Source organism: Aquimarina callyspongiae (assembly GCF_034322225.1).
GTDB lineage: Bacteria > Bacteroidota > Bacteroidia > Flavobacteriales > Flavobacteriaceae > Aquimarina.
The window spans coordinates 1,384,116-1,441,786 of the sequence record NZ_JAXLPA010000001.1 but is presented as its reverse complement, the minus strand read 5'-3'; the positions used below and the strand labels follow the sequence as shown (position 1 = coordinate 1,441,786).

At 32.1% G+C, this 57,671-nt stretch carries 43 protein-coding genes (2 of these 43 cut by a window edge); 13 read left to right on the top strand and 30 right to left on the bottom strand.

The window, feature by feature from the left end; all coding sequences use genetic code 11:
- Together U0D62_RS05985 and U0D62_RS05980 are read right to left on the bottom strand one after the other, a co-directional pair.
- Positions 1-252: the 5' portion of a RagB/SusD family nutrient uptake outer membrane protein gene (locus U0D62_RS05985; protein WP_322194501.1), read on the bottom strand. 1,338 nt of this gene lie to the left of the window's left edge; the window shows 252 of its 1,590 coding nt (coding positions 1-252); its start codon is at positions 250-252; the stop codon falls past the left edge of the window.
- An 11-nt stretch (positions 253-263) separates the two neighbouring features.
- Positions 264-3,263, bottom strand: a complete 3,000-nt coding sequence (locus tag U0D62_RS05980) for a carboxypeptidase-like regulatory domain-containing protein (protein ID WP_322194499.1) — start codon at positions 3,261-3,263, stop codon at positions 264-266.
- Positions 3,264-3,509: 246 nt separating this feature from the next.
- Here U0D62_RS05980 and U0D62_RS05975 point away from each other — a divergent pair, with 246 nt between their 5' ends.
- The 4 genes from U0D62_RS05975 to U0D62_RS05960 are packed head-to-tail and all read left to right on the top strand — an operon-like array spanning position 3,510 to position 8,186.
- Positions 3,510-4,532, top strand: a complete 1,023-nt coding sequence (locus U0D62_RS05975) for a sensor histidine kinase (RefSeq protein WP_322194498.1) — start codon at positions 3,510-3,512, stop codon at positions 4,530-4,532.
- The gene (locus tag U0D62_RS05970; protein ID WP_322194496.1) at positions 4,529-5,260 is read left to right on the top strand and encodes a LytR/AlgR family response regulator transcription factor; all 732 of its coding nucleotides are present in this window, start codon (positions 4,529-4,531) and stop codon (positions 5,258-5,260) included. Before U0D62_RS05975 ends, U0D62_RS05970 begins: the two co-directional genes overlap by 4 nt.
- A 2-nt stretch (positions 5,261-5,262) precedes the next feature.
- A complete protein-coding gene (locus U0D62_RS05965; RefSeq protein ID WP_322194493.1) occupies positions 5,263-7,095 on the top strand; it encodes a sodium:solute symporter family protein in 1,833 nt (610 codons plus the stop codon).
- 5 nt (positions 7,096-7,100) lie between these two features.
- On the top strand, positions 7,101-8,186 hold the full coding sequence (locus U0D62_RS05960) for an acyltransferase family protein (RefSeq protein WP_322194491.1): 1,086 nt from the start codon (positions 7,101-7,103) through the stop codon (positions 8,184-8,186).
- Between the two features lie 13 nt (positions 8,187-8,199).
- Here U0D62_RS05960 and U0D62_RS05955 read toward each other — a convergent pair whose 3' ends face one another.
- On the bottom strand, positions 8,200-9,024 hold the full coding sequence (locus tag U0D62_RS05955) for a redoxin domain-containing protein (RefSeq protein ID WP_322194489.1): 825 nt from the start codon (positions 9,022-9,024) through the stop codon (positions 8,200-8,202).
- Positions 9,024-10,394 carry an FAD-containing oxidoreductase gene (locus U0D62_RS05950; RefSeq protein WP_322194487.1) on the bottom strand — a complete coding sequence of 457 codons (1,371 nt, stop codon included), beginning with the start codon at positions 10,392-10,394 and terminating at the stop codon, positions 9,024-9,026. Before U0D62_RS05950 ends, U0D62_RS05955 begins: the two co-directional genes overlap by 1 nt.
- Before the next feature lie 298 nt (positions 10,395-10,692).
- Between U0D62_RS05950 and U0D62_RS05945 the strand changes: the two genes are divergently transcribed.
- A complete protein-coding gene (locus tag U0D62_RS05945; RefSeq protein ID WP_322194485.1) occupies positions 10,693-11,667 on the top strand; it encodes a type I phosphomannose isomerase catalytic subunit in 975 nt (324 codons plus the stop codon).
- 825 nt (positions 11,668-12,492) lie between these two features.
- On the opposite strand, the gene U0D62_RS05940 is transcribed toward U0D62_RS05945, so the two are convergent.
- The 7 genes from U0D62_RS05940 to U0D62_RS05910 form a co-directional block, all read right to left on the bottom strand.
- Positions 12,493-13,065, bottom strand: a complete 573-nt coding sequence (locus U0D62_RS05940) for a type 1 periplasmic binding fold superfamily protein (RefSeq protein WP_322194483.1) — start codon at positions 13,063-13,065, stop codon at positions 12,493-12,495.
- 11 nt (positions 13,066-13,076) lie between these two features.
- Positions 13,077-15,470, bottom strand: coding sequence for a TonB-dependent receptor (locus tag U0D62_RS05935; protein WP_322194481.1), 2,394 nt, complete (start codon positions 15,468-15,470; stop codon positions 13,077-13,079).
- A gap of 86 nt (positions 15,471-15,556) precedes the next feature.
- Positions 15,557-15,844: a hypothetical protein gene (locus U0D62_RS05930; RefSeq protein ID WP_322194479.1), complete on the bottom strand. Its 288-nt coding sequence runs from the start codon at positions 15,842-15,844 to the stop codon at positions 15,557-15,559.
- Positions 15,845-15,901: 57 nt separating this feature from the next.
- A complete protein-coding gene (locus U0D62_RS05925; protein WP_322194478.1) occupies positions 15,902-16,750 on the bottom strand; it encodes an alpha/beta hydrolase family protein in 849 nt (282 codons plus the stop codon).
- A gap of 2 nt (positions 16,751-16,752) precedes the next feature.
- Positions 16,753-19,491: a PD-(D/E)XK nuclease family protein gene (locus tag U0D62_RS05920; protein WP_322194476.1), complete on the bottom strand. Its 2,739-nt coding sequence runs from the start codon at positions 19,489-19,491 to the stop codon at positions 16,753-16,755.
- 77 nt (positions 19,492-19,568) lie between these two features.
- The gene (locus U0D62_RS05915) at positions 19,569-20,963 is read right to left on the bottom strand and encodes an OmpA family protein (RefSeq protein WP_322194474.1); all 1,395 of its coding nucleotides are present in this window, start codon (positions 20,961-20,963) and stop codon (positions 19,569-19,571) included.
- A gap of 285 nt (positions 20,964-21,248) precedes the next feature.
- Positions 21,249-24,401: a UvrD-helicase domain-containing protein gene (locus U0D62_RS05910; RefSeq protein WP_322194473.1), complete on the bottom strand. Its 3,153-nt coding sequence runs from the start codon at positions 24,399-24,401 to the stop codon at positions 21,249-21,251.
- Positions 24,402-24,571: 170 nt separating this feature from the next.
- Here U0D62_RS05910 and U0D62_RS05905 point away from each other — a divergent pair, with 170 nt between their 5' ends.
- Positions 24,572-25,180 (top strand): superoxide dismutase, encoded by a 609-nt coding sequence (locus U0D62_RS05905; protein WP_322194471.1) that lies wholly within the window; start codon positions 24,572-24,574, stop codon positions 25,178-25,180.
- 207 nt (positions 25,181-25,387) lie between these two features.
- Positions 25,388-26,398 (top strand): DUF1028 domain-containing protein, encoded by a 1,011-nt coding sequence (locus U0D62_RS05900; RefSeq protein WP_322194469.1) that lies wholly within the window; start codon positions 25,388-25,390, stop codon positions 26,396-26,398.
- Between the two features lie 264 nt (positions 26,399-26,662).
- On the opposite strand, the gene U0D62_RS05895 is transcribed toward U0D62_RS05900, so the two are convergent.
- From U0D62_RS05895 to U0D62_RS05885, 3 genes are all read right to left on the bottom strand, one after another.
- Positions 26,663-28,561 (bottom strand): amidophosphoribosyltransferase, encoded by a 1,899-nt coding sequence (locus tag U0D62_RS05895; protein WP_322194467.1) that lies wholly within the window; start codon positions 28,559-28,561, stop codon positions 26,663-26,665.
- 85 nt (positions 28,562-28,646) lie between these two features.
- Entirely contained in the window at positions 28,647-29,573 is a 927-nt protein-coding gene (locus tag U0D62_RS05890) for a PfkB family carbohydrate kinase (protein ID WP_322194465.1), read from the bottom strand.
- A 91-nt stretch (positions 29,574-29,664) separates the two neighbouring features.
- Entirely contained in the window at positions 29,665-30,258 is a 594-nt protein-coding gene (locus U0D62_RS05885) for an START domain-containing protein (RefSeq protein ID WP_322194463.1), read from the bottom strand.
- Between the two features lie 341 nt (positions 30,259-30,599).
- Between U0D62_RS05885 and U0D62_RS05880 the strand changes: the two genes are divergently transcribed.
- Entirely contained in the window at positions 30,600-31,676 is a 1,077-nt protein-coding gene (locus U0D62_RS05880; protein ID WP_322194461.1) for a carbohydrate-binding protein, read from the top strand.
- A gap of 78 nt (positions 31,677-31,754) precedes the next feature.
- On the opposite strand, the gene U0D62_RS05875 is transcribed toward U0D62_RS05880, so the two are convergent.
- Positions 31,755-32,390 (bottom strand): ribonuclease H family protein, encoded by a 636-nt coding sequence (locus U0D62_RS05875; RefSeq protein ID WP_322194459.1) that lies wholly within the window; start codon positions 32,388-32,390, stop codon positions 31,755-31,757.
- Between the two features lie 58 nt (positions 32,391-32,448).
- On the bottom strand, positions 32,449-33,021 hold the full coding sequence (gene purN / locus U0D62_RS05870) for a phosphoribosylglycinamide formyltransferase (protein ID WP_322194457.1): 573 nt from the start codon (positions 33,019-33,021) through the stop codon (positions 32,449-32,451).
- Positions 33,022-33,310: 289 nt separating this feature from the next.
- Here purN and U0D62_RS05865 point away from each other — a divergent pair, with 289 nt between their 5' ends.
- The 5 genes from U0D62_RS05865 to pyk all read left to right on the top strand — a co-directional run bounded on the left by U0D62_RS05865 (position 33,311) and on the right by pyk (position 37,630).
- Positions 33,311-33,544 (top strand): acyl carrier protein, encoded by a 234-nt coding sequence (locus U0D62_RS05865; protein ID WP_024768509.1) that lies wholly within the window; start codon positions 33,311-33,313, stop codon positions 33,542-33,544.
- Positions 33,545-33,561: 17 nt separating this feature from the next.
- Positions 33,562-34,815, top strand: coding sequence for a beta-ketoacyl-ACP synthase II (gene fabF / locus U0D62_RS05860; RefSeq protein ID WP_322194453.1), 1,254 nt, complete (start codon positions 33,562-33,564; stop codon positions 34,813-34,815).
- A complete protein-coding gene (gene rnc / locus U0D62_RS05855; protein ID WP_322194451.1) occupies positions 34,815-35,549 on the top strand; it encodes a ribonuclease III in 735 nt (244 codons plus the stop codon). Before fabF ends, rnc begins: the two co-directional genes overlap by 1 nt.
- Before the next feature lie 162 nt (positions 35,550-35,711).
- Positions 35,712-36,203, top strand: a complete 492-nt coding sequence (locus U0D62_RS05850; RefSeq protein ID WP_322194449.1) for an IPExxxVDY family protein — start codon at positions 35,712-35,714, stop codon at positions 36,201-36,203.
- Entirely contained in the window at positions 36,203-37,630 is a 1,428-nt protein-coding gene (pyk, locus tag U0D62_RS05845; protein WP_322194447.1) for a pyruvate kinase, read from the top strand. The genes U0D62_RS05850 and pyk overlap by 1 nt, the downstream gene beginning before the upstream one ends.
- A 47-nt stretch (positions 37,631-37,677) precedes the next feature.
- Here pyk and U0D62_RS05840 read toward each other — a convergent pair whose 3' ends face one another.
- The 14 genes from U0D62_RS05840 to U0D62_RS05775 form a co-directional block, all read right to left on the bottom strand.
- Complete coding sequence (locus U0D62_RS05840; protein ID WP_322194445.1) at positions 37,678-38,100, bottom strand: response regulator; 423 nt, start codon at positions 38,098-38,100, stop codon at positions 37,678-37,680.
- A 21-nt stretch (positions 38,101-38,121) separates the two neighbouring features.
- Positions 38,122-39,573, bottom strand: a complete 1,452-nt coding sequence (locus U0D62_RS05835) for a sensor histidine kinase (RefSeq protein ID WP_322194443.1) — start codon at positions 39,571-39,573, stop codon at positions 38,122-38,124.
- 44 nt (positions 39,574-39,617) lie between these two features.
- A complete protein-coding gene (locus U0D62_RS05830; RefSeq protein ID WP_322194441.1) occupies positions 39,618-40,013 on the bottom strand; it encodes a DUF2721 domain-containing protein in 396 nt (131 codons plus the stop codon).
- Positions 40,014-40,080: 67 nt separating this feature from the next.
- Positions 40,081-40,953 carry a Kelch repeat-containing protein gene (locus U0D62_RS05825; RefSeq protein WP_322194439.1) on the bottom strand — a complete coding sequence of 291 codons (873 nt, stop codon included), beginning with the start codon at positions 40,951-40,953 and terminating at the stop codon, positions 40,081-40,083.
- A gap of 384 nt (positions 40,954-41,337) precedes the next feature.
- Positions 41,338-43,032, bottom strand: a complete 1,695-nt coding sequence (locus tag U0D62_RS05820) for a helix-turn-helix domain-containing protein (protein ID WP_322194437.1) — start codon at positions 43,030-43,032, stop codon at positions 41,338-41,340.
- 469 nt (positions 43,033-43,501) lie between these two features.
- Positions 43,502-44,077: a hypothetical protein gene (locus U0D62_RS05815; protein ID WP_322194435.1), complete on the bottom strand. Its 576-nt coding sequence runs from the start codon at positions 44,075-44,077 to the stop codon at positions 43,502-43,504.
- Positions 44,078-44,283: 206 nt separating this feature from the next.
- Positions 44,284-44,910 carry a hypothetical protein gene (locus U0D62_RS05810; protein ID WP_322194432.1) on the bottom strand — a complete coding sequence of 209 codons (627 nt, stop codon included), beginning with the start codon at positions 44,908-44,910 and terminating at the stop codon, positions 44,284-44,286.
- Positions 44,911-44,999: 89 nt separating this feature from the next.
- Positions 45,000-45,602: an SIMPL domain-containing protein gene (locus tag U0D62_RS05805; protein ID WP_322194430.1), complete on the bottom strand. Its 603-nt coding sequence runs from the start codon at positions 45,600-45,602 to the stop codon at positions 45,000-45,002.
- Positions 45,603-45,624: 22 nt separating this feature from the next.
- Complete coding sequence (locus U0D62_RS05800; RefSeq protein ID WP_322194428.1) at positions 45,625-46,659, bottom strand: Kelch repeat-containing protein; 1,035 nt, start codon at positions 46,657-46,659, stop codon at positions 45,625-45,627.
- Positions 46,660-46,848: 189 nt separating this feature from the next.
- Complete coding sequence (locus U0D62_RS05795) at positions 46,849-48,189, bottom strand: tetratricopeptide repeat protein (protein ID WP_322194426.1); 1,341 nt, start codon at positions 48,187-48,189, stop codon at positions 46,849-46,851.
- Between the two features lie 161 nt (positions 48,190-48,350).
- Positions 48,351-49,904, bottom strand: coding sequence for a fibronectin type III domain-containing protein (locus U0D62_RS05790; protein ID WP_322194424.1), 1,554 nt, complete (start codon positions 49,902-49,904; stop codon positions 48,351-48,353).
- 82 nt (positions 49,905-49,986) lie between these two features.
- Positions 49,987-51,255: a helix-turn-helix domain-containing protein gene (locus U0D62_RS05785; protein WP_322194422.1), complete on the bottom strand. Its 1,269-nt coding sequence runs from the start codon at positions 51,253-51,255 to the stop codon at positions 49,987-49,989.
- Between the two features lie 284 nt (positions 51,256-51,539).
- Positions 51,540-55,457, bottom strand: coding sequence for a hybrid sensor histidine kinase/response regulator transcription factor (locus U0D62_RS05780; RefSeq protein ID WP_322194419.1), 3,918 nt, complete (start codon positions 55,455-55,457; stop codon positions 51,540-51,542).
- A 77-nt stretch (positions 55,458-55,534) separates the two neighbouring features.
- Positions 55,535-57,671, bottom strand: the 3' portion of a protein-coding gene (locus U0D62_RS05775) for a VPS10 domain-containing protein (RefSeq protein ID WP_322194417.1). 719 nt of this gene lie beyond the right edge of the window; the window shows 2,137 of its 2,856 coding nt (coding positions 720-2,856); its start codon lies off the right edge, out of view; the stop codon is at positions 55,535-55,537.

The window sequence follows — 57,671 nt, the reverse complement described above, 5'->3', positions numbered from 1 at the left end:
ATTGGTCATATATCCAGAATATATATCAGCATTCAAGTTTTGCTGCAGCTGGTAAGACCATTCTGGTCTGTATTGATAGATGTTCTGAAAGATAGGAGAATAAAAAGCTCCGATAATCTGAAAATCTTGCTGTAAAGATTCATCAGACGCATTCAGCGTATCTGTATTAAGTTCGTCAAAATTATCAGTACACGCAACGATACTTATCATTACTACTGAAAGAGACATTATATATTTCGCAATTCTTTTCATCATAGCGTTTTTTAAAAAGTTAATTGAATGTTTAAACCATAACTCCTTGTTGAAGGAGCTCCAAAGGCATCTATTCCTTGTAAACCATTAGCGGTACTCAAAGAAATATTAGGGTCATATGGCGCATCTTTATAGAAAAAGAATAAATTACGCCCAATTAAAGAGGCTCTGGCACTGTTAAAGAAAGAACTCTCTCCCAGTTTAAAATCATATCCTATAGCCATTTCTGCCAAACGAATGTTGGTTGCACTATAAACATATTCTCCTGTAAAACCATTTCTACCTCCGATAGCTCTATAATAATCAGCTTCTGGGATCGATCTTGCAGTACCTGTCGAGTTTACTACTTCGATAGTTCCAGTTCCAGAAGTTCGCTCAGTATTACTACTTCCTCCTTCTACAATAGCTTCAGTTAAACTCATTACTTCACCACCAAATTTTCCATCAATTAAGAAAGTAGCATTCCAGTTTTTATAACTAAAAGTATTACTCCATCCTAAGGTCCAATCAGGATTTGCATTTCCTACAAATTCTAATCCGTTAAAAGCATCTGGGTTGTTACTTTCTACAGGAACTAAAGCTCCTGAACCAGCATCCTCATCAACTACAGGTCTTCCACTTGCATCTCGTTGTATTACTCTGGCATAGATATCACCAAAAGATCCACCTTCACGAATATATAGTGCATATGAGTTAACACCTTGTCCAGTTAGAGTAAATAATCCATTAGGTAACTCGTCTGGTAATTCTTTGACAGTGTTGTCATTAAGTGCAAAGTTAAGATTTGTTTCCCAAGAAAAATCATCTGTCTTTACTGGTTTTGCAAATAATCCTACTTCAAAACCTTTATTTTCTATATCCCCAGCATTAATACTTCTTTGAGCTGAACCTGTAGAGGTTGCAACAGAAATGATCATAAATTGATCTTCTGTATTGGTTTTGTAGTATGAGAAGTCAAATCCAAGACGGCCTTGTAAAAATCTCCACTCAGTACCTAATTCTATTGATTTTTGAGTTTCAGGTTTTAGCTCTCCAAGTGGAAGCACAGGCTCCGCAGGAGAAAGACCATTTCCGAACAAGATCTGATTGGTAGGATTTGCAAGATTTGCAGGGATATCATTACCTACTTCTGCATAAGATGCTCTTATTTTACCTAAAGACACATGCTCTCCTAAATCAAATATTTCACTAAGCAATCCAGTTACCCCAAAAGAAGGGTAGAAAAATGAGTTGTTTGAAGAAGGTAATGCCGAAGACCAGTCATTTCTTCCTGTTACATCAAGAAATACCATATCCTTATATCCTAATTGCGCACTAGCGAATAATGATTGTACTTCTTTTGTAGAACTAGTTTGATTAAAAGAAACTCCAGGATTAGCTACAAAATTTTGTACCGAGAATATATTAGCAAACTGAAGACCTCCAGTAGTTCCTGAATCCGCGGTAAAAGCGTCACTTGTTGTTCTATTGATACTAGATCCTAGGTTTGCAGTAAAACTTAAATCTTCATTAAAGTTAGTATTTACTGTAGCAATTAAATCTCCATATAATTGAAGTGCGTCTGCTTCATTAAGAATATAACGCCCATTTAAAGGAGCTAAAGTAGCTTCTGTAGTTGCAAAAATATCTCTTTCAAAAAGATATGTAGATCGGTCATAACTTCCTCTGGTTTGAAGACTTAGCCAATCATTAACTTTAAACTGTAATGCAAGAGCAGCTACTAGTTTTTGATTTCTATCTTCAGACTTGTTTCTGTTTAAAATCCAATAAGGATTTTGCTCGGTATCAAATGTACCTCTCCACCATCTTTGTGACTGAATATTTCTGTTTGGATCTAATTCTTCAAAATTTTCATATTCAGAAAGTCTTTCTCCAGGAGAAGCAAAGTTATAAACCCCTGTTAGTGGATTAAAATAAAGTCCAGAGATTGGTCTGTTTACTACGCTTTGTGTTGATAGTAAAACGCTTCCATCAATACTTAATCTGTTATCAAAAAGCTTTGCAGTCTCTCTAAAGTTTACTGTATGTTTCTTAACAGTGTTTGTTGGCATTACTCCATCTGCAAACGTATTAGAATATGAGAAATAAGATTGAGCTTTTTCTGTACCTCCAGAAACTGAAAGTGAATTAATATTAGTAATTCCCGTTTGGAAAAAATCATCTACATTACTTTCGGTTTCACTATTAAAATCAAGTAAATATGCTGCTTGATCAATAGTTACGTTTGATGAGAAGTCTACTTTAAATGCTCCTTCTTTTCCTTTTTTAGTAGTAATTAAAATTACCCCGTTAGAACCTTGACTACCGTATAATGCAGATGCAGATGCACCTTTTAATACTGTAATACTCTCAATGTTGTCTGGATTTAATAAAGCTAAAGCATCTCCTCCATCTCTGTTTCCACCATTAATATCACCAAAAGTACTATTAGGCTGTGTTGGGCTTGGATTGGATAAAGGTATCCCATCGATCACATATAATGGTTGGTTATTACGTGTTGAGGTATTTCCTCGAAGTGTTACCTTTACAGAACCTCCTACACCCGAAGAACTTCTATTAATAGAAACCCCAGAAATCCTACCCGATAAATTGTTTATAGGGTTGGCATCTTTAACTCTTGTAATGTCTTCGGCTTTTATATCCTGAGCCGCGTACGTAAGTGTTTTTCTTGATTTTTTAATCCCCAATGCGGTAACTACCACATCTTCTAATTGTTCAAGATCTTCATCTAATTGAACATCAATTGTAGTTTGTGTTCCTACAATTACTTCTTTAGTTTTCATACCTAAATATGAAATTTGCAAAACATCTCCTTGAGAAGCTGTAATTGTATACTTCCCGTCAAAATCTGTTTGTGCTCCGTTTGCTGTTCCCTTTACTATAATATTTACTCCTGGCAGTGGCACCCCATCAGAAGCTGCAGTTACCGTACCTGTTATTTGGGTCCCCTGCCCAAAACTTAGTATGGTAAATAATAAAAAAATAGTAAGTGTTAATTTATGTTGTTTCATACTACTATGGTTTGTTGAATTGAGTCCAAAGTAATTTATTAGGGTTTTATTAAAATTTTTTTTAGACGAACAACACCATTTCAATTACAATCGACACAGACTTAAAGATATCTGTTTTTTTGAAAATACGATATTGTCGAATTTTTTGTTTTTCTCTGCAAATAGCCTTACATTTTTCCGAAATTTTTGTTAAAAACCAATGATTAGGGTTGTAATTTTAATGATTTTACAAAAGGGAAAACTAAGGTGAAAAGAACTATAAAACGAAAATATCATCTGTATTTTTGGATATTTTATTTTTTATTTAATGTAATTCGATGGGGGAGTTATTTTAATGATTATTGGTATTCAATAAAATCAAATCTTGTTGAATTTCCGCTTCATATAGTATTGGTGTACTTTAATATCTATTACCTAGTTCCTAAGTTTATATTAAAAAAGAAGTATGTCTATTACATTATCTTCTTGCTGATGTCATTGGGAGTTCATTATTTACTTAGATCTGGATTAAACCTTTTATTAGTTGCAGAGGATATATGGCCAGAAGTTGAAGGTAGATTGGATCCTTTTGGGTTTAATCACATTGTAGCAGTTATTATTGGAGAATTATATGTAATAGGATTAACAACCGCAATAAAATTTACCGTTGATTTTGTTATTGTCGAAAATAAGAACCGTCATCTTAGAGAATTACAGTATAAAACAGAACTTAAATATTTAAAAGCACAGATACAACCACATTTCTTTTTTAACACACTCAATAGTTTATATTCTTTAACAATAAAAAAATCTGATTCTGCACCTAGTTTGGTTTTAAAACTATCTAACTTTATGCGATATGTAATATATGAAACCAGTAAAAAGAAACTTGCTTTACTAGATGTGATCAATCATATTGATAATTATATAGAATTGGAGAAAATGCGATACGGTAATCGTGTGACTTCAGAAGTAGATATTACTGGTAACATTGATGACGTAAAAGTTGTTCCTATGTTATTTTTACCGTTCATTGAGAATGCATTTAAACATGGTTTGGCTAATACGGATCATATGGAACTGCTGATCTCTTTTGAAAGGAAAGAGGATGAATTGATTTTTATTTCAAAAAACAATTTTGAAGAAGATCCTGAAAATGGGAGAGTTAATGGTATAGGAATAAAAAATGTAAAAAGAAGATTAGAACTTTTATATCCAAAAAACTTTACGTTAGATATTTCTAATAAAAACAATGAATATTCAATTTTACTTAAAATCCCCATCAAATGATTATAAAATGTATCATAATTGATGATGAACCTTTGGCTATTGAAGTTATTGATTCTTTTATAAAAGAATTCAAAAATATCGAAATTGTCGACACTTTTAAAAGCCCTATTGAAGCACTTCCGATACTGGAGCAGGGAGATATCGATGCTATTTTTCTGGATATTAATATGCCAAGAATGAATGGATTAGAATTTCTTAAAAGCTTACATGAGTATCCGCAGGTTATTATAACCACCGCATATAAAGAATATGCTTTAGAAAGTTATGAGTTAGAAGTTCTGGATTATCTGGTCAAACCTATTTCTTTTAATAGATTCTTGAAATCGGTAAATAAACTTACAGCCAGGTTGATAGAAATTAAAAAATTACAACCTTCAAGAGAACATATACAACCACCACATATATTTTTAAAAGTTGATAAAAAGTTGGTAAAAATCCTTCTGAGCGATATTCTTTTTATCGAGAGCCTTAAAGATTATATACGGGTAAGTACACTTGAAAGTACATTTATGTCTCATAAATCTTTAACAAGTATTAGTGAAGAGCTTCCTTCAGAGAATTTTATTAGAATTCATAAATCATACGCAATAGCTATAGATAAAGTGAAATCTATAGAAGGAAATCTTGTAGAGATTGGAGAAAAAAGAATCCCTATAGGCAGAAATTATGCCAGTCACGCAAAACAACGAATATTAAATAATAAAGGAAACTTATTAAATAAAAAGTAAGAATGGAACTCAAGACATTAGATTATTCTATCATCATATTTTTTTTCTTAACCACCTTATTCATAGGATTAATTGTTGCCAGAAAATCTGGTAAGAATACTTCTGAATATTTTTTATCAGGGCGTAACATGCCTTGGTGGCTACTTGGTTTTTCTATGGTAGCTACTACATTTTCTACAGACACGCCTAATCTTGTAACTGATATTGTAAGACAAAACGGTGTTTCTGGTAATTGGGTGTGGTGGGCTTTCTTATTAACGGGGTTACTTACTGTATTTATCTATGCCAGATTATGGAGACGATCCAATGTAAATACCGATATGGAGTTTTATGAACTTAGGTATTCAGGAAAATCTGCTAGGTTTCTTAGAATGTTTAGATCAGTATATCTAGGTTTTATATTCAATATACTTGCTATGTCTGGAGTTACCTTGGCAGCTATAAAAATTGGTCAAGTAATGCTTGGGTTATCTGCTTTTGAAACGGTGGGGTATGCTGCTGCTGTAACACTAATATTTAGCGCATTAGGAGGTTTTAAGGGTGTTGTGTATTCTGATTTTTTACTGTTTTTTGTAGCGATGGCCGGTGCAATTGGGGCTTCTTATTACTGTGTTAACCTTCCTGAAGTTGGTGGAATAGAGAATTTGATGTCTCACCCTAATGTAAAAGATAAACTATCTCTTATTCCTAATATTGATGACAAGAATGCTTTAATTACATTACTGATTATACCGCTTGCGATACAATGGTGGAGTTCTTGGTATCCGGGAGCAGAACCTGGAGGAGGAGGATATATTGCACAGAGAATGCTTGCTTCTAAAAATGAAAGCCATGCGATAGGTGCTACATTCTTTTTTAACATTATGCATTATGCATTAAGACCTTGGCCGTGGATTATAGTGGCATTAACGTCTTTGATTGTTTTTCCAGATCTTATGAGTTTACAAGAAGCATTTCCTGGAATAACTGAAGATAAACTAGGGCATGATCTTGCATACCCAGCAATGTTGACAAAATTACCTACAGGTCTTTTAGGTTTAGTTGTGGCTTCTTTGATCGCTGCATATATGTCTACAATCTCAACACATTTAAATTGGGGAGCTTCTTATTTGGTGAATGATGTCTACAAGCAGTTTGTAGATAAAGATGCATCAGAAAAAAAATTAGTATCAGTGGGTAGAATAGCTACAGTTTTATTAATGGTGATTAGTACATTGATAGCTTTAGCGCTTACCAATGCGGTTCAAATATTTAAGTATATTCTTATGTTTGGTGCTGGTACAGGACTCATCTTTATTCTAAGATGGTTTTGGTGGAGAATTAATGCCTGGAGTGAGATTTCTGCTATGTTTGCATCTGGTATTATATCTATTCTTGTTAGCATTTCATCAATAAATAAAGCTCTTTTTGGAGCTAGCACTGATGCTGGATTTGAAGAAGGAATATTTCCTGATTGGTTTGAGTTTCCTTTTGTTGTATTTATAACCAGTATTATTTGGTTATCTGTTACCTTTTTGACTAAACCAGATTCTGACAAGAAACTTTTTGACTTTTATAAAAAAATACAACCTGGAGGGCCTGGTTGGAAAAGTATTCTTAATAAGGCAAAAAATCAAAATGTTGAAATTGTTACTGATAAGGAGAAATGGATGGTTCCTTCTGGATTATTGGCAATGGTTTTAGGATGTGTTCTGGTATACGGAGCACTATTCGCTACAGGAAACTGGATCTACGGTAATGTGACAGATGCTTCTATTCTTACTGTTGTTGTTCTTATTGCGGCATTCTTTTTACTTAAATTATGGAAACGAATAGGTAAAACCCTTGTATCTTAAATAATATGAAACGGGTACAATCGGTAGATTTTTTGAGAGGATTAACCATACTTTTAATGATCCTGGTAAATACTCCTGGAAATTGGTCGTATGTATATACTCCTCTTTTACATGCTGATTGGAACGGATTGACTTTAGCAGATTTTGTATTTCCATTTTTCTTATATATTGTAGGGATCTCAATTTCTTTTGTATATAGATCCAAGCAAGGTGGTATTAATACTTATAAGAAAATATACATAAGAAGTGCAAAACTTATTGGCCTTGGATTGTTACTCAATGTATTTTTACCTTATTTCCCGTTTATAAATATTGAATCTATAAGAATACCAGGTGTATTACAACGTATAGGGATCGTATTTTGTATAACCTCTATTCTATACCTGAATTTTAATAAAAAAACATTGTTCTGGATAGGAACAAGTATTCTAATATTATATTGGATATGGCTTTCATACATTCCTCTGCCGGATGGGGGTTTTCCTACTTTAGAAAGAAGTGATCATAATTGGGCGAATTACCTAGATTATCTTATGTTAAAAGGACATACTTGGAAACCAGATTATGACCCAGAAGGAATATTAAGTACATTACCAGCTATTGTTTCTGCAATTGCCGGAACATTTATTGGTGAGATTTTAATAAGTAATAAAAATAACAAGTTACGCAAGTTTATATTTATAGGAAGTATAATGCTACTAATTGGATATTTATGGAGCATTATATTTCCTATCAATAAGGCGTTATGGAGTAGTAGTTTTGTACTTGTAACATCTGGATATGCAACTCTTTTGTTAGGAGTATTACACTACTTAATGGATAACAAGGAATTAAATTTTGGGAACATTGTAAAATATGTAGGCGCAAATGCGATCATTATTTATTTTTTATCAAGCCTTCTTGCAAAATCATTTTATCTGATCGAAGTAAAAGAAGGTATAACAATTCACCAATGGATATTTGAGAATATCTTTGTTTATAAATCAGTTAGTCTCTATTTTTCATCTTTTATATATGCTGGTTTTGTAGTGGTATTCTATACGATACTAGCGTATTATTTATATAGAAAGAAAATATTCTTCAAAGTATAGTTTATTTAAAGAACTAAGATTCATTAACATTGGTCGCAGAGAGCCCTGTATAGGTTTCTACTAATTCAAAAGTTACTTTTGTTCCTGGTCGAATTGTACGATAGCCAGTGCCTGGGATAGCTGTAAAATTAAAGAAGACAGATTCTTTTATATTTTTTGTTTTAATATATCCATTTCCGGTTCTGAGATCAAAAGATTCTATTATTCCTTCTAATAATGGATTACTTGATTTGTTCAGTTCTGTGTTGTGCCAGGTTTGTTGAGGAATGCGAATTTTCTTTACATGGGAGGTGTTAAAGGCTTCATAACTATAGTAATCCATTTCTTGCATAATTGCTCTTAGATCCTGTCTTAGCTCTTCGATGGTTGGTCTTCCTACAAAATACCAACCGTTATAAACTTTATGAATTTTGAGATCAGGTTTTAAAACAAAGGTAAAGGGAAGTGATCGATATGCATATTCACCTTCGGTTTCATCCAAAATATGGAGTTGTTTGATTAATTGACGATCTACATCAGAAAAAAAAGTCCATTTAACGTCGAGCCCTGCTCTAAAAGCACTAGATATAATAGGTTCATCTGCACTGATAGAGACTATATTGCAGAAGTTTACTCTAAGCTCATCTTCAAATTCTTGAAGCATTCTAAATTGTTGTTGATCTCTGGGGCAAAAAAAACCTCTCGAAAAAATAACAATAATAGGATAGCCATTTTTAAAACCATATCTTTTATCAGCTTCACTTTGTTTAGTGAATGATGATAATTTTTTGAGTTTTCCATTATGATCAGGAAGTTCAAAATCTGGAAATGTATCTTTTGGTTGTAAGGTGTTGGGCATTATAGTAAAGGTTTTAAATCGTGTAGAGCGGTTGGAATTAATTCTGAAACAGTAGGGTGAATGTGTACTGCTCTTGAGATAACAGTATACGGAGCATCTGCATACATTATATCTAATAAGGAATGGATAATCTCATCACCTTCGATACCTAGAATAGAAGCACCAAGAATTTTTTTGGTTTCTGCATCTACAAGAATTTTAAGAAACCCGTGTGATTCTCCTTTTTCTTTAGCTCTGGCAATGCGTTTCATAGTCCTGGTTGTAATCAAGGCTTTTTTACCAGAAGCTCTTACCTGTTCTTCTGTCATCCCTATTCTTGCTAGAGCTGGGTCAATATATAATCCATAACAAGGAATTCTATCACTCACTTTCCTTGGATCGTTATCAAACAAATTAGCAGCTACTATTTCAAAATCATTATAGGCAGTATGTGTAAAAGCACCTTTTCCGTTACAATCTCCAAGAGCCCAAATACCTTCTACGTTTGTTTTTAAAGTATCGTCAGTTTCAATAAATCCACGAGTATTTAATATGACATCTGTATTTTCAAGACCCAAATCATCTGTATTAGGTATGCGCCCCACGGCAAGTAATAAATGTGACCCCTTAACTGTAGGATCTCCGTTTTGGCAATCCACCTGAACCACTACCTTATCATTTTCCATTTTTCCGCTTAAACAGGTAGCTCCTAATCTAAGGTTGATATCTTCTAATTCTAATATCTTTTTAATTTCATCAGATACATCCTGATCTTCTCGTTTGACTAAACGATCTCCTTTTTCAACAATGGTAACTTTACTCCCAAATCGTTTAAACATTTGTCCAAATTCAAGTCCAATATAACTACCTCCAATAATAATTAGATGCTCAGGTACGTAGTCTAAATTCATCATATCTGTATTGGTCAATGCATTTACATCTTTATACTCATCAGGAACTCTAGCTCTACCACCTACATTGATAAAGATTTTATCAGCATACAGTAATTGATCGTTAACCTTTATAGTATGATTGTTTTCAAATCTTGCGTGACCTTCATAAACGGTTAGGTTTTCTGTGTTTTTAAGCCATTTTTCTAACCCAGTATTCGATTGATTTACAATCGTATCTTTTCTGGCTTTTACTTTCTTCATATCTACAGAAATTTCGCCATTGATATTGACACCAAACTCTGCAGCTCTTCTAGCAACATGTGCTACTTTAGCACTGGCTACCATAGTTTTGGTTGGTGTACATCCGTCGTTTACACAGGTACCACCAAATTTACCTTTCTCAATGATAGCTGTCTTTAAACCTTCTGCTGCACACCTGGCAGCTAGTGATGGCCCTGCTTGTCCTGTTCCGATAATTATTGCATCAAATTTTTCCATATAGAAGAAGTTTTAAAGTTAGTTTTCAAAGAATCAAAAAGAGTAGAATAAAAGATATAAATTAACTGGTAACCTTATATACTCAAAAATATAGAAGTTTTTTTACTAATGATAGGACTAATGATTATAGATATGTTAAAGAATAGTCTAAAAGAGAGTTTTAATTGTATTTAACTGTTGGTAAAGAATTTTGTAGATGATCTTAATCTTTCATTAATGATCAAAACAAAGTATATTTAGGCCTTAAAAAGAATCTTACCGTAAAAAATTGACTCACAATTTTAAAAAATAAATAACTATGGAGTTATATCCTCTGAAATTTTCGCCTTTATTTAAATATCGTATTTGGGGTGGAGAAAAATTAAAAACAGTTTTAGAAAAGAAATATGAAGAAAACAATATTGGGGAATCCTGGGAGATTTCTGATGTTGAAAATGATGAGACCGTTGTTTCTGAAGGAGATCTTAAAGGATATACTTTAAGGCAACTTATAAAGGAATATAGAGGAGATTTTTTAGGGAATAGTGTTTATGAAATTTTTAAAGAAAAATTTCCATTATTGATAAAATTCATAGATGCACAAAAACCATTATCGATACAAGTGCATCCTGATAATGACTTGGCAAAAGAGAGGCATAACTCATTTGGTAAAAACGAGATGTGGTATGTAATGCAGGCGGATAAAGATGCTAAACTGATTGTAGGATTTAATCAAGAGGTTAATAAGGATTCTTATACAGAATATCTTGATAATGGTAAAGTCTTAGATATTCTTAATGAAGAAGAAGTTGCTTCGGGAGATGCTTTTTATATTCCTACAGGTAGAGTTCATGCTATAGGATCGGGTGTTTTATTGGCAGAAATACAGCAGACCTCAAATATTACATATCGAATTTATGATTATGATAGAGTAGATTCAAAAACTGGAAAAACCAGAGAACTACATACCGAACTAGCATTGGATGCTATAGATTATAGTGTATATGATCAATATAAGACAAATTATACCTTAGAAGAGAATACGACTAATAAATTGATAACGTCTCCTTATTTTAAAACAAACATTTTTAAAATAAAAGATACGTTAGTTAAAGATTATAGTGAAATAGATTCATTTGTGATCTATATGTGTGTTGATGGGAATTTAACACTTACATATGATAACAAAGAGTATTTATTAAAAAAAGGGGAAACTTTATTATTGCCAGCAATAATTAAAGAAGTAGTCTTAACAACAAATACGTTTGCGGATTTTATAGAAGTTACGGTATAGATATAAGTGATTATTATTTTCAACTCAGTAACTAATTTTTCCTATAGTTTTATAAAATTAAGCAGATATAAAATTGACAGAATTTTTAAGAAATAAATAACAAGAAAATAATCATCATTTTGAAGGTTATATTCTTACTTCTTTAAGCGCTCTCTTAGAGGCTTATAAAAAAGGTGAATTTGTACGCAAGTTCACCTTTTTTATACAAGCAATTTGTTAGAAATATATAGATTTGACTACCGTGAAATTGATGGTAATTTATTGTTTTTTAATAAACTACGTGCTTTTGTAAAAAAAGCGACCCCCAGGTTAACTACTCCTGAGGGTCTGAATTGAAACTTAATTATAATATTTAACACAAACTCAACTTATACATAATTATGAACGTTTCAATTTTGCTGTTTTTTTGGTTAGGAATTATGTCGCGAATATAAGCTCAAATCGTTAACTATTTTAACTATTTTTTCAATATAATTAACATTTAACAATCCCTTAATATTCTCCATAAAATCACAATAATTAATCAGCTGATAACCAGCTTTTACTATATATATGACTGTTATTTGGATTAATTGTTACGATATTCTTAATGTATTTTTGGAAAAAAATTAACTCAACGATAATTCTTGTTTCTAAAAATATCAAAGTTCATACCAAATTGTCTTTTAGGGGAGTTTTTTTTTGATCAATTATAATAAAAAAAGACCCTTGGGGTAACTACTTCCCAAAGGTCTTGGCTTGAAACAAATCATACATACATTGTTTTACAAACTCAACTTAGTAGATAGCATATAAAATAGTTTCAATTTTTATTTTGTTATTTCTTTATTGTATAGTAAGGTCAAAAGATTGAGTAATATCTGTATCACCTCCTGCATCTGTCAACGTTCCGTCATTTGGCTTTTTAGGCATGTGACGTAATGTTACAGTTAAATTACCATTACTGGCATCAGTAGTAACTAAGCTAAATGCTAGACCAACAGGGTTTGTACCAGTTAATGGAGGATAATCTGCTTCAGCATCCGTAGCAGTTGCAGTTGCATTAAGTCCACCAGCTACTTCAAAGAAGAATTGGTGCTCATCTGCTTCTTCTTCAATTTCTTCTCTTATATTTTCTGCTGGGGTTTCACTTTCGTTTAATAAAGTAATAGAACCTGTATATGTTGTATTAGCAGTTAAATTTCCTGATATAGTAATGACAGGTGCATTAGGTCCGTCGGCTCCGTCAAGATCAACAGATTTTAATTCTACGGTTTGTGGTCCATTGGTTAATGTGATAGTCATAGTTGTAATCAATTCTTCTTCATTTACAGGGGCTGGATTGTCATCATCGTCAGAACAAGAATACATTAATAAACTTGCGATTGCTAACATTGATAGAAATTTACGTGTGTTCATCATTTTTAAATTTAATAGTTAAAAGTTAATCTCAATAAAAAGTTTCGCCCTACTTCATCAGCAAAATAGCGTTGACGGTTCAGGTAGTTTCTGTATTTGTTATTTGTAATATTGTTTATAGTTACACCAATATTTAGTTCATTTTGCTTAAAGAAAGGAACTGTAATATCTGCATTCATATGTAAAAGATGATAATCACCAGGTGGTGTGTTAATGTCTAAAAGAACCTCTTGCTGTTGTTGCGGTGAAAAAACATTAATATTAGGCGGAAATTCATTTTGCCTAAATGTATATTCACTTTCTATACTGGCTGTTAGTCCTAACCAATTTTCTTTTTGAAAAGTTATACGGTTACTTAAATTTGCTGCAGGGATATTGATAAGAGGGGTGTCGTCATCGATTTCTTTTCCTTTAACCAAAGAAAAACTATGATCAGTTCTCCAATGGGTATACCATTGTTTGTATATTTTTGCATCAATACCTAGCAATCGGGCATCAGTTTGTCGATATTCCCAAACAGGGAAAGCTCCTCTTAAAGACAATTCTACAGCGGTTGGTTCAATTAATATATAATCATTAATAATATTAAAATAGGGAGCAATTTCCCATCCCCATTTTTCATTGCTTTCTTGTAGAGAGAATGAAAACTTATGAGAAGTTTCCTGGTTAATTCTTAAATCACCTAGTTCTACTCGCGCAGCTGAATGATGCAAGCCATCACTAAATAGTTCTGAAGGGTTAGGTGCTCTTTGAGCAAGTGCATAGTTACCTCTTAATTCATAATTTTCTCCAAAAGTGTAATTAAACCCAGTCGTTGCCGAGATATTGTGGTAATCAAATTTTGGATTTGTAAGCCACTGTGTACCTTCGTCTGAGATAATTAAATCATTAAATTCTTGATCATACCCACGTTCTTCCCATCTGGTTTTGATGTAAAACTTCTTAGCATCGATTTGGTTATAATCATATCGAACTCCCGCGTCAATAGTTAGGTTGTCATTGAGATCATATTTTCCTGTTAAAAATAATCCTGCATCATATTTTTCATAATCTGGGATTAACCTTCTAACTCCTGTACTGGGGTCTGCAAAATTATCTTGGTAGCGTACTAGTATCCCAAAATCCAAACTATAATCAAATTTTGAATCCAAAACAAAATCAGAAGTTAGGGTATGTGTTGTCAGTTCCAGGTCTATACTCGGAATTTTCCTTAATTCGGCAGTTTGTCGAATATCAAATTCAAAGCGTTGGTTATGTTGAAAATCATATTGGGTTGTCCATTTACCTAGTTTTTCAAATCGCTTAAAGAAACGCAGTCTACCAAGGTGATGTGTAACATCTTGTCTTGGGTTATCTATATCATAAGTAAAATCTCTTATTATAGAAGGTTGTCTGCCATTAATAGATTCAATAAGATCATCTACGTTTCCGATGTGAGAAGCGGCAAGTACGCCTATTTCGTTTTGATAAAATGAATAATAAGCATCCCATCCATATGTAAATTTATTATTTCCTACAGATAGAGATCCGCCTTTTTCAAATGTTCCTGTATTTGATAGTACATAATCAGGAGCTTCAAAATCACCAAATCTTTTTAAAGTTCCTTGCGCTTTAATAAACCAACCACTTTCATAACCTTTGATAATTTCTGAGGAGATGGTTCCTCCTCTACCATTAGTGGCTCCGGTGATTACAGTTTTTCCAATTATAGTGTCTTTTGCCGGGGATTTATTGGGTTCCATAACGATGACTCCACCTATTGCATCTCCACCATATTTTAGGGCTGCTGCACCTTTTACTACGGTTACATTGCCAGCAGTATTGATATCTACATTAGGAGCATGTTCATCACCCCATTCCATGTCTTGCATTCGTACACCATTATTCATGATTAACACTCGACTTCCACTTAATCCTTGTATTATTGGTTTGACGATTGTAGATCCTGTATTTAAAGATGATACACCGGTTATTTCTCTTAATGCATCTCCCAAAGACGCACTACTGTATTTTTCAATAATATTCTCACCAATAGTTTCTTCTTGAGACGATGATGTTTTAGTTTGGTTTTTTCCTGAGACCTTTACTTCTTGCAATTCATTTAAATGATGCTCAAGATAAAAGTCCTTTTTTGATACTTCAGAAACATTGATTGTAATCACTTGAGAGTTACAGTCGGGATGAGAAATTGTAAAAGCATAGGATATAGGACATAATCCGGTAATCGTATAATTCCCTAAGTTATCTGTAACAATCATTTTGTTGTCATAGGTTATAGTAGCTTCTTTTAGGGGAACTCCATCATGAAAATCGATAATTTTTCCTGAAAGAGTGATATTACAATCTTGAGCTGATGAGAGTAATATTCCTAAAAGAGACACTAGTAATAGCGTGTATCTTTTCATCGGTAAAAAATAGAAATGGACTTGTAATTATGTACAAGTAATGGTCAATCCTTATAGGATATTAAAATGAGATTATAAACTAATAATTAAATCGAAGGCGGAGCCTTATTAAATAAAGAGTAGTCAATAGAAGATGCAAAGTAACTATTTACATAAATAGTTCTTACTATATCAGCTGGAACTAGTATAGGCTGAGGAACATCACTACCAGAAGTGATAATAAAATGATCATCATCAGCTTGGTCCAAAGTTAATAAACACATAGCACAATTTGTATCTGCATCATCATGACCAAATACGTGAAGTTCTGCTAGTTGCATCAAGCAAAATACTGCAAGAAATATAGAAGCAATTATGTGTTTATTCGACTTCATTACGGCAAATAAACAAAAAAAAAAGAAAATCAATACATAATCATCAACAAAACTGTGTTAAAGTAATGTAAACTCCATAGTTTTTTTAACAATTATCTCTAAATCCTTAGGTAATTCCTTATGATCCCAAGGATGTTTTGCGCCAAAAACATGATCGGCACCTTTGATTAAGAACAATTCGCTATTTGGGTTCCATAAATGTAGTTTTTTAGCCTCTTGTACATCAACGGTTGGGTCATCAATACCATGAACAATCAACTGTGGAACTTGGATTTTTTTTGAAGCTGAAGCAATAGTAAGTCTTTCTTCATTTTCTATAAAAGTAGTATAGAACTGAAAGTAATGTGGCATTTGTTGTTTAGTCCTACCATTTATAATATAATAGACTCCATTCTTTTTCCACTGATCAAAAACTTCTCCAACGGGAAAACGTTTTTTATAATCAGAAACACTCGCCCAAGTTATGAGCTTTGTTATTCTTGAATCTTCTGAAGCTTTAATCGTTACAATTCCACCACCACGAGAATGACCTATTAAGGTAATCTGATGAAGGTTTATTTGATTACTGTATGCAAATTCTGTAGAATATACCCAATTAAGTATAGAGTCTAAGTCATCTAATTCTTTAATGTAATTATTTTGTCCGAACGCTTCAAGATCTGGAAAATCTACTGGTTGTTCTAATGTTCCTCCATTATGTGAGAAATTAAATTTTATAAAGAAAAAACCTGCTTCAGCAAAAGCTTTGCCTACTAAATCCCAAGCTCCCCAATCTTTGAAGCCTTTGTATCCGTGACAAAAAATAACTACCGGTTTTTGCTCATCATTCTGTTGATACATTACATCAGTAACAATAGGTTTTTGATGTTCACCTGTAACGATGATATTATTGACTATTGTAATCATAACTATACTTCTTTTTCTATAATTGGAGTATCTAGTGTAAAAATCTCTAAAATCAATTTTTTTAGTTGTATCATATATTCGTCAAATACTACCTGGGTAATTTCATGATTGGCTTTACCTCTTATGTTTTCTTTTGTTCCAAACTTTAAAAAGTCTTCTTTAAGATTTTTAAACGAGATAATACCGGCAAGAAAACTATCTGATAGCTTATTTTCATTATAATACATGTAGGCATATGCAAGAATCTGGATCACTTTACTGTATTTATAATCGTCTGTTATAGCATCCCAATCTGTTAATACAACATCACTTTTAGTAACTTTTCCAGATTTATAATCTATAATTCTTAATTGCCCATTTAATTCGTCGATACGATCTACTTTTCCTTTTATATAAACAGGAAAATCTAATTCAGGGATGGTAAGTTGTGTTTTTAGATTATTTTCAATAGCTAATATTTTTAATTGAGCTCCGTTATCTAACAGTTTTTGTTCTGATTTTAAGAAGTTATAGATATATTTTTTTGCAACCTCATAAATTAGAAGGTTCTTGCCTTGATTAATATCAAGTGTAGCATACTCTTTTTTAAACTGATATTTGATTTCTTTATCTATCTGAGAAATCATTTTTTTTATAAGATCTGAATTGAGAAATTGACCTTCTAAAGGTTTGTAAAAATTCTCTAACGTATTATGTATTACGGTACCTAGCGTATTAGCCGCTATTGTTTCTTCTACTAGATCGGTCTCTCTTATTTCCAGGACATATCTATAATAAAAATCAATAGGATTTCTAATGTAAGTGGTCAATGCAGAAGGTGATAAGCCATGGGCTGCTAATGCTCTTAGTTTTGATACTATTGCTTCGTTTTTGTCTATTTGCTGTAGGGCCTGGTTTAGTTTTGGTACTTCTGCAGATACAGTATAACTAGAAATTTTATGCTTGGGCCTTTTATCAATAACCAATTGATGTAAGAATCTACTTTTTTCTCCACCACCTAGGCCTTCATCTTCTGCATTGTATAATAAATATACTTTTTTTGCACGTTGTATTAGTCTGTAAAAATGATAAGTGTATATAGCATCTTTTTCTTTATAAGTAGGGAGATTGTATGCTCTTTTAAGGTCATATGGAATAAATGAATTAGCACTTTTTCCTGCAGGAAGAACACCTTCATTTATAGATGTAATAATTACCGTGTCAAAATCCAGACAACGAGATTCTAGCATTCCCATAAGCTGTAGCCCGCTAAAAGGTTCACCTCTAAAATCAAGTGTTTCGGTTGTAAGTATATCTTTGTATAACTGATGTAAAGATGATAAGCTATTGAGGTATTCGTAATGAGTTTGGTAGGATTGTAATTTATTAAAAACTAAATGAAAATGATAAACATATTCTAGTTCTAGAGCATTATTACTCTTGTCAATACTTTCTTTAAGTAATAGAATTATCCTTCTACAGTTTTCAAGAGCTATTGAGACACTTTCCCATTTTTTGAATAGGAGAGATGTAATTTCTTTTTCCTCATCTGAGACATGATCTTCAATTCTTGAAGGAGTAATAAAAACCATGTTTTCTTTGGTTATTAATGTGATCAAACGAGTAGCAGTAAAGCCTAAGAGACGATTTACCGGTTGACTGTTTAAAAGCTCCAGAACTGATTTATAATATAATCCTTTAGTATTAGGTTTTTTATGAAGGTCAAAAAGTAACTCAAAAAAGGCAGCAAGAGGCACCTCTTTTAAAGGTAAACCCATTGTGATATTGAGAGCATTTATACTATCTGGTAATGAATGTAAAACTGGTTGCAATAATGTTTCGTCAGCTAAAACAAGAGCAGTTTTCTCCATTTCTGCTGACGGAATAGAGGTAAGAACTTGACCTACCAATTTTGCTTGACCAATATTTTTAGGAACTCCTATTATTTTGATATCCTTTTCTTCAGAAAAATTACTTTCTATATTCTGGAAAGGATTCTCGTTATAATACTTCCACTGAGTTTTATAATTTCTTAAAAATAAAGAAGCCTCATGGTAGTTGTTGTTAATAAAAAATGTATCAGCATCCCAATAAACTTTAGCCACATTGGCTTCTAAAAGTGATTGAAAAATAGTTTGCTCGGCATTGTTTAACGCATTAAAACCAACCAAAATATGTTTTCGGTTTTCGGTTTTAATATAAGATGCAATATTTTCTGAAGCTTGTCTATATAGTAATCCTTGGTATCCAATTTTTTTTTGAAGCAGTTTGTTTTTAAACTGAGTGTAATATTCTAACAGATTTTCCCAGAAGTTAATATAGTTTTTAACTAGCTCGGTTTTTTCTTTTTGAAGATACCAATGATTTAGATCTTGTATTCCAGAAAGATATGAAAAGAAGGTTTGATGATCAATGCAATACCTATCGATTTCGTTAAAATCATAAATTAAAGTTTGTGCCCAACTACTAAAGGTTTCAAAAGTTTCTTTGTCGTTATCAGGATTAACTTCTTTATAGGTTTCATAAAACTCAAACAGGGTTTGAATATTGTCAATTTGATGTAAACCAGAAATTTGACTAATAAACTCTTCTATACTAAGTACAAGGGGTGCAAATAGTACTTGATCTGGATATAAAGATAGAATTTCCTTTTTTAGAAAGAGCCCAGCTCTTTTACTGGGAACCAAAAAAATGAGATCACTAATAGATTCTTTGGATGTATTATGTACATCGGATAATATATTTTGTAGAAAGCTTTTCACTCTTTAAAAATAAAAAACGTCCCGAAATCTCGGGACGTTTTTGAATGTTATTTAGTTAAGAGAATTTCTCCTATCAATTAATTTGATAAGTTAATCTCTACACGTCTGTTTTGTGCTCTACCAGCTCTAGTCTTGTTAGTAGCGATTGGTTTGTTTTCTCCATAACCAATAGCAGATAATCTAAACTGATCGATACCATTCTCTACTAAGTAGTTCTTAACAGCGTTAGCTCTAGCATCAGATAATTTCTGGTTGCTTGCTTCACGACCAGCACTATCAGTGTGCCCTTCAATTACGAATTTAGCTGTTGGATACTCTCCTAAGATCTTAACGATATCGTTAAGTACAGAGTTAGATTCTGACTTGATAGAAGATTTTCCTGAGTCAAATAAGATAGTCTTAGCATATTCGTTAAGAGTTTTCTGTACTTCTTCAGTTACTTCAGGACATCCGTTGTTAGCAACAGTTCCAGGAACGTCAACACAGTTGTCATCTTTGTCTAATACTCCGTCACCATCTTTATCTTGGTAAGGACATCCGTTGTTAGCAGCAGGACCAGCTTCATTAGGACAACCGTCATTAGCGTCAGTGATTCCATCACCGTCAGCATCAGGACATCCGTTAAGGCTAGCAATACCAGCTACAGTAGGACAATCATCTTTAGGATCAGCGATTCCGTCACCATCAGTATCAGGACATCCGTTGAATTCTGCAGTACCTGCAGTATCAGGACAGTCATCTTTAGCATCAGTGATTCCGTCACCATCAGTATCAGGACATCCGTTGAATTCTGCTAAACCAGGAACGTCAACACACTCATCATCTTTGTCATATACTCCGTCACCGTCAGTGTCTTTTCCACCGAAAGCAAAAGTAATTCCAGCAGAATGTTGGAAGTGAGTTGGAGGATAGTTGCTTACATCATAATCTTCAAATACATGCTTGTAAGTAGTCTGAATGTTGAATGCTAAATTTTCAGTTAACCAAAGGTTTACTCCTAGAGAACCATTAAGTGTTCCAGCACCAATTTCATCAATCCAAGTATATCCACCACCTACACCTAAGTAAGGGTCGAACCATTTTGTGTTTAGCAAACCTTTAAGGCTATAGCTTATTCTACCATCTACTGCATAGTACGATAAATCGTCAGCAGTAACAGCTGTTCCATCAGGTAATTCACCAAGTTCTTCGATTTTATTAACTGATCCAGAAACAGTGAAAGTAAACCCATCTCCTATATATTTACCAACAGAGATTTTAGAAACAGATGGAAGAATATTCCAATGGTCACTAACGTTAAAATACTCATCAAAGATTTCTCCTTGAAAAGGCAGGTCTCCTCCTGTAGGAAAGATGTCAACAGCATTAACGCCAATCGATACTGCCCAAGGGTTGTTTTCATCTTGTGCATTCGCAGTACTAAACCCAAGTACTAATAACGAAGCCACTAAAAATCTGCTAAGATGTTTCATATTCAATAATTTAATTTTTAAGTGTTAATTAGAGCAAATGTAATATGTTAATAATTACTAGCAAAGACAAATCTAATAAATTTTTCTTAATAGGCCAGTGTATATAGGAGTTTGCGAGGGTTTTGAGTTTTTTTACAATCATTTTTTTAGCCCCAGAAACGTAGTATATTTGACAATTTTTTAAGAAAAATAGTGTTTTTTGTGTTTGCAAATATGATACAATTATAATATAAAAATACTTCTTATCCCTAATTTTATTGAAGTAATTCTGAAAATAATGATTATTTATACGAGCTTTAGTGCGATATTTTCATTGATATAAACTAGGATGTTGGTATTCAATATATAGCCCATTTTTTGAAGAAGTATTGCGTATTGTTTTATCTGATTAGCGTGAGACTCTTGATAAGCCCCTGTTTTGTAATCTAGTATGGTGATAACATTATTTGACTCTATTACAATGCGATCAGGACGATAAAATCTTCCATTTGCAATAATTTCTTTTTCATTTAAAATAGTGTTATTTTTTGAAAAATACATTATAAGATCTGGATGTTTAACGATTCTCTCTAGTTCTTGACTTAATTTGTTTTTGTCAATAAAGGAAATAAGGCCATTATGATATGCATCTTCTACTGAAGTAGCAATATCATCAGGAGTGTATACTTTTGATAATAATTCGTGAAGCAAATTACCTTTTTCTATAGCAGCTTCCTGAGTTGTGTCCCATAATTTACCAGAATTAGTGACAATGTTAACCTTATATTGTTGTTTTGAGTTACTTAGTTTGGTTAATTTTATGTTTTGCGAAGTTTCACTAATTACTGATTCTTCAGAGATTGGTTTGTTTGGATTTCCAAATTGATACTCTGTTTGTTCAGTGTTCCATTCGTTTATGTGTTGGAGGTAGTTAATTAGTTTTCCAGAAAACTTATTGTTGTTGCTAACTCCTTTAGCGGTCAATTCTAATTTTGAAACTATAAACAACTGTTCTTCTGCTCGAGTAAGAGCAACATATAATAAATTGAAAGTGTCTAGTTCTAGTTGACTTTGTCTTTTAGAAACAATTGTAGATGCTTCTTCACCGTATTCTGAAATGTTTTTGCTGTAATTAATGAATACTTCTTCAAAACCATTATAGTCATCTTTAGAAACCGTTAGCCATGTTTTAGGTTCTAATTCTTTATAGATATCAATATTAGCATATGGGTATATAACGCAAGGAAACTCTAATCCTTTTGCTTTGTGTATTGTCATTATACGAATTGCTTCTTCCTCTTCTGGAGCAATAATACTTAGTTTATCTTTTTTCTGATTCCAATACGATAAGAAACCAATGATTCCTTCTGTATGTTTTTGAGTAAATGAAAACACAACATCCAAGAAGAATTGTAAATATGCTGGAGCAGAATTAGCTAGTTTAAAACTATTAATTATATATTCTATAATATCATATAAAGGAAGTAGTGCGAGTTTATTAAAATTAAAATCTATCCCCAAGAAACTAAATTCTGACATTATATCCGTTTTGTTTGAAAAGATCATTTTTTCCAAAAAGGAATGTTTTTCTTCAACTAAAAAATGTTCTGCAATAAAATGTAGAATCCCTGCTTTTGCAATAAGGTTTTCCGGATGAGTATGCCAGGTTAATAGGTCAATGATAAATACTACTTCTGGAGCATTGCTAATGAGAAGTGTTTCTGATGAGATTATGGATAACCCTTTTTCTGTAAGAAAATCAGCAAGTATAGATCCTTCTTTTTGTTTCCTTACCAGGATGCATATTTCGTAGGGCTTATATCCTTTTTCTTTGAGATTGGATATAATTTCGTAAACTCTCTGAGGGTAAACTTCATTTTCTTCAGAGCTGTTTTTTGCTTGAATAAAAGAGATGTTTACGTAGCCTTCCTTTTTTGAATTGGTTTCTTGCTGATTTCCTTTAATATAAAGATTAGCGTGTTCTGGATCGCTAAAATCTTTAGAAAGGAATGAAAATAAATTATTATTAAATTCTACGACCTCTCTATGACTCCTGTAATTTTTTGGAAGGTCAAGAACTTGCTTCTCTTTTACAGAAAAAGGGTTTAGATCTCCAGAAAGGTTGATGAATTGTTCTGCCTTTCCGCCTCGCCATCTGTAGATAGCCTGTTTTGCATCTCCTACAATAGTAAGATGTCCTCTTTTTCCTGTTAATGTTTCGGTAGCTATAGCATTATCAATGAGAGGAACTATGTTATTCCATTGTAATTCTGAAGTGTCTTGAAATTCGTCAATAAAATAATCTCTATAACGTTCGCCAAGACGTTCATAGATAAATGGAGCGGGTTGATGTTGTATTGCGCTACTAATAATATTATTAAATTCTGAAATTAATAAAATTCTTCTCTCTTTCTTTATTTTCTGAAGCTCTTGATTTATGGCATTTAGAACTGATAAAGGAACTAAGTTTTTAAGAACGTTCTCAAAAAGATGAATTGAGGATAATAGTTGTTTTGTGTTTAAAAAAATGTCTTCAATTGTTGAACGCAATGAATCAATTTCATTCTTTTTTAATTCATCTAATTTTGTGTTATAAAAAGAGGTTGTTTGTATGTTTTGTTTCCAGGCTGCCGTAAAGTCAATATTAGTTTCTCCTTTTGCAAGTCTCAGAAAATGATTAGGAATAGAGCTTCTTGTAAAATCACTGTTTTCTAATCCTTTTTCAGAAATAAGTTGTAGAATTTGATTAGACTGCTCTACAATATTTGTTTTGTTTTCTGTGATTTTCTTAAGTAAGATGTTTTTGAGTTTATCAAAATCCTCTGGACTTTTATCAGAGATTTTATCGAGGTGTTCTCGATCGTTTTCGCTAAATAATAACCTTGCTACTTTATTAAGTTCTACTGTAATATCCCAACTTTTATCATCTTCAAGTTTGCTTATAGCAAAATCAATGATTATTTGAGTGAGTTGATCATCTATTCCTATTTTGGCTATTACAGCATCAACAGCCTCCTCTATTAAGGATTCTGTGTCCATTTCGATTTCAAAATTTAAAGGAATTCCTAAATCATGGGCAAATGTTCTAATAACTCTATGTGTAAATGTATCTATGGTAACAATATCAAAAGCAGCATAATTGTGTAATATGCTTTTAAGAATCTTGTCAGCTTTTTGTTTTAATTGTTGTTCTTTGAATCCAGTTTCGAGGATTAGCTCTTCAATAAGTGCCTGATATTTTATTGGTGTTTGGGGTGAACTGATAGCAATAAGGTTTTCTAGTACCCTTATTTTCATTTCGGCTACTGCTTTATTGGTAAAAGTAATAGCTAGAATATTCTTGTAACTATCTTTAAATTCTCCTTTTAATAAAGTAATAATATATGCCTTTACTAATGTATAGGTTTTTCCGGCGCCAGCTGCAGCATTATATATTGTGAAAGCAGTATTGAGAGTCAATTTTTAATTTTTTACTAAAATACTAAAGCAAGATTTATTAATGGTTAATTAAGCCAAATATAGATGAGTTTTGTGCTTTAGTTATTTTATAACAATTATTAATTTTTATTCATCGCTCTAATTGTTAAATTTGATGTCATTTTTATTTTTATTAATCTAATAAGTAAATTATGTCATTTGAATTACCAAAATTAAACTATGCTTTTGATGCATTAGAACCCAATATAGATGCTCGTACCATGGAAATTCACCATGATAAACATCATGCAGGATACACTAGCAAATTAAATGGTGCAATTGAGGGTACTGATCTTGATGGAAAGACCATTGAGAATATCCTTATCAATTTAGATATGTCTAATAAGGCTGTTAGAAATAATGGAGGAGGTTATTATAATCATTCTTTATTTTGGGAAGTAATGTCTCCAAATGGAGGAGGTAAGCCATCAGGGGATTTAGCAGAAGCAATAGATGCTGCTTTTGGATCTTTTGAGGCGTTTAAAGATGCTTTTTCTAATGCAGCGGCAACTCAATTTGGTTCTGGATGGGCTTGGTTATGTGTTCACCAAGGCGGTAAAGTAGAAGTTTGTGGTACTCCTAATCAGGATAACCCTTTAATGCCAAGTGTTGGTTGTGGAGGAACGCCTATTTTAGGATTAGATGTATGGGAACATGCATATTATCTAAACTATCAGAACAGACGTCCAGATTATATTTCTGCGTTTTTTAATGTAATTGATTGGGAAGAGGTTTCTAGTCGTTATGCTAAAGGAAAGTAATACTTCCTTATTTAAAACATAATGAGAGCCGTCAAATAATTGCTATTTGACGGTTTTTTTGTGCTATTTGATAAATAATTAAAGACTTCTGCTGTGGGATTAATATTGATTGATTTTTGCTAAAAAATTATTTAACAATTTTCTTTTAGGGGGATTCATATTAGAGCTGTTATAATAATAACTCTTTTAACCTAAATGATTATTAAAATGAAAACGTACACACAAATCGTCATTGTTTTTTTCTGTGCCTTGATCATTAGTTTTTCAACATATGCTCAGCACACATTTTCTATCGTAGCGGTAGATCCTGTTACTGGTGAGATTGGTAGCGCAGGTGCTACTTGTATTTCTGCTGAAGACGGTGCGCAAGCAATAAGCGCAATTGTTCTTGGAGTTGGAGCTATTCATACGCAATCGTTTTGGGATCCAAATAACCAAAATAATGCTACTGCTCGAATGGTTGCAGGCGATTCTCCTCAGCAAATTATGGATTGGCTTGTTGCTAATGATGTTGCTAATGATTCTTCACAGAGACAATATGTTGCTGTTGACCTCAATGGAGGTTCACCTCGAAGTGCTGGATTTACAGGTCCGGATTGTTTTAGAGAGTTTATACATGTTACAGGGCCTAATTATGCAATAGCTGGAAACATTCTTATTTCTGAAAATGTGGTTAATGACATGGAAACAGCTTTCTTGAATACTAATGGATCTTTGGCAGATAAATTAATGGCAGCTATGCAGGGAGCAAAGAGACCCGGAGCAGATTCTCGTTGTTTAAGTAGTGGTATAAGTTCTGCTTCTGCTTTTATAAGAGTCGCAGATCCTAGTGATACCGATAATAGTTACGGGAGTCTTACCTTAGATTTAAACGTATGGATTACTACTACGGTGTTTGAACCTATAGATGCTTTACAGAATGCATATAATACTACTTTAGGAGTTGAAGATTTTTCTTCTTCTGATGAGATTCTTTCAGACTTTATAATGTTTCCTAACCCTGTTGATGACACTGTGGTGATTAGAAGTGATGATGATACTGTTATTACTTCTTATAAAATTATGGATATTTCAGGTAAAGTTATAGATACTAGAAGCATTAATTCTCCTAAGAATAATTTGTATATAGATGTTATTAATTATCCTAAAGGAACTTACTTTATTCATCTTTATGATAGAGAAGAAAAAATTACTAGTAAAAAAATAATAATAAAATAACTTTAATGAATAGTAGAGGAATAAAAAGAGATGTAAAATTGCGTCTCTGTATTTACGCAAATCGTCACAAATTGTTGTAAAATAAAAAAAGGTGGAAAGTCCACCTTTTTTTGCCCCAAATCTACCATGAACTTAACCTACTTATGCTATGGCTCTGCTAATATAGAGCGTTATTTCATTGTGAAAAAATGTTTTAGATGAAAGGTCAAAATACTTGTTGAAATACACAATTTAACGTTTTTTAACATTGTGGTTTTTAATTTTTTAGTATGCCCTTTCATCCTTGCCTTCATAAAAGTTTATAAAAGCTTTGTTAACTACTCTATTACCTCCAATTGTTGGGTAATCACCAGTAAAATACCAGTCGCCAAGGTTTTTAGGACAGGCCTTATGCAGGTTTTCAACGGTTTGATATATAATCTTTACTTCAGAATTGACAGTTTCATCACTTAACAATTCGGCAATTTTATCACTTATTTCTTGATTGGTAAAGCCATCATAAATTTGCTTTACAAAGTTTTGTACTTCTGCATCAGCTAAATTTTCTTGAGCTTTACATTTTTCATAAACTTGCTCAACTAGATCATAATTACCATTTTCTTTTAACAGTTCTAATGCTGCTTTAAAAGCAATTAGTCCTTCAAGTCTTGCCATGTCAATTCCGTAACAATCAGGAAAACGAATTTGAGGAGCAGAAGAAACGATTACAATTTTCTTAGGTTTTAGTCGATCCATCATTTTGATGATACTCTTTTTAAGAGTAGTACCTCTTACGATACTATCATCAATAATAACCAAATTGTCTTCTTGCTTTACAACTCCATAAGTTACATCATAAACGTGTGCGACTAGATCATCTCTACTACTATCTTCAGTAATAAAAGTACGTAGTTTAGCATCTTTAATTGCAATCTTCTCTGTTCTTAGCTTATAAGATAGAATTTGTGCCAGACGTTCATTAGTTAAATTATCTTTTTCAGAAAGAATTGTTTCATTCTTTTGTTTGTTTAATTCGTCCTGAGCTGCTTCTACCATACCATAAAATGATGTTTCAGCAGTGTTAGGGATAAAAGAAAAAACGGTATTTACTGTATCGTGGTCAATTTCTTCTAATACCTGTGGCATAATGAGTCTACCCAGGCTTTTTCTTTCTTCATAAATTTCTGCATCACTTCCTCTCGAAAAATAAATACGTTCAAAAGAACAAGCTTTTCTTTCTAAAGGTTCGATAATTTTATTTATCGATGTATTTCCATCCTTTTTAATGATGATTGCTTTTCCTGGATCTAATTCGATAATATCATCAAAAGAAACATTAAACACTGTTTGAATCACAGGTCTCTCAGATGCAACTACTACTACTTCATCATCTTTATAGTAATACGCAGGGCGAATCCCAGCTGGATCTCTTAATACAAAGGCGTCACCGTGTCCTAGCATTCCTGCCATTGCATATCCACCATCCCAATCTCTGGACGATTTTTTAAGGATTTTGGTAACATTTAACCTCTCTACAATTTGAGGAGAAGCACCTATTTTGTTAAATCCTTCCTTTTTAAGTTTTTTATAAAGTTTGGCTACTTCAGAGTCTAGAAAGTGACCAATCTTTTCCATTACAGTAACCGTGTCTACTTTATCTTTTGGGTGCTGACCTAGTCGAACAAGATTGTCAAACAATACGTTGTTATTGGTCATATTGAAGTTACCTGCAACAATCAAGTTACGATGCATCCAATTATTTTGTCTTAAAAATGGATGAACACTCTCTACGCTGTTTTTTCCAAAAGTCCCATATCTTACATGTCCAAGAAGTACTTCGCCTATGTACGGGATATTTTTTTTCTGCAAATCAACATCATCTGTGTATTCTGGATGATCAGATAATTCTTTATTAATCCTTTCATTGATTTGCGAGAAAATGTCCTGAATAGGTTGAGGAGCACTAGAACGTACTCTACTTATATATCTCTCTCCAGGGGCGGTGTCTAATTTGATACTAGCAAATCCGGCACCATCCTGTCCGCGATTGTGCTGCTTTTCCATCATTAGATACATCTTGTTTACACCATAAAAGGCACTACCGTACTTTTCTTTGTAGTATTCTAATGGTTTTAAAAGTCGTATTAATGCTATTCCGCATTCGTGTTTTAAAGCATCACTCATTGTATTCCAAAAATTCTAATTGTTGTGTTAGATAAACCAAAATTAAAAAACCCTGAAACCAGAAGTCTTAGGGTCTTACTTTATATTATGACAATTCTATTTCAAATTGTGTTAATTCTTTAAATTGTTGAAGCCTCTTTTGAATCTCTTCTTTTTTAAGATTTTCCATCCTTTCTGTTCCAAATTTTTCTACACAAAATGAAGCTAAGTTAGAACCGTGAATAATGGCATTTTTCATATTTTCAAAAGAAATATCATTGGATCTGGTTAGATATCCCGCAAATCCTCCTGCAAAAGTATCACCAGCACCAGTTGGATCAAAAACTTCTTCTAATGGTAATGCAGGTGCAAAGAAAATTTGTTCATCATGAAATAACAATGCTCCGTGCTCACCTTTTTTGATCACTATATATTTAGGACCCATTTTTTCGATTGCTCTGGCAGCTTTTACCAAAGAATATTCTCCACTTAGTTGCCTAGCTTCTTCATCGTTAATAGTTATAACATCAACCTTTGCGATTACTTTTAGTAAATCATCAAGAGTGTTGTCCATCCAGAAGTTCATAGTGTCTAATATTGCGAGCTTAGGCTTAGAGCTCATCTGTTCTAAAACACTTAGTTGAACAAGAGGGTGAAGGTTTCCTAGCATAACGATTTCAGCATCTTTATAGCTATTTGGAACTATTGGATTAAAATCTGCCAATACATTAAGTTGTGTATCAAGTGTATCTCTAGAATTTAAATCATTATGATATCTGCCACTCCAGAAAAAGGTTTTTCCTCCTTTTACAATTTCTACAGCAGTAGTGTCAATGTTTTTTTGTTGAAGCATTTGTAAATCTTCTTCAGGAAAATCGTCGCCAACTACAGAAACGATTGCAGAAGAAATATTAAAATTGGACGCAGAAAGACCAATATAAGTTGCAGCTCCACCTAGTATTTTATCAGTTTTGCCAAATGGGGTTTCAATGGCGTCAAAGGCTACGGTGCCTACAATAAGTAATTTGCTCATAAAATAGCGTAATAATTTTTTGCAAATATACACTTTACTTTTCAAGCAAATTCATAAACAAGCTTAAAAGCGAAGTCTTTAAAAATAAGCATTATGAATTTGTGTCTTTAAGTTGACTCCTAAGAGTTAAGAATGTCTTGAAAGGCCCCGAAATTAGTAATGAATTAGTTATAAAAGGAGGTAATGACCCTTCGGGATTTAAATAAAGCTGTTGCGTGATTTTAATACCTTCTCCTTTTTCTTCTAATAACCAATACCCAGATAACTCTCGAATTCTAAGTGCATTTTTTAATACAGGAACTTCTTCTGGAGCAGCATTGATATATAATTTGACCTTGTTTTCTGATATTTTTTGAACATTTAGTTTTGAAACGACATCCCTATCTTTAATTGGCCAAGGAAGTTCGTTTCTGGCATAAAAAATATATTCACTATTATGATTTACTTTAACCAAATGACTTATTCCTTCTTCGCAATTTTCTATATACTTTGGAGCATCTAATAATTCATTTACAACATTGTTAATAGTTGTTTGAACATAGGTTATAGCTTTATATTCCTTGTAAGGGCTGTCATTATAATTCCTTACCCATATTTGAATTCCTTTTTTGTCTTTAGCGAGTTTCCAATCTGATTGGCTATAGCACAATATGGGTAATAGAATAAGTAGGTAAATTATTTTCATTAAATAGTTTTTGTCTTATGTAAGCGATTAAAAAGAGATTGTAAAATTTATTTAGATGCTGATTTAGTAGGAAAAAACACGAGTCAATTACCTAATAATCTGTTAAATAAAGATTAATTAAATAATAAGATTATTATGAAAGATTAGAAAAGGATTCTCAGAATGCTAACTCGTATTAAGAAACAGAAATACACATCTTATTGTCAAAAAGACTAAAAACATCAATTTATACATCAAAAGGACCGTTTAGTACAACAGAGCTGTCATTTGGCTCAATAGCTTAATTTTTTTGCTCATAAATCAATTACTTTAATCCCAACTAATACAAACTCAACATAATTATGAAAAAAACTAAATTAACTAAACTTGTTTTAACAGTTTTGATTTCATTTTCATTATTTAATTGTGAAAAAGATGCAGAAGATACTTTTGAAGCAAGTCAGAATGAAGCAGCTAAAAGTGCTCACGTATGTATTGAGAAATGGAATTTTGATAAAGACTCAAGAGCGGCTAGTGTTAAAGCTGTGCAATGGCAACCGGGTCAAACTATTCGAGTAAAATTTTTAAATGGAAACAACTTTGTTCAATCCAAAGTACGGCAATATGCCGTTGAATGGGAAAGCTATGCTAATCTTAAATTCGAATTTGTTTCTTCTAATAGTAGTGCAAACATTAAAATTGGTTTTAAAGAAGGACAATTTGCAGATGATGGTGGTTCCTGGTCATATTTAGGAACTGATTCTAATAATCATGCACATAGTATGCATTTTGGATGGTTTAACAATAACACTTCTGATGCAGAGTTTAGAAGAACCACACTTCACGAGTTTGGACATGCACTTGGGTTAATCCATGAGCATCAGAACCCTGTAGCTGGAATTAACTGGAATAAAGAAGTTGTTTATGCATATTATGCTGGAGCACCAAATTTTTGGTCTAGAGCACAGGTAGATAATAATTTGTTTAGACGCTATGATCAGAATATTACTAATTATAGTGTATATGATTCAAGATCTATTATGCATTACCCGATCCCTGCAGCACATACAACAGATGGTGTGGCTGTAGGAAATAATTCTCAATTATCTGCGACAGATAAATCTTTTATAGCTTCTATATATCCTGGTGGTAACACTGGAGGAGGTGATATTTGTAGCGGCGTAGCCGAGTATAATAGTAGTACTTCTTACTCTGTTGGAGATAAAGTAACATATCAAGGAAACTTATATGAAAGAACAGCTAGTGGGTGGACTAACCTTGGACAATGTGGTAGTACTGCTAATAATGATATTTGTAGTGGTGTAGCTGCATATAATAGTGGTGCTTCTTACTCTGTTGGAGATAAAGTAACATATCAAGGTAGCTTATATGAAAGAACAGCTAGTGGATGGACTAATCTTGGACAATGCGGAAGCTAAAAACTAAAAAAAGTAATAATTATTAGAAATGCCCCGAAATAAACTTCGGGGCATTTTTATAAAAGTACCTAAACTATTTTATTTTCTGCCAAAATCTGCTGGAATCTCTCCCCAAGCTTTGGTTTCCCATTTTACAATTTTAGTGGTATAAGTATTTTCTTTTAGCCAAATAATCGCTCGATCAACAAGATCAAACATTTCTTTGTTTTTAGAATTTCGTTTCAACTTGGTTTTACAAACTTTTTGTTTAACCCATCCCATTGCTATTTTAGAATCAGTATATAAAATTCTATCACTGCTTTTTTTCTTTAAATAAGCTAATCCATGAACCAATGCTAGAAATTCTCCAATATTATTGGTGCCTTGAGGAAATGTACCTTGATGAAAAAGTTGTTTTTCTGTTTGAGTATCCACACCTCTATACTCCATTTTTCCGGGATTTCCACTTGATGCAGCATCTACAGCTATAGAATATAGGTTGGGTTCTCCAATTTTTGAGAGCTGTTCAGGTGTAAGCGTTTTTTTAGATTTGCTTTTACCTTTATAATCTTCATAATCTCCATTATAAGCTTTTTTTGCAAGATCAAAGGAGTCAAAAGATTTATATTTTGCACTTGCATACCCTTTAACTGCAGCTTTACAATCATCCCATTTAGTATAAATACCAGGTCTGTGTCCTTCCCAGACTACATAAAACTTTTCTTTTTTTGCCATAGATTTATTTAAAGGGGTTTAAATTTTCTTGATTATAATGATACAAGTAGGTTTTTATTTATTTTTTAGGAAATAAGAGTTCTTCTATAACGATGGGGAAATGCTTATATTCTAAAGTATGTATTGAGTTTGCAACATCTTCGGCAGAATCATTTGCTGCGATTGATGTTTTGGCCTGAAAAATAATTGCACCTTCGTCATAATGTTCATTTACATAATGAATAGTAATTCCAGTTTCTTTTTCTTTATTTCTCACTACTGCTTGATGAACATGATGTCCATACATGCCTTTTCCACCATATTTTGGTAATAATGCTGGGTGGATATTGATGACTTTATTAGGGAAGGCATCAATGATTTTTTTTGGAAAAATCCATAAAAATCCTGCTAAAACAATAATGTCTGGTTGAGCATCTGTCAGTATGTTTAATACCTCATTAGTGTCATAAAATGACTCTTTGTCAAAGTGTAAGGCCTTTACTTTTAGGCTGTGAGCTCGTTTTAAAACCTTGGCACGCTGATTGTTAGAAAACACATGTGTCACCTCGGCGTTTTTAAGTGTATTAAAGTATTTGATGATATTCTCTGCATTAGAACCAGAGCCTGAAGCAAAAATTATGATACGTTTCATCTGTCAATTTTATTTTTTTCAATAATTGGTCACAACTTTTAAAGAGATATATAAAATTCCTGTTTTTGAACAATTAATTTGATAGGGTTATTCGTTATAGTCTATTTTATAGCACAATAAAGGCTGTTGATCGAGGGTACAAAAAAAATAATTATTATTCATTTAACGGTAGCAAAAAGCCAATACTTCCCTATATTTGAAAAATACAAATACATTTTTGCGTGATTATGGGGTTTTAAAATAAAGTTTTTTATTTTTGCCACCTAATTAAAAATTAAAATTAAACATTATGTCAGACATTGCATCAAGAGTAAAAGCGATAATCGTTGACAAATTAGGAGTAGACGAAAACGAAGTAGTTAATGAGGCTAGCTTCACAAACGATCTGGGAGCTGATTCATTAGACACTGTAGAATTGATTATGGAATTCGAAAAAGAATTCGATATTCAAATCCCTGATGATCAAGCTGAAAACATTGCCACTGTAGGTCAGGCAATATCTTATATCGAAGACGCAAAGTAATAACTTCACGACAAAGTATGAACCTTAAGCGAGTTGTAGTCACAGGACTTGGTGCTTTGACACCAATCGGCAACAATATTAATGAATATTGGGACGGATTAGTTAATGGAAAGAGCGGTTGCGCTCCCATTACTTATTTTGATACCGAAAAATTCAAGACTAAATTTGCTTGCGAAGTCAAAAATTACACACCCACAGATTATTTTGATAGGAAAGAAGCACGTAAACTTGATAGATTTGCGCAGTACGCTATTGTTTCTTCTGAAGAAGCAATAAAAGATGCTGATATTGATCTTGAGAAGGTCGATAAATTTAGAGTTGGTGTTATCTGGGGAGCAGGTATCGGTGGATTAGAAACTTTTCAACAAGAAGTTATTGGCTATGCAGGCGGAGACGGAACTCCTCGTTTTAATCCGTTCTTCATACCAAAGATGATTGCTGATATTGCTCCAGGACATATTTCTATTAGAAATGGTTTTATGGGGCCCAATTATACTACGGTTTCTGCGTGTGCTTCTTCAGCAAATGCAATGATAGATGCCTTAAACTATATACGTTTAGGACATTGCGATATTATTGTTACGGGAGGAAGCGAAGCAGCAGTTACTATTGCAGGTATGGGTGGATTTAATGCGATGCATGCATTATCTACAAGAAATGATAGCCCAGAAACTGCCTCAAGGCCCTTTGATGCAACCAGAGATGGATTTGTATTGGGAGAAGGTGGTGGTGCTCTTATTCTTGAAGAATATGAACATGCAAAAGCACGAGGCGCAAAAATCTATGCCGAAGTAATCGGTGGAGGAATGTCTAGTGATGCATATCACATGACAGCCCCTCATCCTGATGGAATAGGTGTAGAACGTGTAATGCTTAATTGTTTAAGAGATGCAGGTGTTAAACCAGAGCAAGTAGATGCTATAAATACCCACGGAACTTCTACACCATTAGGAGATGTGGCAGAATTAAAAGCAATTACAAAAGTTTTTGGAGGTCACGCATCTAAAATCAATATCAATTCGACAAAATCTATGACTGGCCATTTACTTGGTGCAGCAGGTGCGATTGAAGCAATTGCTTCAATATTAGCAATGCAAAATAGTATTGTACCACCAACGATCAATCACACTACTGTGGATGATAATATAGATCAATCATTGAATTTGACATTAAACAATGCACAAAAAAGAGAAATTACATATGCCATGAGTAATACTTTTGGCTTTGGAGGTCACAATGCTTGTGTTTTATTCAAAAAACTAGACGAATAATGAATGTTATTCGAAACATATTAAATTCCCGCTCTGAAAAGAACGGGAATTTTTTTATTAAAATTCAAAAAATACTGGGTTTTAAGCCTAAAAACATTAAACCTTACGAAAAAGCATTTACCCATAGATCCCTTAATCTCAAGGATAAAAAAGGGAATGCTGTGAATTATGAAAGATTAGAATTTCTTGGAGATGCTATGTTAAGTAGTGTGATTGCAGCCCATTTATTTAAAAAAGTTCCTGAAGGAAATGAAGGATATCTTACCAAGATGAGAGCAAAAGTGGTAAGTAGAAAACACCTTAATGAATTAGGAAAAGACCTTAAATTAATAGAGTTGGTTAGAACTAATATTCCTAAATCTCAGTTTGGAATAAATATTCACGGAAATCTCTTTGAAGCATTAATAGGAGCAATATACCTGGACAGAGGCTTTGCCTACTGCGAAAAATTTATACACGAGGCTGTTATTAATCCTTATGTAGATATTGAAAGTCTTGAGGGGCAGATTATAAGTTATAAAAGCTTGCTGATAGAGTGGTGTCAAAAAGAGAAAAAAACTTTTAATTATGAAATCTATGAGGATACAGGAAAAGATGAAATGAAACATTTTGCTGTAAAACTCTGGATTGACGAAAAAGTAGTGGCAAAAGCTCGGGCTACTTCTAAGAAAAAAGCCGAAGAAAAAGCTTCTAAAAGAGCATATTTTGCTTTTCAATCAAAAATTAATATTTAATATTTTTGAAGCTTTTTATCCATATTTATCCCTTTTAAATACTCAAATGGTTAAAAGATACTAACTCAATCGTTTTCGGATAATATCTTTATGATTATTTAAAGTTGTAAGACCAATTTATTTGTATATTTCCAATTAATTCTGGAAAAAATTAATTCTAAAATGGCTATTCAGAAGTTGGTTTTAGACACCCTTGAAGACGATAATTACGAACTAATTGCTATCCATTGTTCTTTGGAGTCATATAGATTGGCTTTTTTGTTGAATAAGAACCTAGATTTAAGACTTTTCAGAAAAAAAGAAGATATAAATTTTGATTATAACCCCTTGATTGCAAGCTTTCCGTTATATCAATATGATGATCAGTTTCAATATAATACATATTACCTGATAGGAAACAAGTTTAAAACAAAAGTAGAATCAGATACTAAAATTTCTGATGGTTTGTTTGCCGATACCAGAGAGAATTATGTTACTAAATATTTGGTTCCAGAACTCAAAAACGTAGATTATTTTTTAAAAATAGATACAGAAACATCTGAGTTTTCAATCAAATCATTACTATCTAGTTTAACAAATATCTCTCAGGTTATTACTGCGTATGCTGTAGAATATAACGAGCTTAAATCAAAGAACAACTTAATACTCGACTAATGCCAAAACGTAAAAAAACTAAAATAGTAGCTACATTAGGTCCTGCGACTAGTAGTAAAAAAATATTGAAACAAATGCTTGATGCAGGAGTGAATGTATTTAGAATAAACTTTTCACACGCAGATTATACTGATGTAAAAGAACGTATTAAAATGATACGTGACCTTAGTAAAGAACACGGGTATAATGCCGCAATATTAGGTGATTTACAAGGTCCTAAATTGAGGGTTGGTGTTATGAAAGGAGATGTTGTTGTTCATAAAGGAGATACTATTGACTTTGTAACTGGAAAACCTTTTGAAGGTACTACAGAACGTGTATACATGAATTATGAGAGCTTTCCTAAGGATGTTAATTCTGGAGAAAGAATCTTACTTGATGATGGTAAATTGATTTTTGAAGTTGTTTCTAGTAATAATAAAGACGTAGTTAAAACAAAAGTAATTCAAGGAGGGCCTTTAAAATCAAAAAAAGGAGTTAATCTACCAAATACTAATATTTCATTGCCTGCATTAACTGAGAAAGATGTTAAAGATGCCATTTTTGCTTGCGAACAAGGAGTAGATTGGATGGCATTGTCTTTTGTTCGTAATGCACAGGATCTGATAGAATTACAAGATTTAATAAAAGATCATAGCGAACATAAAATCCCCATTATAGCCAAAATAGAAAAACCTGAAGGTGTTGAAAATATAGATAAAATTGTAGCCTATTGTGATGGATTGATGGTTGCCAGAGGTGATTTGGGAGTAGAGATTCCTGCTCAAGAAGTTCCTCTTATCCAGAAAAAATTGGTCTTGAAAGCAAAAACGGCTAGAATCCCAGTTATTATTGCTACACAGATGATGGAAACTATGATAGATAGTTTAACTCCAACACGAGCAGAAGTAAATGACGTGGCAAATTCTGTAATGGATGGAGCTGATGCGGTTATGTTATCTGGAGAAACCTCAGTCGGTAAATACCCGGTTCAGGTAATAGAAACTATGTCTAAAGTTATCAAGAGTGTTGAAAATTCTGATTTAATAACAGTTCCTCAAGATCCTCCACATATTCGTACAAATCGATTTATAACCAAATCTATTTGCTATCACGCTGCAACTATGGCTAATGAGATTGAAGCAAAAGCAATTTGTACCTTAACCAATAGTGGTTATACTGCTTTTCAGATCTCTGCTTGGAGGCCAGATGCTCATATATTAGTTTTTACAAGTAACACAAGAATTTTATCTCAATTAAGTTTATTATGGGGCGTAAAAGCATTTTACTATGATAAATATGTAAGTACTGATGAAACGGTTGAAGATGTAAACAGCTTGGCAAAGGAAAGAGGTTTTGTTGAAAAAGGAGATATGTTGATCAATCTTGCTGCAATGCCTGTCGTAGATAAAGGAATGGTAAATACTTTGCGTGTATCGCAGATATAATACCTGCTGAAATATGAAATAGAAAAGGTCTTGATTAAGGCCTTTTTTTATTCAGATGAATTTGCTCCTTTTAAAAAAATGGATTCTAATTCGTTTATGGTAATTGGTTTAATGATATAATCTTTAACAGAGTTAATATTTCTTGCTCTTTTCATATCGATGGGGTTTATGGAAGAACTAACAATGTATAAGGTTATTATTTTACCGAATTTATTTTTTATCTGAGTAAAACTCTCCAAAAATTCCCAACCATCCATAACAGGCATATTAAGATCTAAAAAAATGATCTCAGGAATACTTTCTCCATTTAGATTTTTTAATAATGTTTCAAAATAAAGTAAAGCTTCTTTACCATTTTCGAATATCAATAAATTTTGACATAATTGCTTAGTTTCAATGATTTTTTTTATAAGATTGACATAAATATTATCATCATCTATAATGCAAGCTAAGCCGATTTTGTTTTCCATTATGAAGAAGGGTTTGTGGTTTTAAAATTCTATAATAAAAGTGGTTCCTTTGTCTACTTCACTTTCTATCTTGATATGGCCGTTTAACGATTCTACCTGATTTTTAGTAAGAAATAAACCAATACCTACTGCGTCTTCGTTATAATGAAAAGTTTTATACATCCCAAAAATCTTGTCTTTAAATAATTCTAGATCTATTCCTCTTCCATTATCAGATATCTTTAAGTATTTACTTTTATTTTCTATAAATGTTTTTATCATTATTATTGGATCTCTTTCAGGGTGTTTGTATTTGATGGCATTTGTAATAAGATTGAGTAAAATACTTTCCATATATGCCGGGATATATTTTACTTCTTCTAGTTGATGAAAATCAGAAATTATTTCTGTTTTACTATTGGCAATCATATGACTAATACCATTAACAACAAGATCTAAAGATTCTTTAAACTTTACCGACTCTTTTCCTTGTTTGTTATTAGTGTGTATGGTTACAATCTCATTAAGATGTTCAATAGTTGTATTAAGACTTGAAGAGATACTTTTAAATTGACCAATAAGTTCTTGCTTTTCCTTTGGATCATCAATACTCTCAATAAGTTCAACCAGGAGTGAAAGATTGCTCGTATGTGATCTAAGGTTATGGGATACAATATGAGCAAAATTGAATAATCTTGAGTTTTGAGAAGCTATAATGTCAATCGATTTTTGCAACCGTAATTCTTTTTTTTTCATATCATCGATGTCCTGAAAAACACCTCTAATACCTATTATTTCTTTTTGATCATTATAAATAGGTTTTCCTATAGCTTTTGCCCAAAATATCCTTTTATTGGCAGTTACCATTTTAATTTCGGTATTAAAAGGCGTTCCGGCCATTGCACAATTAAAAAACAGATCAGCGGCTTGTTGTTGTGAATCTTCGGCGTAATAATTGGCAGAATCTTTAAGGGATGGAATATAATCATCAGGATATTCTAAAATTCTACGAGTTTCAAAATCCCAGAAACTTTCTCTTTTTTTAAAATCAACATACCAGCTTCCGGTTGCGGTCATTTGAGCCGTTTCTTTGTAGTAAAAATTATCTTTTTGTATGGTTTGATCCGGTTCTAGTTTTATTTCGAAAAAGAAAATAATATTAATTTCGGACTTTATATTAACAGGAAGCTCATCATTAGTTGCACATCTAAACAATTGGTAATTCCCCTGACTGTTTAAAATTTTTATATGTTGTTTAAAGTTAACCTTGTTATTACGATAATTGTAGAAGTTATCTCTAAACACATCGATATCTTCTTTATGAATTAAATGATCCAAAAAATATTCTACAGAAGATTGAAGTTCTTTTGGGTCATATCCAAGAATTTCATAGAATCTTTTTGACCAAACTTCTTTATACGGATTTTGGAGAAGTTCCCAATAACCCGTATTGAAATCCCGCATTATATTATTAAAAAGTTCATTTTGAAGCATTAAAAATTAATTAGAACATAATGGTTATAACAAGATAAGCATTTCTAATTGTTTTCTTCTATTTTGTCTAACCTTATAGATAGTGCTTTGGTAGAAATTTGAACCTCAATAAATGATAAAACTAGTGAAAACATTAGAGCTAATAAGCTTATCCCAAAAATGATGTTTGCCCAATTCATTTGCTCTACGTACAACAAAAACATGGTAATTACACTAGTTAAAAAACTGATAATAGCAATAGCTTGCATATTCTGTATTAGCCATAGTCGCTTTCTTAAATTCTTAATTTGTAACACTGTATTTTTTGATTGAGAAATGAGATATTCACTATGCAGTTGTCTTATTAAAGCGGCAATCGCCAGATACCTTGCGTTATAGGCTAGCATGGTTAATGATATTGCTGGAAAAAGCAACGCAGGAATACTCATAGTAAGTGTCATAAGAAAACATTTTGTAGCTACTAATTTAAATTAAAAAGAGGGATTCTTTTTTGTTTTACTTATGTTTTCATGATCGCTGGCCTCCAATAATTCTAATCTTGTTATTAAAAAGGACAGATGTATGATTGGTTCTTTCTAAAAAGTCACTGCTTTTGCTAACATTAATCCAATGAATCCCATCTGCGGATTGCCATATATCATTGAGATATTCAAAATAATTATTTTTTGTACCTCCAATGATCCAGAGTTTATTATCAAAAACTAAAGAAGAATGACTTCTTCTTTTATGAAAAGAAGGTTTTTTTACTTCTAATTTCCAATTAGCACCATCAATACTGGACCATACATCATTTAATAAAAAACCGTTATAACCACCGATTAACCACATTTTTTCATTGTAAACAGTAACGGTATGACCTCTTCGAGATCCAAATAAGGCTTCTTGTGTTATGTTTTTCCAATTAGAACCATCGTCACTTACCCAAATATCATCTTGGATACCTTTTTCATCTTGGCCTCCTATTAGCCATAATTGATCTTTAAATAAGGTTAAAGTATGATGAGCTCTTTTAGAGAAAGGAGGAGTGTTTTTTTGTTTCCAATTATAACCATCGCTACTACACCAAATACTATTATAAAATTGTGTGTTACAGCCACCAATCAGCCATATATGATTGTTAAATACAGCGCAAGCGTGATCATGTACGCCGTCAAATTGAGCATTTTGTGTTTTTCTCTCCCAAATTACGCCATCTTGACTATTCCAAATATCGTTATAATTAATATTATCAATCACACCTCCAATAATCCATAATTTATTTTGCCAATTAATAGAGCAGTGGCCTAGTCTATTATTAAAACTTTCAATTTTTTGCTGTTTAATAGAATTTTGATGATCTAAAAATCTTTTGCTATTCTGGTTGGTTTGTGTATACATCATTTTGATGGATTTATTAGGTTTTTTAATAATAACCTCCCAGACTAGATTAGTAAGAAAGGGAGGTTAAAGAGGCAAAATGTTCTATGTCTTTATAATAGTAATGTAGAAACTCCTTTACGACATTTTTCATCTTCATCACCCCAAGTACCACAAGAAACTCCATCTCCTCCTCCTTGAATAAATTTTTGTTCTTTTTTGATTTCAATATTTTTTGATTTTCTTTGATGACATACATCTAGAATTTGATAAAAGGTGAGTATACTTAAAGGACTTAAAATAAACTCACCTTATACACCAAACTCAACTATATTTTTAATACGAATGTGATGCAATTCTATAAACTAATAAAGTTATAAATGTCCTTAAAGTTTGAATTTCAAAAAATCAGGATATAATTTGTTGTTGCTTTCTGTATTCTTTTGGTGAGATTCCGGTATGTTTCTTAAAAGCAGAATAAAAAGGAGATTTAGAGTTGAACCCACATTCCATAGCAATACCAAGTACGGTATAATTGCCATATTCTGGATCTTTTAATTTGGATTTTACCTCTTCTATTCTATAGCTATTGATATAATCAGAAAAATTACAACCACTTAATTTGTTGATTAGTTGTGATAGGTAATTGCTGCTTATATTTAATCTATTAGAAATATTTTCTAGGCCTAAATTAGGGTCAGCATAGATTTTTTCCTTTTTCATCAAAACATCCAATTCCTTAAAGTATACATTATCATTGGTGATAGTATTTCGAACTGTTGAATGGGTACTGATTTTGATTTGGGATAACTTTATTTCTATTAACCTTGCTATAAGTAAAAATAATGTGATATGATGTGATTTAAAATAGGATTCTTGAGTGTGTTCTGAATCCAGAACGCCTATTACTTCATCTTTTATAAGTATAGGAACCGTAAGTTTTGACCCTTTTGTAATGTTATTTTTACCCGTAATAGGGATTATATCCACACATTGGTGTTTTCTGGAAGAAATTACTTTACCAAGTATTCCTTCTCTCAAAGAAATTGATGGTTTTTGTTTTCTTTTTATTGTTTCATAATTATTTGTATTACTATAGATAGTTGTAGGAATCAATCTCTCAGATTTCTTATCAATCATATAAATACTACATTCCTGTAATTCTAATTGTGAAATGCAATTTTCTGCAATATTTGATAATACGTCATCCATTTTGTTTTTATCAAATAATGAAGTGGCAAAATAACTTAATACTCCAGTAAAGTGTGTTGGGTTCTCATATATTAACTGCAGCTCTCTTTCTGAAAAAATATGCTCTAATCCTGATAGTTGAAAATCAGTGATTTTTTTCTGTATCGGATCTTTCCAATTTTTAACTCTACCCGCTATTTCATCTAAGTGTTTTTTTCCTATAAATAAAAAAACATAGCAGAAGATTAAATATAACGACCAGATTGGATAATAAGGAGAGTGACCACTAATTTCTTTTTTAATCAAAAACAAGATAATAGTAAGCATCCATAATACAGACAAGATTACTAATGCAATAAAAATATTCTTAATCCATTTTGTTTTTTTTCTAACATAAATAAAAGATAATGATCCTAATGAATGCTCATACCCCAATATGATTCGATAATTCATTATAGAAAGTAAAAAACAAAAAATTACTGTAAAATTTTCATCAATTTCGTTTAAAATGAAAGTAGTTGTGATTTTAGAAATAATAGAATAATCTAGTAATATATTTATTTTAAATACCGTATAAACAATAAAAAAGGTGATAAACGGAATTAAAAAATATTTTTGATTCTTTTTATAGATGTCTTCTCTTTCAAGATAATAACAAGTGAATGCTGTAAAGAAAACTGGAGATAAATATTGAAAAGGAATAAATAACAATAAGATCCATGGGTAGATACTTGTGATTTTGAAATCAACAAGTAATACTTGAATAATTGCCAGATTGGCGGTAATTAAGAAAGCATAAAAATATGTAAATGTCTTTTCTTTCTTTCTAGAGAAAAACAATTTAAAAATGCCAAAAACAATGATAATTAAGCTTCCTAGTAGCAAAATGATATTGTATGGATTTGTTTTCATTGGTATATGAGTCTTTTCTCTTTATAAACTATTAAACGTTTAATAGTCTATAAACCATACCCTTAATTTTAAAATGTTTACAATTTAATTCAAAAGTAACTTTTAAAATTATACCAAATCCAAATTAAAAGTGCATTTCTAAATAAACTTGAATTTTATATACATTATTTAAAAATAAGTTCAGGAGCTTCATTAAATAATGAAACTCCTGAAACATTGGTGTAAACCAGACCTTAATAAAACAATAATATAAAATCACTTATCTGAGGGTCACTGTATAGTAGGGTAAACATTCTTTATGTATACTAACCCTAAGAAAATCTATAGATACTTTTAATAGGTTTCATTTTTGTCGCTTAGAAGAGAACAGTAAACTTTATATAAAGCTTACTGTTCTGATATAAGGAGGATGAATTGATTAGTAAATGAGAAACATTTATTCTAAAGATCCTTTATTTTTCTTTTTTAATTATTCTGAAATATTAAAAAGAGCAATAATTTCTTGATATGATAAAGAAGAATAATCTATAGAATTTTTAGTACTTGCTGCTTGACCTCCAGGAATGATTACATATCTAAAATCCTGAAAAAACGTAAATAGATTGGTTCCTCCATCTGTAGTATTTACTCTTACTTGCAGGCTGGTTCCTCCTGTGGCTTCAAATAATCCAAATGTATAATATTCGTTTTGTGCAGAAAAGAGATAAGGAAGTTGATAAACACCATCAACATCACTATCAGTATCTCTACGGCCGTAAACCAGAACGACATCAGTATCGGTGTTTAGTTCTGAGGCGTTAAGAACTTCTAAGCCCATAAAGTTACTTTCTTGAGCTCCATTAAGAAAAAAGTTAGCAGGAATCCAATCAGAATAAATAACATTAGCTGTCCCTGGATCTCCTTGTTGTCCTTGATCTCCCTCTTCTCCTTGAGGTCCTTGTTCACCTTGCGGCCCTTGTGGTCCAATATCTCCGTCCTCTCCTTCGCATGAGAAGATAAATACTGATAATAAAATAATAGCTGAATACCTAATTAAATTTTTCATTGCTTTCATTATAAAAAGTTTTTAAAAGTTAATGAGACAAACTTATAGATGAGAGATTTTTTAATATCCGAAAAGTTTGAATTTCAAAGAATTCGGACTTTTTTTAAGGTTTTTAACCCTAAATCAAGGTTGGAAAAACCCTTAGTTTTTTGGTGTTGAGGATGTAATCTTTTGATGAGATAACTTATCTAATAATGAAATAACTATTAAAGAAACGTTTCTTTACAAGCTATGATTTGCTTTAACTCAGAGTCAAGTTTTTGTTCTTTCCAAAGAGTAGAATCTTGTTTTATAACCAGAGGATTTTGATTAGATTGGATATATTTCTTTATGGACCCTACAACAGGATCATTAATTCCGGATATTTTTAATATAGATTTTCCTCCTGGGATACTATAACTATCCTCATAAGAATAACAGAAAACTATAACTTTATCTTCTTTTGCAAGATTTATATTGGCAAAACAATCTGAAACAAAATATTGCTGTTTTTTAAAGCTATTATTTTTGACATTTTTGACAAAAAGGACCTGATCGATAGAGGTGGTACCAATTTTTGAAGTATAATTTGATGTTGAGTTTTCTTTTTTAATATCAAGTACAGTGCCTAAAAATACAAGGCTATAAGGTTCTCCACAATGACCAATAAAAGGACCTGATTGTGGCCACCAATAAGTATATCCAATTTTAAGCGTATCTGAGTTAGCTGTGACTTTTTCTAGAACTTCTTTATCCTGATTTTTAAATGTGCTTTCTTTTGTTTTTTTAACGCAGCTAAAAATACATAAAAGAGCTCCTGTTAAAATGAGAATACTGGTTTTTAGAGGCTTCATTTTCATTAGGGATTAAGATTACTCTGTCTGGGTTTCTCAATTTTAGTTTTGAGCTTAAATGGGGTTTAATTAAACGTTACAAACTATTCTTACTCCAGAGCAAAAGTTACTTTTATATAGTACTTTGCAGATTCTTGAGCCTTACTAGGATAATAAGCTTGCTGTTTATAATTAACATCTTCGATCTGCAGGATTTCTCCAACTTTTTTATTCGTATTTGATGCAATTAATATGGCTTTATCTCTAGCGTCATTAATTGCGATTTTGTTTAAAGCACCTATTTCACTGTTTGTTTTTTCTTTGGCAATAATATCTATCCAGGTATTGGTTACTCCTTTCATTTTTTGACTTACTATTTTTTGCGCTTCTTCTATTGAGCTTGCGACATAAAAATAATACATAGTCGTTGTATATTGGCCTGAAGTAATTCTATATGTTGGATTCTCTTCAAACTTCTCAAAATTAATACCTATATCGTTAAGCATATTTGTATATGCTTTTTTTAGTTCTTCCAGGTTTTGAGATTTTATATTTTGATATCCATCAGCTACAATTTCTCTGAATTCTATATTAATCTTGTAGTTTTTGATTTCTATTGTTTTTGTAGATTCTCCTATCACTGTAATAGAAGATTTTTGCTGTGCAACTATTGTATTAATGCACATGAAGCATATGATAATTAATTGTTTCATTGTCATAGTTTTTTAGTATTGTTTAGTAAGACCAGATATCACTATAATAATCATTAGGAATACCGATATTTTGCCTAAAACCGTTCATTATCCATATTCTATTTTCATAATATACTGATGAATGATAAGCTCTTGATGGGTAGTTTTTGATTTTCTCAATTTTCTCCCAATTAATACCATCGTTACTAAACCAGATATCATTAAAATACTGATGATTTTCTCTTACTCCACCAGTAAGCCACATTCCTTTTTCATTTGCAATTAATGCATGATTTCGTCGTACAGAGAATTCTGCATTTGCTGTGGCGAGATTCCACTGAAACCCGTTTGAAGAATACCAGACATCATTGAGATAATTTCCGTTTTCATCATATCCTCCTATAACCCATATTTTATTATCATAAAAAACAGCAGCATGACCGTATCGTCTTCCAAAAGGAGCTAAATTAGTTACTAAGTTCCATTGTGACCCATCACTACTTACCCAGATATCACCTTTTGTTTGATCTACATCATTGCTCAATCCACCTATTAAGAACATTCTATTTTGAATGCTTGTCAATGTATGGAATCTACGTGCAGAAAAAGGAGCGTTTTTAGAAGTCTGAGTCCATTTCTTACCATCTTTACTGCGCCATACATCATTAAACAATGTGTTTCCTTGCATACCTGCTGCAATCCACATATTACCATCAGCGACTGTAGACGCGTGTCCGTATCTCTGTGCAAACTCTCCATTATTAGTTGAAGCAAACCATTCTTTCCCGTCTTTGCTAAACCATACGTCGTTATGTGCATTTTGGTAACTGATCCCGGCAATAACCCACATTCTATTATCAAACACTAACGAAGTACTACTGGCGCGACCACCATATGGTACTTCTTTGTGTACTATGGTGGCTTTTAAACCAGTTTTATTAGCGATCAATCCCTTTTTGCTTAGTGATGAATCAGGGGTAAATTGAGGGTTAGTAACATCTTCATTTACCTCGCAAGAACAAAGAAGCGCAAAGAATAGTAAAGTGTTGACCAGTATTAAATTAATTCCTTTTTTCATTTGCTTATGTTTTAATATCGAGTTGGTAGTTTTTGATTGCTAACTCAATTGTTATATCTAAGAATTTTCTTGTTTGTGTGGTTTTTAGGCCATAGATCAAATGTATGTCTAGAGCGCAATTCTAAAGTCCGAAAAGTTTGAAATTCAAAGAATTCGGATAGTTTTTGGGGTGTTTGCCTGAAAGAGGAATTATCTATTTGGCTTTCTTTTTACTATTAGGAGTACTGTGATTACCCCTAATATTATAACAAGAATGATAGGTATCCAGTAAGAAGTTTTGTTATTTTTTTGGGATAGAACCGTAGTAGAAACCGATTCTTCTTTTGACCTATTTTTATAAGTGTTGTTTTCTATTTGATTGTTAAGAGTATCGTTTAGAAGAGTATTACCTTCTGGAGTAAACAGGGAATCTTTAGTTCTTTGTATTGAGGTAAATTTTTTATAATGATTTTCAACATTAGAGGTAGTTGTATTTGTTTTTTGAACTCTTCTTCCAATTGATGGTTGCGAATAATATTTTTTTGAGAATTCTTGTTCTGGATTTTTACCAAGTTGTATCCAGTTCATTTCATCTCTACGAATAGTATTATAAAAATTCACCCCTTCAGCTATCTCTTCTTTTAAGAGATTTTCGAGTTCAGTGATGGTAAATCTTTTTCCTTGCCGTTTGGTAAATTGATGGTAAAGTACAAATGCAACTTTCTGCTTATAGAGATTCGTTGTTTCTATGTTTTTACTGTGATAAGAAGCTTTAAAATATGCTCTGGCAGCTAATTGTCGAGCTCCTTCTTTTTGACCAGACGCCATTAAGAGATCACCCAATGCTTCTAGTAAAATTGGAGAATTGTAATTTCCAAACTTCATCATTCCTTTGATACCTATAATGGCTTTTTCTAGTTCTTCATCGGGTAAAGTTTTGATTGGCTTATTTGAGGTTTTTTGAGATGAATACTGCTGAATTAAAAAATTATAGAAATTATCAAGATCATTTCTGGGAGGACATTCTAAACATCGTCTCAGCTTTGTAGATAATGGTAATGATATTTTACCATTTTTCATTTTAGTAAGAATATATGCGGCTAAATGGCGTTGGTATATTTCTCTTCCAAAATGCGCATTGGGATTGATTTGTATGGCTTTGTCAATGTATATAATTCCTTTTTTGAATTCGCCATTATGTAAATAAAAGGTTCCTAAATTAGCATAGGTTTTATATTGTTGAGGTCGTTTTAGCTCTTTTTGTAATATAACATCTATTGCCTTTTGATGATCACCAATTTTTGAATATGATACAGCAAGATCATCATATAGATCCAGACTATCTGGATGATTTTTAAGCCGTTCTTCTCTATTTTGTATACGCCAACGGTAAAATTCTGGAGAATGTCTTAAGAATTTACCCGAAATTAACTCAATAATGTTTGGAAATCGTTGCCGTTCCATTTCCAAGGTATCATAATCCCAAAAACAAGAAAAACCTGAAAATAAGGTAGTGAAAAAGAATATAAAGATTAAAATTATTCGTTTCATTTATAACAAATTTAAGAAAAGGATCCTCATTACAGATGATTAGGTTAGTTAATGAGGATCCCGGAGTAATGAAAAGCAATTGGACAAAAAACCTAATCATTACAAATTATACTTGTAATAAGATTCTAACCTGAATTTGATATAAATCCAGATTAGTAAAATTACTCTAGTTTAATTACCCAATAGTTGAAATCCCCGGTAGTTCCTTCTCCAGTTCCTGTGATATTGGTATACCAAGTTCCGGCAACGATAAAACCAGTATCTGCAGTTTGTTGTATAGAAAAGGCATAATCATCTCCTTCATCTCCGAGATTCTTTTGCCAAATCAAATCTCCGCTAGCTCCTAATCTTAATATCCAGAAATCTGAGGCTCCATTGTTTGCTTCTACATCGATGTCACTAGAACTTGAACTTCCTGTAGCAATATACCCACCATCATTGGTTTGTTTGATTTCATTGATCCCTTCGGATTTTGATCCACCAATAACTTTTTTCCAAATGATATTTCCGGCTTGGTCAGTTTTAATAATAATAGCATCTCTGCCTCCTTTATTTTCTCCGATCTCTCCATCATTGGATACAGAATATCCTCCGATGATATACCCGCCATCATTTGTTTGCTCTATAGATACAGCTTCTTCATTGTCAGATCCACCATACGTTTTTTCCCAATCAAGATTTCCTTCTGGACTTAGTTTTGCGATCCATACATCTCTTTTATTTTCACTTGTTTCTGTATATCCTGCTACAATATATCCAAGATCAGTCGTTTGATCTACAGAAAAAGCAATATCCCTTTGTGAGCCTCCAAGATTTGTTTCCCACAATAAATTACCTAATGAGTCTATTTTTAATATCCAGGCATCTGATTGACCGCTAACCCCAATTTCATCTGATGTAGTGAAACCTGTAGCGACATATCCCCCATCGGATACTTGTATAATTGATTCTAGAATATCATCACTAGAACCTCCAAAATTTCTTTCCCAATCAATAGCACCAGATGCATTTAGTTTTATAATCCAAAAATCACGCATTCCGTTATTTCCAGTAACATCTCCATCAGTTGATGTAGAAAAAGCTCCTACAATATATCCTCCATCTGTAGTTTGCTTTATATCGTGTACGGTTTCATTATTAGATCCTCCAATATTGGTTTCCCATTGTAAAGTACCTTCATTATCTAATTTTATGATCCAACAATCTTTACCTCCTTTATTGTCTGATATATCTCCATCATTAGACTCTGCAGAACCAGCAACAATATAACCTTGATCACTTGTTTGATATATGGCATATCCATCGTCATTAAGTGTTCCTCCTAAAGATTTTTGCCAGGCAATTGTAAATTCATTAGATGTATTTGTAGTTGTAAATGAAAAAGTGCTTTCAGAGGTTCCGGTTTTTCCATCAGAAGCTACTACTTTGCCACTGTAACTGGTTTGATCAGTAAGCCCATCGAGAAGAAATTCTGTTGTTGATACCTGAGACTGTATTTCGTTTTCTTCTATAAACACAGTATAAGTGATCGTATCACCATCTGGATCTATAGCAGAATTCCATTTGAGTAAGGCACTATTATTTGTTATTTGGGTTACTTCAATAGAAAAATCATTAGGGTTTTGATTTTGTGCTTGAATAATAATGTCATCATCATTTTTGCATCCTTGGATAGACAAAGCTATGATGATTATAAAAAAGAATAATTTGTTCATCAGTTCTAATTTTTAGGAAAATTTACTGACTCAATAAGAAAATTATGTCCAGAAAGTTTGAATTTCAAGATATTCGGACATTTTAAGACACTTTTCTATAAATACTTGGTGAGACTCCTGTTATCTTTTTAAATGCACTATAGAAGGTAGATTTAGAATTGAATCCAGCTTCTAAAGCAATACTAACAATAGTATAATTGATAAAGTTTGTATTTCTTAATTTGGACTTAGCGTCTTCTACTCTAAAACTATTGATGTAGTCGGCAAAGTTTTGGTCGGTTAGTTTATTTACAAGTTGAGATAAATAGTTACTGCTGATTTTAAGTCTTTTAGCTACACTTTCTAATCCTAAATTTGGATCCCTATACAGTTTAGCTTCTTTCATTAAAAATTCCAATTCTTTAAAATACACATTATTAGTAGTAATGTGACAGGTAGTGGTTGTGTGTATTTGTTTTAGTTTTTTCTCTGTTAATTTTGCTATTAAATGAAATAGAAAGATGTGATCATTAGTAAAAAAATCTTTTTCTGAGTGTTCAGAATCTAAGACGCCAATAACGTTATTCTCAATAAAGATAGGAACTGATAATTCTGACATCCGATGTATATCATCAATAATGTATTGAGGGTTTTTGGATACATCCGGGTTGTATTGATATGTTCCTGATTTTGCTACATTACCAACAATGCCTTCACCAACTTTGATTTTAATAGGGCTTATAATTTTTTTCTCGCCATTATTTTTATTTCCGAATGCAGCTTTCTGAATCAAGAACTTTTTTTCTTTATCTAACATATAAATCACACAATCTTCTAAGTAAAGATGAGAAATACAATTTTCTACAATATCCCATAGTACATCATTGGTATTATTTTTTTCAAATAAGGAGGTAGCAAAATAGCTTAGAATGGATAAGGTTTCTATTGGCGCTTTATATAAAGATTCGTCATCAAATTCTGAAAAAACCTCATTAAGATATGGAATGGATACAATAGTTGATTTATTTTTCTTTGATTCCTCTGATTGTAATCGTTTTTTTCTTTGTTCAGTCGAATTTAGAGAGCTTTTCCTATTTGTATTGAATGTTTCGGCCAAAGCTGTACCAATACCAAAAGAGTTATAAGGCAAATTGTTAATTAGAGAATATTGTATTGTTTTATTTGGGGGGAACATGAAAAAAATAACAGAAGAAAATATAGGTAAAAGATACCAGTAGCTATGATCTAAGGTAACTAATAAAGGAGAGGTTTCTGATACTATATTCAATGTTAAAAAGAATATACATGCGATAAGAATAAGAGAAAATACTTTCTTCTCTTTTCTCTTGCCTGAGTTTTTTTTAATGTCCATTTCGATTGTTTTTTGTCCTTATCAAAATGGTCAGGCGGTTTTTAAAACAAATAAACCTTTTTAAAGTATAAAGGTGATACCTGGTCGGTTATAAATGTTATTAAATTGAGAACATTCAATGCAATGATATTATAGAATTATAATTGCTACCGCACTAACCAATTTTGATTGCTTTTTATTACTCAAGCAAGGTAAAATATGCAGTTTTAAAAGGGTTGTACTGTGGTTACTAATGCCTGTACTGTAGTTACATTTTTCAAAAAACACTTTGTAAACAAGGCGTTTTAAAGAGTTTTATTTCTTGATTGGGTAGGAGTAACTCCAAATTCTTCTACATAAACTCTAGTAAAATAAGCAGGGTCTTTAAAGCCTATTTGATAGGCAATTTCGGCAATGGTAAATTCATTGTTTTTAAGTAATTCTTTAGCGCGCTGTAATTTAATAGTACGAATAAATTTTGTGGGAGACATACCAGTTAAGTTTTTGATTTTCCTAAATAGATGTACTCGACTTATATGCAAATGATCTGCTAATTGAGGAACACCAAATTGATCATTATCCAAGTGATCTTGAACAGTTTGAATTACCGTTTTCATAAAGCTATCTATTGTCTCATTTTCAGAAACAACTTCTATGTCTCCTTGTTGATATTTTTCTCTTAGCTTTTGCCTGGTATTAATTAAGTTGTTGACACGTATTAATAATTCTTCTCGATCAAAAGGTTTATTTACATAGGCGTCGGCTCCAATTTTTAATCCTTCTATTTGGTTATCGTGGCCCGATTTTGCAGTCAGTAAAATAAGAGGAATATGATTGGTTGCAACATTTTCTCGAATTTTTACTCCAAGTTGAATTCCATCTAATTTAGGCATCATAACATCAGAAATTACCAAATCGGGTAAGTGTTTCTCACATAACTTCCAAGCTTTAAGACCATTATTAGCTTGTAACACTTTGTAATTTGAAGAGAGACAAAATTGTATGTAATCCCGTACTTCTTTATGATCCTCTGCCACAAGAATTATCGGTATTGAAGTATCTTCTGTTAAGCTGATATCTTGATCTAAGATTTCTTGTTCATCTATTGAAACCGTTACCGGAGCAGTAATAATAAAAGTTGTCCCTTTCCCTTTTTGGCTTTGTACAGTAATTTTACCTTTCAATAAATGCACTAATTCTTTTGTTAATGTGAGTCCAAGACCAACTCCTTGAATATCGCCTATCTTTTCTTTGGTAAATGGATCAAATAATGTGGGAATAAATTTTTCTTTGATACCAATACCAGTATCCTTAACCTCAAGAGTAACTAGGCTTTCTTGTTCTTTAAACCTTATAGAAAAAGATACTTTACCTCCAGGAGTATTATATTTTATAGCATTGGATATTAGGTTGGTCGTAATCTTTCTCCACTTATCTTCATCAAACGATAGGTATAGCTCTTGGTGCGAACTTGAAAAATCTAAAGTTATATTGTCTTTTTCGGCTAATGAGGTAAATGATCGTAATAGATATCGTTGAAAAGCAACAAAATCCCCATCACTCTGATAAATCTCTAATTGATTATCTTGCATTTGAGCTATTTCCAGAATCTGATGCACCTGGTTTGACAAGTGATTTGCCTGATCTTCTATTTGTGATAAATGTTTGTCTGTTTTTTTTGTAGTATTGTTTGAAAACCGATCTCTTATCTGATCAGCAGCTCCAAGAATTACAGTTAAAGGAGTTCTGAATTCATGAGCGATTTGATTAAACCACCTTGTTTTTGCTTTTGAAAGATTGGTTACAAATTCTTTTTCTGTTTCTGCTATCTTCCTTCTTAATTGAATACGATATACTATAAAAATTAAAAATAGAATTGTCAAGGCATCCAAAGTGTACGCTAGATTTGTTTTATACCAAGGAGGTACTACAACTATTGGGATTGGCGAATAAGTAATTTCCCATTGATCATCAGAAGAAGTTTTTACTAATAATTGGTAAGAACCTTTAGGAAGATAGGATAAAGTAAGTGTTCCGTTTTCCTGAGCGGGCAACCAATCATTGTGATATCCTTTTAATTTAAAGTGATATCTTACATTTTCGGGTTTTTCAAAAGTCAATGCTTGAAATTGAAAACTAATATTTTGGTCTTCAGGATATATATTTAAGGAGCTAAGTTCTTTTTTTCCTTTACCAGGAAATTTTTTTATCAACGTTGTATCTGCTTGATATTTTGTATAAGATAACCAAACTAGGTTAGGAGATATTTTTTTTGAAGAAGTTAATTGATCAGGATGAAAATATTGAACACCTCCTTCACTACCCATCCAGATGAATCCTTCTCTGTTTTGATATACAGAGCTAAGCACCATAGAATTATCATATATCCCGTCTTTTACGATATAATTGCTATATTTTCTTGTATTAGGATTATATGATATGATCCCATGACTTATTGTGCTTAACCAGATAATACCAGTTTTATCACTAGTTATGTTCAAAATTTTGTCATTGGGCATTTGATCATTTCTAAGGAATCTTTGAAATTTTTCGGTTTTGAGATCTAAACTGTTAAGACCGCCATCTGTTCCTATCCAAAGTAGGTTGTTATTACTTTGATGTATTGATTGAATTAAATTAGAACTAATGCTGCTGGGGTCATTGGTTTTATGCAAAAACTGTTGATATTTATAATTACTTTCTTTGGTTATTGTACTTGCATTAGAAAATTTCAGTAAACCTTTACCGATACTTCCAATCCAGATGTTATCCTGATTATCAGGATACAATTCTATAATTCCAGTATCTTTTTTGAAAACCGGAATGGTAAAATAACTCTGATCTTTAAGATCATATATGATAATATTGTCCCATTGTGCAATCCAAAGACGCTGATTTAGATCTTCTATGATCCGCCAACTTACTCCCATAGAAAATGGAACATTTGGGAAAAAAATAGGTTCTGTTTTTTCAGTTATTGGGTCTATTTTTAATAACGCAGATTGTCCATTTTCATATCTAATCAATGTATATAAAAATCCATCGCTTGCACATTTAATAGAGGTTACAGTATATTCATTTATCTTATTTAAGAGTTGATTACTGTTTTTATTCCATACATAAATACCATTAGAAAGAGCAAACCAAACTCGATTACCACATTCTTCAATTTCTCTAACCTTTCCTATACTACCAAGTATAGGATGCCTAAGAGGCTTGTGAGCAATTAACTGAAAAACACCAAGATTGGTTCCTATCCAATAGTTACCTTCTATATCATGAAACATAGAATTTGCCTTGAGATGTTTAGATGCTTTAAAATCTAATAATTGCCTTAAGTTTATAGAATCCTGTAGTTTAAGATCAGACGAAAATTTATAAACTTTCTCTCCGCCATTTATCCAAATAAAACCTTGGTTATCTTTAAAAATAAAAGGCCTTTCTCTAACACTACTACTATAGGTTGTTTCAAAATTTATTTTTTGATAAAGCCAATTGTCATTTGATCGATGAACAAGTGTTAATCCACTTGTGGTGTATACTAAAGTACTATCCTTAGTAATCGAAAAAAGATTTAATATTTTTTGATCTTGAGGAAAGTGAAGTTTCTTAATCGTTTCATTTCTTACTTCGTAAATATCTTGCCTTTGTCTTCCTAAAATTCGTATGGATTCATCCTCAGAAATACTAATGTTAGAGGAGTTTTTATTATAGCGTTTTTCTAATGTATTGTTTTTTGGAAAATATTGAAATGCTCCTACCGTTGAAGAAATCCATAAATCATCATTAGTATCTTTAACTAGATTATTTATTTGTGATATATCATTATCGGTAATACTATCTGATGTAATTAGAAGTTTACTAAATGTTTCTTTATAAGGGTCTAAAACGTTAACACCACCACCAAGAGTTCCTACGTAGATCTTATGATCTTTAAGTTGTTCTATACTTCGTACCCAATTGGCTTGAATAGAGGTAGAATCACCAGGAACATAAGTGAAAATTTTAAATTTTTTGCCATCAAATCGATTTAACCCATATTGCGTGCCAAACCATATAAAACCATCTTTATCTTGAAAAATGTCTGAAACCCAATTATTTGAAAGACCATCAAATATGTCATAATGCTTTACATTATAAGATGGAATGTTTTGAGCTTGTAGTTTCAAACAACCAACTAATAGGTATATACCCAATAATATAGATGTATTGAAAAACTTCATAGATTATGTTATATAATAAGCAGTTATACATTGCTAATATACTCTATAACCTAAACTTAAATCATATTACTTGAATCTTACTTTATTTGGAGTGTTACTTTTTCAGATACTTTTCCGCTGGAAATTAATACCCCATATTTACCAACAGGCAAGTAATATTTACCATTCTTTCTTTTAACAATTTCATCATCTGGAAATTCTTTTTCGAGAATTTTCTTCCCTTTTTCAGTTATTGAAAGGTCATAATTAGCGTATTGAAGTCCTTTTTCGGCTTCTACGGTTAATTTTTGTAACACCTTTTCTCCTTCTGACATTATTTGTATGGTATATTGAGTAGGGATGTTGGTATAAAACTTAATGGTAACAGAAGGTTCATAAGAATCTAACCATTTGCTCCAAGAATTACCCCATCGTTGCGACCATTTTAAAGGATTGAGGTTAAAGACATGAATTGGTTTTTGAAGTATTTTGTTATTTAAAAGTTGTAATGCCTCAATATTGGTTTTATAAATACTTCTACCATGTGTTCCTAACAATAGATCATTAGCTTCAGGTTGAATTACAAGATCATGTATAGCCACGTTAGGGATTCCTTTAGAAAATGCTTGCCAGGTTTCACCCTTATCTAATGATACATATGATCCATTATCTGTTCCAACATATAATATGTTTTCGTTTTTAGGATCTTCTTTAATTACATTAACAGGAGATAAAGGAAGTGAACTTCCAATGTTTTTCCAGGTTTGACCATAATCTTCACTTACATAAACATAAGGTGTAAAGTCATCCCAACGATATCCGTTTAATGAAACATAAACACGTTCTTTTTTATGTGAAGAGGCAATTACTCTTGAAACCCATAAATCTTTGGGTAAACTATTAGAAATTTTGGCCCAGTTTCCTCCAGTATTTTTTGTTACAGATATTACACCGTCATCACTTCCGGTATATATCAATCCAAATTGAAAAGGAGATTCAGAAATAGTAGTTAATGTTCCGTAGGCTACATTTCCTTTTTTACCACCATTGGTTAAATCTTGCGAAATGGCTATCCAATCTTCTCCTTGATTCATAGAACGCATAAGTTTATTTCCGCCCAGATATAGGATATCCTGATTGTGAGGAGATAATAGGATAGGAGTTTGCCAATTGAATCGATAAGGAGATTCTCCTAATTCATGTTTTGGTTGTATATATTTTTGCTCTCTTTTTTCACGATTGATTCTAAAATAGTTACCAAACTGAAATCCTGTATACACGATATTTGCATCTCTATTGTCAATTTGCACTTGCATACCGTCTCCTCCCATAATACTTTTCCAGGGATATTCTCCAGTTTGATGCCAAGAAGCGCTTTCTTTTGCATTATTAGGACCAACCCAAACTCCATTATCTTGTAATCCACCATATACATTATAGGGTTTCTCGTGATCTATGTTTATAGCATAAAACTGTCCTACATTAGGTTGATTAGCTTTGATCCAATTTTCACCATCATCATAAGAAATATTAACTCCTCCATCATTACCGTTAATCAAGTGATTAGAATTATTAGGATTGACCCATATTGAGTGGTGATCTACATGGACATTTTCACCATTTATATTTTTAAACGTTTTTCCTCCATCTTTGGATTTTAAGATTGGTACACCTGCAATATATATATGATCTTTGTTGCTTGGGTTTACCTGTATTACAGCAAAATAATATCCATAACTATAGAATATATCGTCTAAATATTCTTGATGTGTTTTTTTCCAGGTTTTTCCTCCATCATCACTCCTATATACTTCTGCACCAACAACCGGAGTATCAAAAAGTGCAGCATTGGCATTTTCAAGATACTTGGCAAGATCGATAGGTTTTACAGTACCACCACGAACCATTTGTTTTACATTTTCTGAGCGATATTTTTCTTGAAAACCATTCGTCTTTAAATAAGCATTTAATTTTTTATCTTCTAATTTTAAAAATGTCTCTACAGACATGGTTTTAAAATCTTCTTTAGTTAATATCGTACTTTTTTTAGCATCATCACTCTTTTTCTCTCTACGATATTGATTGTCATGAATGGCATATACTGTATTTTCATCAAAAACTGCTAGTCCAATTCGACCAACTCCATTTCCTGTTGGAAAACCACTTTCTTTAGTAGATATTTTGTTCCACGTATTTCCTCCGTCAACGCTCTTATAAATAGCAGAACCAGATCCG

What these genes read in the sequence shown, in the direction of transcription:
- U0D62_RS05950 (WP_322194487.1), bottom strand. Translation starts at nt 10,394, where the DNA reads ATGGAAAAATTTGATGCAATAATTATCGGAACAGGACAAGCAGGGCCA.
- U0D62_RS05885 (WP_322194463.1), bottom strand. Translation starts at nt 30,258, where the DNA reads ATGAAAATAATTTACCTACTTATTCTATTACCCATATTGTGCTATAGC.
- fabF (WP_322194453.1), top strand. Translation starts at nt 33,562, where the DNA reads ATGAACCTTAAGCGAGTTGTAGTCACAGGACTTGGTGCTTTGACACCA.
- U0D62_RS05940 (WP_322194483.1), bottom strand. Translation starts at nt 13,065, where the DNA reads ATGAACACACGTAAATTTCTATCAATGTTAGCAATCGCAAGTTTATTA.
- U0D62_RS05820 (WP_322194437.1), bottom strand. Translation starts at nt 43,032, where the DNA reads ATGAAAACAAATCCATACAATATCATTTTGCTACTAGGAAGCTTAATT.
- U0D62_RS05830 (WP_322194441.1), bottom strand. Translation starts at nt 40,013, where the DNA reads ATGACACTTACTATGAGTATTCCTGCGTTGCTTTTTCCAGCAATATCA.
- U0D62_RS05905 (WP_322194471.1), top strand. Translation starts at nt 24,572, where the DNA reads ATGTCATTTGAATTACCAAAATTAAACTATGCTTTTGATGCATTAGAA.
- U0D62_RS05805 (WP_322194430.1), bottom strand. Translation starts at nt 45,602, where the DNA reads ATGAAACAATTAATTATCATATGCTTCATGTGCATTAATACAATAGTT.
- U0D62_RS05825 (WP_322194439.1), bottom strand. Translation starts at nt 40,953, where the DNA reads ATGATGTATACACAAACCAACCAGAATAGCAAAAGATTTTTAGATCAT.
- U0D62_RS05900 (WP_322194469.1), top strand. Translation starts at nt 25,388, where the DNA reads ATGAAAACGTACACACAAATCGTCATTGTTTTTTTCTGTGCCTTGATC.
- U0D62_RS05815 (WP_322194435.1), bottom strand. Translation starts at nt 44,077, where the DNA reads ATGAAAAATTTAATTAGGTATTCAGCTATTATTTTATTATCAGTATTT.
- U0D62_RS05895 (WP_322194467.1), bottom strand. Translation starts at nt 28,561, where the DNA reads ATGAGTGATGCTTTAAAACACGAATGCGGAATAGCATTAATACGACTT.
- U0D62_RS05850 (WP_322194449.1), top strand. Translation starts at nt 35,712, where the DNA reads ATGGCTATTCAGAAGTTGGTTTTAGACACCCTTGAAGACGATAATTAC.
- U0D62_RS05960 (WP_322194491.1), top strand. Translation starts at nt 7,101, where the DNA reads ATGAAACGGGTACAATCGGTAGATTTTTTGAGAGGATTAACCATACTT.
- U0D62_RS05800 (WP_322194428.1), bottom strand. Translation starts at nt 46,659, where the DNA reads ATGAAAAAAGGAATTAATTTAATACTGGTCAACACTTTACTATTCTTT.
- U0D62_RS05945 (WP_322194485.1), top strand. Translation starts at nt 10,693, where the DNA reads ATGGAGTTATATCCTCTGAAATTTTCGCCTTTATTTAAATATCGTATT.
- U0D62_RS05835 (WP_322194443.1), bottom strand. Translation starts at nt 39,573, where the DNA reads ATGCTTCAAAATGAACTTTTTAATAATATAATGCGGGATTTCAATACG.
- U0D62_RS05795 (WP_322194426.1), bottom strand. Translation starts at nt 48,189, where the DNA reads ATGAAACGAATAATTTTAATCTTTATATTCTTTTTCACTACCTTATTT.
- U0D62_RS05980 (WP_322194499.1), bottom strand. Translation starts at nt 3,263, where the DNA reads ATGAAACAACATAAATTAACACTTACTATTTTTTTATTATTTACCATA.
- U0D62_RS05875 (WP_322194459.1), bottom strand. Translation starts at nt 32,390, where the DNA reads ATGGCAAAAAAAGAAAAGTTTTATGTAGTCTGGGAAGGACACAGACCT.
- U0D62_RS05840 (WP_322194445.1), bottom strand. Translation starts at nt 38,100, where the DNA reads ATGGAAAACAAAATCGGCTTAGCTTGCATTATAGATGATGATAATATT.
- U0D62_RS05965 (WP_322194493.1), top strand. Translation starts at nt 5,263, where the DNA reads ATGGAACTCAAGACATTAGATTATTCTATCATCATATTTTTTTTCTTA.
- U0D62_RS05785 (WP_322194422.1), bottom strand. Translation starts at nt 51,255, where the DNA reads ATGGACATTAAAAAAAACTCAGGCAAGAGAAAAGAGAAGAAAGTATTT.
- U0D62_RS05915 (WP_322194474.1), bottom strand. Translation starts at nt 20,963, where the DNA reads ATGAAACATCTTAGCAGATTTTTAGTGGCTTCGTTATTAGTACTTGGG.
- pyk (WP_322194447.1), top strand. Translation starts at nt 36,203, where the DNA reads ATGCCAAAACGTAAAAAAACTAAAATAGTAGCTACATTAGGTCCTGCG.
- U0D62_RS05780 (WP_322194419.1), bottom strand. Translation starts at nt 55,457, where the DNA reads ATGAAGTTTTTCAATACATCTATATTATTGGGTATATACCTATTAGTT.
- U0D62_RS05925 (WP_322194478.1), bottom strand. Translation starts at nt 16,750, where the DNA reads ATGATTACAATAGTCAATAATATCATCGTTACAGGTGAACATCAAAAA.
- U0D62_RS05810 (WP_322194432.1), bottom strand. Translation starts at nt 44,910, where the DNA reads ATGAAGCCTCTAAAAACCAGTATTCTCATTTTAACAGGAGCTCTTTTA.
- U0D62_RS05970 (WP_322194496.1), top strand. Translation starts at nt 4,529, where the DNA reads ATGATTATAAAATGTATCATAATTGATGATGAACCTTTGGCTATTGAA.
- U0D62_RS05865 (WP_024768509.1), top strand. Translation starts at nt 33,311, where the DNA reads ATGTCAGACATTGCATCAAGAGTAAAAGCGATAATCGTTGACAAATTA.
- U0D62_RS05935 (WP_322194481.1), bottom strand. Translation starts at nt 15,470, where the DNA reads ATGAAAAGATACACGCTATTACTAGTGTCTCTTTTAGGAATATTACTC.
- U0D62_RS05790 (WP_322194424.1), bottom strand. Translation starts at nt 49,904, where the DNA reads ATGAACAAATTATTCTTTTTTATAATCATCATAGCTTTGTCTATCCAA.
- U0D62_RS05930 (WP_322194479.1), bottom strand. Translation starts at nt 15,844, where the DNA reads ATGAAGTCGAATAAACACATAATTGCTTCTATATTTCTTGCAGTATTT.
- U0D62_RS05890 (WP_322194465.1), bottom strand. Translation starts at nt 29,573, where the DNA reads ATGAGCAAATTACTTATTGTAGGCACCGTAGCCTTTGACGCCATTGAA.
- rnc (WP_322194451.1), top strand. Translation starts at nt 34,815, where the DNA reads ATGAATGTTATTCGAAACATATTAAATTCCCGCTCTGAAAAGAACGGG.
- purN (WP_322194457.1), bottom strand. Translation starts at nt 33,021, where the DNA reads ATGAAACGTATCATAATTTTTGCTTCAGGCTCTGGTTCTAATGCAGAG.
- U0D62_RS05880 (WP_322194461.1), top strand. Translation starts at nt 30,600, where the DNA reads ATGAAAAAAACTAAATTAACTAAACTTGTTTTAACAGTTTTGATTTCA.
- U0D62_RS05955 (WP_322194489.1), bottom strand. Translation starts at nt 9,024, where the DNA reads ATGCCCAACACCTTACAACCAAAAGATACATTTCCAGATTTTGAACTT.